The 41870-nt window shown below is 47.6% G+C and carries 33 protein-coding genes, 2 tRNA genes and 1 other annotated feature; of the genes, 11 read left to right on the forward strand and 24 right to left on the reverse strand.

The features are described 5' to 3' along the window. Nucleotides 1–140: 140 nt before the first annotated feature. From KGF70_RS09305 to KGF70_RS09340, 9 genes are all read right to left on the reverse strand, one after another. On the reverse strand, nucleotides 141–1121 hold the full coding sequence (locus KGF70_RS09305; RefSeq protein WP_021336329.1) for a 3'-5' exoribonuclease YhaM family protein: 981 nt from the start codon (nucleotides 1119–1121) through the stop codon (nucleotides 141–143). A 10-nt stretch (nucleotides 1122–1131) separates the two neighbouring features. Then, a complete protein-coding gene (locus tag KGF70_RS09310; RefSeq protein WP_216768082.1) occupies nucleotides 1132–3627 on the reverse strand; it encodes an AAA family ATPase in 2496 nt (831 codons plus the stop codon). Then, nucleotides 3614–4834 carry a DNA repair exonuclease gene (locus KGF70_RS09315; RefSeq protein WP_216768081.1) on the reverse strand — a complete coding sequence of 407 codons (1221 nt, stop codon included), beginning with the start codon at nucleotides 4832–4834 and terminating at the stop codon, nucleotides 3614–3616. The genes KGF70_RS09310 and KGF70_RS09315 overlap by 14 nt, the downstream gene beginning before the upstream one ends. Nucleotides 4835–4902: 68 nt before the next feature. Next, complete coding sequence (locus KGF70_RS09320) at nucleotides 4903–5247, reverse strand: YlbF family regulator (RefSeq protein WP_216768080.1); 345 nt, start codon at nucleotides 5245–5247, stop codon at nucleotides 4903–4905. A gap of 90 nt (nucleotides 5248–5337) precedes the next feature. Continuing rightward, entirely contained in the window at nucleotides 5338–7467 is a 2130-nt protein-coding gene (locus tag KGF70_RS09325; protein WP_216768079.1) for a PBP1A family penicillin-binding protein, read from the reverse strand. Nucleotides 7468–8782: 1315 nt separating this feature from the next. Then, nucleotides 8783–8905 carry a hypothetical protein gene (locus KGF70_RS17610; protein ID WP_003638431.1) on the reverse strand — a complete coding sequence of 41 codons (123 nt, stop codon included), beginning with the start codon at nucleotides 8903–8905 and terminating at the stop codon, nucleotides 8783–8785. Between the two features lie 68 nt (nucleotides 8906–8973). After that, the gene (argR, locus tag KGF70_RS09330) at nucleotides 8974–9435 is read right to left on the reverse strand and encodes an arginine repressor (protein WP_050340008.1); all 462 of its coding nucleotides are present in this window, start codon (nucleotides 9433–9435) and stop codon (nucleotides 8974–8976) included. A 268-nt stretch (nucleotides 9436–9703) separates the two neighbouring features. Continuing rightward, nucleotides 9704–10825 (reverse strand): aminotransferase, encoded by a 1122-nt coding sequence (locus KGF70_RS09335; RefSeq protein WP_120768329.1) that lies wholly within the window; start codon nucleotides 10823–10825, stop codon nucleotides 9704–9706. A 65-nt stretch (nucleotides 10826–10890) separates the two neighbouring features. Beyond that, nucleotides 10891–11499: a LysE/ArgO family amino acid transporter gene (locus KGF70_RS09340; protein WP_050340006.1), complete on the reverse strand. Its 609-nt coding sequence runs from the start codon at nucleotides 11497–11499 to the stop codon at nucleotides 10891–10893. Between the two features lie 214 nt (nucleotides 11500–11713). Between KGF70_RS09340 and KGF70_RS09345 the strand changes: the two genes are divergently transcribed. The 5 genes from KGF70_RS09345 (at nucleotide 11714) to KGF70_RS17265 (ending at nucleotide 15571) form a co-directional block, all read left to right on the forward strand. Further along, on the forward strand, nucleotides 11714–13165 hold the full coding sequence (locus KGF70_RS09345; RefSeq protein ID WP_216768078.1) for a PLP-dependent aminotransferase family protein: 1452 nt from the start codon (nucleotides 11714–11716) through the stop codon (nucleotides 13163–13165). Nucleotides 13166–13270: 105 nt separating this feature from the next. Beyond that, the gene (dltC, locus tag KGF70_RS09350; protein WP_003638426.1) at nucleotides 13271–13507 is read left to right on the forward strand and encodes a D-alanine--poly(phosphoribitol) ligase subunit DltC; all 237 of its coding nucleotides are present in this window, start codon (nucleotides 13271–13273) and stop codon (nucleotides 13505–13507) included. A 301-nt stretch (nucleotides 13508–13808) separates the two neighbouring features. Continuing rightward, nucleotides 13809–14420, forward strand: coding sequence for a L,D-transpeptidase (locus KGF70_RS09355; RefSeq protein WP_216768077.1), 612 nt, complete (start codon nucleotides 13809–13811; stop codon nucleotides 14418–14420). Further along, the gene (locus KGF70_RS09360; RefSeq protein ID WP_253954753.1) at nucleotides 14420–15229 is read left to right on the forward strand and encodes a hypothetical protein; all 810 of its coding nucleotides are present in this window, start codon (nucleotides 14420–14422) and stop codon (nucleotides 15227–15229) included. Before KGF70_RS09355 ends, KGF70_RS09360 begins: the two co-directional genes overlap by 1 nt. Before the next feature lie 57 nt (nucleotides 15230–15286). Then, the gene (locus KGF70_RS17265; RefSeq protein WP_253954752.1) at nucleotides 15287–15571 is read left to right on the forward strand and encodes a hypothetical protein; all 285 of its coding nucleotides are present in this window, start codon (nucleotides 15287–15289) and stop codon (nucleotides 15569–15571) included. 179 nt (nucleotides 15572–15750) lie between these two features. On the opposite strand, the gene KGF70_RS09365 is transcribed toward KGF70_RS17265, so the two are convergent. Both KGF70_RS09365 and KGF70_RS09370 read right to left on the reverse strand, forming a co-directional pair. Beyond that, nucleotides 15751–16407, reverse strand: coding sequence for a hypothetical protein (locus KGF70_RS09365; protein WP_105922355.1), 657 nt, complete (start codon nucleotides 16405–16407; stop codon nucleotides 15751–15753). Nucleotides 16408–16994: 587 nt separating this feature from the next. Further along, nucleotides 16995–19043 carry an ATP-binding cassette domain-containing protein gene (locus tag KGF70_RS09370; protein ID WP_065674664.1) on the reverse strand — a complete coding sequence of 683 codons (2049 nt, stop codon included), beginning with the start codon at nucleotides 19041–19043 and terminating at the stop codon, nucleotides 16995–16997. Between the two features lie 177 nt (nucleotides 19044–19220). On the opposite strand from KGF70_RS09370, the gene KGF70_RS09375 reads away from it, so the two are divergent. Beyond that, on the forward strand, nucleotides 19221–19685 hold the full coding sequence (locus KGF70_RS09375) for a hypothetical protein (protein WP_216768076.1): 465 nt from the start codon (nucleotides 19221–19223) through the stop codon (nucleotides 19683–19685). A 142-nt stretch (nucleotides 19686–19827) separates the two neighbouring features. Here KGF70_RS09375 and argS read toward each other — a convergent pair whose 3' ends face one another. From argS to KGF70_RS09435, 12 genes are all read right to left on the reverse strand, one after another. Further along, nucleotides 19828–21516, reverse strand: a complete 1689-nt coding sequence (gene argS / locus KGF70_RS09380; protein WP_056952368.1) for an arginine--tRNA ligase — start codon at nucleotides 21514–21516, stop codon at nucleotides 19828–19830. 273 nt (nucleotides 21517–21789) lie between these two features. After that, nucleotides 21790–22236: a GNAT family N-acetyltransferase gene (locus tag KGF70_RS09385; protein WP_216768075.1), complete on the reverse strand. Its 447-nt coding sequence runs from the start codon at nucleotides 22234–22236 to the stop codon at nucleotides 21790–21792. A gap of 153 nt (nucleotides 22237–22389) precedes the next feature. Continuing rightward, a tRNA-Asp gene (locus tag KGF70_RS09390) sits at nucleotides 22390–22464 on the reverse strand. 52 nt (nucleotides 22465–22516) lie between these two features. Further along, a tRNA-Gly gene (locus tag KGF70_RS09395) sits at nucleotides 22517–22587 on the reverse strand. Nucleotides 22588–22650: 63 nt separating this feature from the next. After that, nucleotides 22651–22896 carry a hypothetical protein gene (locus tag KGF70_RS09400; protein ID WP_003638418.1) on the reverse strand — a complete coding sequence of 82 codons (246 nt, stop codon included), beginning with the start codon at nucleotides 22894–22896 and terminating at the stop codon, nucleotides 22651–22653. A 126-nt stretch (nucleotides 22897–23022) separates the two neighbouring features. Further along, nucleotides 23023–24414: an MATE family efflux transporter gene (locus KGF70_RS09405; protein WP_088769709.1), complete on the reverse strand. Its 1392-nt coding sequence runs from the start codon at nucleotides 24412–24414 to the stop codon at nucleotides 23023–23025. A 455-nt stretch (nucleotides 24415–24869) separates the two neighbouring features. Beyond that, nucleotides 24870–26648, reverse strand: a complete 1779-nt coding sequence (locus KGF70_RS09410) for an SLC13 family permease (RefSeq protein WP_216768074.1) — start codon at nucleotides 26646–26648, stop codon at nucleotides 24870–24872. A 484-nt stretch (nucleotides 26649–27132) separates the two neighbouring features. Next, nucleotides 27133–28872: an aryl-sulfate sulfotransferase gene (locus tag KGF70_RS09415; protein ID WP_216768073.1), complete on the reverse strand. Its 1740-nt coding sequence runs from the start codon at nucleotides 28870–28872 to the stop codon at nucleotides 27133–27135. A gap of 45 nt (nucleotides 28873–28917) precedes the next feature. Then, entirely contained in the window at nucleotides 28918–29886 is a 969-nt protein-coding gene (locus KGF70_RS09420) for a bifunctional oligoribonuclease/PAP phosphatase NrnA (RefSeq protein ID WP_216768072.1), read from the reverse strand. Then, a complete protein-coding gene (gene cysC / locus KGF70_RS09425) occupies nucleotides 29876–30499 on the reverse strand; it encodes an adenylyl-sulfate kinase (protein WP_216768071.1) in 624 nt (207 codons plus the stop codon). Before cysC ends, KGF70_RS09420 begins: the two co-directional genes overlap by 11 nt. 3 nt (nucleotides 30500–30502) lie before the next feature. After that, complete coding sequence (sat, locus tag KGF70_RS09430) at nucleotides 30503–31678, reverse strand: sulfate adenylyltransferase (protein ID WP_003638412.1); 1176 nt, start codon at nucleotides 31676–31678, stop codon at nucleotides 30503–30505. Continuing rightward, on the reverse strand, nucleotides 31656–33287 hold the full coding sequence (locus KGF70_RS09435; protein ID WP_216768070.1) for a sulfotransferase family protein: 1632 nt from the start codon (nucleotides 33285–33287) through the stop codon (nucleotides 31656–31658). Before KGF70_RS09435 ends, sat begins: the two co-directional genes overlap by 23 nt. Before the next feature lie 1188 nt (nucleotides 33288–34475). Beyond that, nucleotides 34476–34715: a binding site (T-box leader), on the forward strand. Nucleotides 34716–34776: 61 nt separating this feature from the next. Between KGF70_RS09435 and metE the strand changes: the two genes are divergently transcribed. The 3 genes from metE to KGF70_RS09450 all read left to right on the forward strand — a co-directional run bounded on the left by metE (nucleotide 34777) and on the right by KGF70_RS09450 (nucleotide 39386). After that, nucleotides 34777–37083 carry a 5-methyltetrahydropteroyltriglutamate--homocysteine S-methyltransferase gene (gene metE / locus KGF70_RS09440; protein WP_216768069.1) on the forward strand — a complete coding sequence of 769 codons (2307 nt, stop codon included), beginning with the start codon at nucleotides 34777–34779 and terminating at the stop codon, nucleotides 37081–37083. Nucleotides 37084–37097: 14 nt separating this feature from the next. Continuing rightward, nucleotides 37098–38954 carry a bifunctional homocysteine S-methyltransferase/methylenetetrahydrofolate reductase gene (locus tag KGF70_RS09445; RefSeq protein ID WP_216768068.1) on the forward strand — a complete coding sequence of 619 codons (1857 nt, stop codon included), beginning with the start codon at nucleotides 37098–37100 and terminating at the stop codon, nucleotides 38952–38954. Between the two features lie 72 nt (nucleotides 38955–39026). Further along, nucleotides 39027–39386, forward strand: coding sequence for a YisL family protein (locus KGF70_RS09450; protein ID WP_181185403.1), 360 nt, complete (start codon nucleotides 39027–39029; stop codon nucleotides 39384–39386). A gap of 113 nt (nucleotides 39387–39499) precedes the next feature. On the opposite strand, the gene KGF70_RS09455 is transcribed toward KGF70_RS09450, so the two are convergent. Next, nucleotides 39500–39967, reverse strand: a complete 468-nt coding sequence (locus tag KGF70_RS09455) for a GtrA family protein (protein ID WP_225441571.1) — start codon at nucleotides 39965–39967, stop codon at nucleotides 39500–39502. Between the two features lie 158 nt (nucleotides 39968–40125). On the opposite strand from KGF70_RS09455, the gene KGF70_RS09460 reads away from it, so the two are divergent. After that, nucleotides 40126–41139, forward strand: coding sequence for a hypothetical protein (locus tag KGF70_RS09460; RefSeq protein WP_050339988.1), 1014 nt, complete (start codon nucleotides 40126–40128; stop codon nucleotides 41137–41139). A gap of 159 nt (nucleotides 41140–41298) precedes the next feature. Next, nucleotides 41299–41724, forward strand: a complete 426-nt coding sequence (locus tag KGF70_RS09465; RefSeq protein WP_050339987.1) for a hypothetical protein — start codon at nucleotides 41299–41301, stop codon at nucleotides 41722–41724. Nucleotides 41725–41870: the final 146 nt, after the last annotated feature.

A 41870-nucleotide genomic window follows, 5' to 3' on the forward strand; every position in this document is an offset into this window, starting at 1 on the left:
CCACAAAAAAAGCGGCTTCCCAGATTTTTAAACAAATCCGAGAAGCCGTTTTATGCTAGTTTGCAATCAATATCAAGCGACAGGCGCCATCTTAACGAGGTGTAAAGAGCGCCCTGGCTAGCAATTAGTCACCGTTAAAATCAGTCATTATCTTCCGACAAATCGCCCTTAGTCTTGTCGCCAGTTGGTCGGTAAAAATTACGGCCATCCATCGCGAAAATGCGCTCCGTATACGTTCCCGGTTCAGCGTGGCCAATGGACGTTTGCATCATTTGAATTGAGGCGTCTAATTCGTCTAAGTCGTGGAGGATTTCAGCTTCCATAATATGCGGTCGTACGGGTGAGCCGTATTCCAATAACCCGTGATGGGCCAAAATCGTGTGGCGTAAGACCAGTACGGATTCTGATTGCTCATCAATTTTAAGTTGCTGGCACGTCTCAACGATTTGTTCATCAATCAACACGATGTGCCCAACTAAGTTACCGGCCAGCGTATAGGTCGTCGAAACAGGGCCTGACATTTCAATCGTTTTACCCATGTCATGCAGAATCGCACCCGCGTATAGCAAAGCCCGGTTAACGTGTGGATACTGGTCGGCAACGGCCTTCGCCAGCTTCAAAATCGAAAGCGTATGGTACGCCAAGCCACCAGCAAAGGCGTGGTGGTTCTTCTTGGCTGCCGGATAACTAAAGAATTTATCGTGAAATTCAGTCAACATGTGCCGCACGATTCGATTCCAATTGGGCTCGGTGATGCCAAAGACGAATTGATTGATTTCATCCGCCATCGTGTCCGTTTTGATTGGCGCATGTTCGACGAATTGTTGCACTTCTTGCGGTTCGCCGGCATGGGTCAGCCGCATCTGCTGAATTTTGATTTGTGGATTACCCTGGTAGTTTTCGCGTTTCCCTTTGAGGTGCACGATCCGTCCCGCTTGAAAATTCTCAACGTCGGTATCACTGGCATCCCAGAATTTTCCGGAAATTTCACCCGAGGTATCTTGGAAATTAATGGCTAAAAACTTTTTACCATTCTTGGCAATGCGTACTTCCGAATCTTTGAGCAAAAAATAGCCGTCCACTGTTTCATCCAATTGATAGTCAAATAATTTTTTTGCCATATTGTCCCCCTTAGATTAGCTGCTGCACGGTCGCGGTTGGCAGCTGTGTTAAAGCCGCCGTCTCATTAGTAAAGTATAACACTTGATGCTGGCGCGCGACGGTGGCCAAGGTCTGCCAAGCCGCCCGTTTGCGCTGATCATCGAAATTAACGAAGCCGTCATCAATCATCAGCGGCAATTGAGCTTGTTCTGCGAGATGGTTAATCAAAGCCAGTCGTAGCGCCAAATATAGCTGTTCCTTAGTGGCCGTTGACAACGCAGCAACCATGAAGGACGTGTCACTGGTTTTGACGACCATTTCATCACCCTCTAAGTCAATCTTATTATACCGCTGTGCCGTGAGTTGCGCGAAAATGGTGGTCGCTGCAGCTAAAACGGTCGGTAATTGTTGCTGCGTCAACGCTTCTAATGAGGCGTCGATCCAGTTGGCTCCCAGTTGCCGCGTCAACCATTGACGGGCCATCACCGTAATCTCGGTCTGTAGGTTGGCTTGTTGTTGCCGCAAAGTTGCGTAGCGACCATCTTCCGTCAAATGCTGCAGCTGAGTCTGGGCGGTCACAATATCGGCTGCTAATTGAGTCTGTTGTTGATCGATTTGGGACCGTTGCTGCCGCAATTTGAGAATAGCGGCTTGCAAGTCGTCCAAACTTGCATATTGTTGCAACGCTGCCAGTTCGGCCGCAGACAACTGTTGGGCCAACTGCTGAGCACTGGTTGCATTAGCCGCCTGCGTCTCTTGGTCAGCAACCGCTTGCGTTAACGCGTCGATATCCGCTAAACCATGATTCGTCGCCAATTGTTGCAATTGTTCAGTCACTGCCCGCACCTGAGTCGTCAGCTGCTGAACTTGTCGTTGGGCAAAGGCAAAATCAGGCCCCGCCATGGTTTGTTGCTGCATCACCTGGTGCACGTGGTCGTAAAAATCCGCGATTCGCGTGACACTTTCAACCAGGTGCTGTTCGTCAACTGGTAACCAGTCCCGCGCAAATTGATACGCCTGAATATCATGCCACAACTTGGTGGCCTGCGCTGCCAAGGCTTGGTCAGCATTCGTAACGGCGGCCTGTGCACGTTGCAGTGACCCCACTAAGTCCAGCTGTTGCAAAGCATCACTGGCCGTTAAATCAGGTGCCAATCCAGCCGCTACCAACTGCTCGGACAATTGGTCTGCCGCCGTTTGCCCAGAAGTTTGTGCTGCAGATGAAGCGTGCTCTAGTCCGAACCAGCCCAGTAGGCCGACCCCAATCAGCATGAGGACCCATTTGAAGCCACCCAGCGGCAACCCGATGCCGGCAACGACCGCGACGCCCCCGGCAATCAAGCGCCAGTCAAGCGATGACGTCGAAGGACTTGGTGTCCGTTGCGTTCGCGTATTCGCCGTGGCCGCCAGCGTGGCCTTCAGCGTCGCAATCGCCGCCTGCTTGTGAGGTGACAAACACCCGAGCAGCTCGGGATGAGCATTGCTTTGTGCTTGAAAATCGGCTTTGGCTGTCGCCGCCTGTTGCGTGAGTGCCTGATACTGGCCAACTGCCTGTTGCAGGGTCGGCAATTGCGCTGAAAGTTGATCAAACTGCGCTTGATGTTGCACGTAGAATCCGACTAATCCCTGTGATTGCGTATCGACAGGTTGTTGGCTCAACTGTTGCCGCGCACTCGCTAAGGTGTGTTGTAAGTCAGTCCGTTGCTGGCTCAGTTTGCGATAAGTTGCCACCGTCGCCGCATCAAGGGTGGTGGTCGGCTGACTCGTTTGTAATGCGGTTAATTGCTGATATACCGGCCATTGATTACGTAAATTAGCCAGTTGCTGTTGCTGATGTTCAAGGTCTGATAATTGGCGGTTGACCTGCGCCTGTTGCGTTTGCAACGCGGCTAATTGATTTTGTAAGCCCTCATATTCGGGATAACGTTGTTTAGCCGTGTTCACCTGCTCGTTTAATAGGTGGTAGCGCTGCAAAGCCTGATTGAGTTCAGGTTTACGGCCCCGTGGCTTGTATAACGCTTCTGCATCCGCACGCAAGGTTGCCGCCGTTTCACGCCAGGGCGCACTACCCACCAGCCCAACTTGTTGGAGTTGCACGTTCAAATCACTGGCGCGCAACGTCTTAAGTGCCGTCAATTCAGCTTGATTAAAAGTAAATAATCGTAAGTATTGGTCACGGTCATAGGGTGCCAACCACTTCTCTAGCAGCGCCAGCGGTTGGGGGGCCTGGGTCGTTAAATTCGTCAAAGTAGCTGGCTGTTCACCCAACCGCGTCAGGCGATAAGTCGTGCCATCAACAAGCAGGTCAATCGAACCGCCATATTGGCTCGTACCCTGGGGTTCGTAGCGTTCCAGCGGATGCCGTCGTGATGGAAAACCGAATAACATCCCCAAAATAAACGCGCGTAAGGTGGACTTACCACTCTCATTCAAGCCATAAATCACTTGCAGACCGTCGCCAAAGGTAAATTGACGTTGTTGGAACTTGCCGAAACCGGCAATATCGAGCCGTTTAATCTGCATCATCCGTTCCTCCCGTCGTTAAGTGATATTGGTCGTTCAGTAGTCGCGCGACCCGTTGTTGCCAATCAGCAGGCGTCGTGGACTCTAATAACGCCGTATTCAAGAAATCTTCGTCTAATAACTTGCCAGCGAGTGTGGCGACCTGCTCGTCAGTGACGACATCCTGGCCAACCCGTTGCCAAGTCGTCGCGTTGATACCAAACAATGGCGCGACGGCTGGTGCTGCTTGTTGGGTAATCCCCACTGGCCACCAATGTTCACCGGCATGCGATTGGAGTTGGGCCAATAAAGCACCTTGATTCAAAGCCAATTCAGCTTGTGCATTCAATTGAAGTGTCGCTGGTAGCACAATCGTCACGAGTTTTAAACCAGTCGTCATCGCCGCCATCAGTTGATCGGTCAATTGTTGCTGCAGTGCGGCCCGACTAAGCGGTGTCTTGGCATCCAACGTCGGTGTCCAATCCATCCATTCAATCTTAGTAAGCGCATGAAAGCTGGGTTGCAGCTGTCCATCCGCCTGACTCGTCACGATCAAACACCCCTTGGGCCCGGTCTCACCGCGATGGCGGCCTTGCAAATTCCCCGAATACACGATTGGGGGCTGCTGATTCAGCGTTTGACGTTGATGAATGTGTCCAAGTGCCCAGTAATCGTAGTGTTTTGACAGTAATTCCGTGACGTTAAATGGCGCATAATGGTCCCCCGCCGTCCCGGTTTGACCATGCAAGGTCCCAATCTGGTAATCAACGGTGGCGTCCTTAGTCGGGTAGTCGGCGCTGACGTCGGTCGTTACCCAGCGCTGTGAATAGCTAAAGCCGCTGACCGCGACCCGTTCTTGAGCCCGCGTCGTCAGAGTCACCGTGGTAACCGTTGCATCAAAGACGTGCACGTTAGCTGGAAAATGCCAGCGTGACAAGTCCGTCTGAAAATCATGGTTCCCAAAGGAAAGCAGGACCGGAATCTGTGCGTCGTTAAGTCGTTCTAAAGCCGTCATCAGCGCTGCTTGGACCTGCACACTCTGGCCTTGTTGATCAAATAAGTCTCCGACCAACAACACAAAGTCGACCTTTTCGGCAATGGCTAAATCAACTAAGTGCGTCAAGGCGCGCAACGGTGCTGTGACCAACCGCTCCTGTAATGCGGGCGTGACCCCGCTTAATCCTTGAAACGGGGTATCTAAATGTAAATCTGCCGCGTGTAAAAATTTCATTATTCCCTCCACGAAAAAGGGGCAATCACGAAATTGATTCCGTCATTGCCCCTCGACCCTTAATTTACTTAGTTCTGGTATAAATCTTGAACGGGCTTGGTGATGATTTGGTTCAAATCATTCATCAATTGGTTCAAGTTACGTTCTTTACCCATTAAGGACTTAATTTCGTCAACGTTACCAACTTTGTCAGCTAGCTCATGGGCTTTTTGGACTTCTTCATCCGTTAATTCTTCGCCGTTCATTTGCTTTTGTGACAGTTGCATCTGAATTTCTTGGAAATCCTTGAACAGTGAAAAGGCGCTGTCGTTGGTCTTCATTATCTCATAAGCGACCTTTAATTCCTTAAATTCCTTCGTTTGACGTAATTCTTGTTCTAATTGGTTCGCAGTATCGTAAATGTTTACGGCCATCGTGAGTTCCTCCTCAAAGTATGTGTCGTCATTATTTTAGCATTTTTGACCGAGCTTGAATAGCATTAGTCTATTCGGTCGTTGACTTTACTAGTTACCGAGTAAGCTCTTGGCCTTCGAGAACCAGTCCTTCGCCTTATTCTTGACAGCGTTGGCGCCCTTCTCGACGTTTTCCCAAACAGAAGAACCACTGTCAGAACTGTCTGAATCATTATTATCATTTTCAGTTGCCAAGGTGGCCGCGTCTTTGGTTCCAAAACTGGTATTAGCCGTATTCGGCAGAATGTTTTGCAATTCATTCTTCACTAACGATGACAGCTGGTTTTCGGACAAGCTCTTCAGATAATGGGTACTGTTGGTCGTATCAAACCCAATCCAAGTGGTCATGACAATATCGGGCGTATAGGCGATCATCCACTGGTCTTTAGTTCCGGAACCGGTGCTATAATCGGCCTGGGTACTCCCAGTCTTACCAGCCACTGAATACCCGTATGGCTTAGCGGTCGCCCCGGTCCCGCTATTGTAGGTGCCGAGCATCATACTCGTCATCTCTTTGGCGACACTGGCGGACATCAGCCGTTTGGTCTTAGTCTTCGTATTATCGACAATCACATTACCGCTGGCGTCAACAATTTTGGTAATAAAATGGGCGGTGGTCTTCTTCCCATTATTTGCAAACGCCGTGTAGGCACTCGCCATCTGTTCTGGTGAGACCCCGGTCGTCAAACCACCGAGGGCCAGCGCCAAGTTATCATCAGATTTCGTAACGGGTAACCCGAACTTCTTGACGGACTGGTAACCCTTATTGACCCCAATCTTATTCAAGAGCCAGACCGCCGGAATATTCATACTTTGAGCAAGCGCCGTGTACATCGGCACCGACTTACTATAAACATTGTCATAGTTCTTCGGCGCGTATTTGTTAGCACCAAACGTCTGCTTCTTATTAGAAAGTTTCGAATCATAAGTGTAGCCATTTTGTAATGCCGGCGTATATACCGCGAGCGGTTTGATTGTCGAACCCGGTTGCCGTTTAATTTGCGTTGCCCGGTTGAAGCCACGGAAGACGTGCTTACCGCGACCACCAACGACTGCAAGAACCCCACCAGTGGAGGGATCGACCGCAATCGAAGCACCTTGGACCTTAGTCCCATCGTCCGCATTCGCCGGGAACAAGGCCGAGTTCTTAAACGAATCCTGCATCTGAGTCTGGTCATCTTGATTCAATGACGTATAAATCTTATAACCCCGATTCATAATGTCCGATTCCGACAACCCATACTTATTAATGGCTTCATCGATGACTGCATCGAAGTAATACGGATAATTATAGCCACTTTCATAATGATAATTATTGGTCAATGCCATCGTCTTTTTCGAATAGACGTTATATTCTGATTTGGTCAATTTGCCATTCTCGACCATATTATTCAGAACCACGTTTTGCCGCGCCGTTGACGCCTTCGGATGACTGATTGGGTCATAGCCGCTTGGCGAACTCAGCATCCCGGCCAGCGTTGCAGCTTGGTCGACCGACAATTCAGAGGCGTGCACGCCAAAGTAACGTTCCGATGCGTCTTCAGCGCCCCAGACCCCGTGGCCAAAGTAAGCGTTATTCAGATACATCGTTAAAATTTGCTTCTTAGAATAGACATTTTCAGTCTCAATCGCTAAGAAGATTTCACGGAACTTCCGTGAAAAGGTCTGCTGTTGCGTTAGGTAGGCATTCTTGACCAATTGTTGCGTCAAGGTACTCCCACCACCACTGATGTAGTCGCGGCCCAAAATCTTATTCATGGCATACAAGACAAACGCACGGCCAATCCCTTTAATTGAGAAACCATGTTCCTTATAAAAGTTCCGGTCTTCTGTCGAAATCACCGCATTTTGCAAGTTCTTCGAAATACTACTCAAATGGACGTAGGTCCCCTTTTGCGAATACAGCGACCCGGCCTTCTTGTTGTCCTGATCATAAATGACCGTTGTCTTTTCTAACTCGGCTTGCAAATTGCCAACTTTGGCTGTTTTTGCTTCATAAGTTAAGTAGGCACTCCCAACTAAGATGACCGACAAAACGAGTACGATCAACCACCGTGTCACTTGGCGGCGATGCCACTGATAGCCTACCACAGCAGCAAACCGCCGCCAATATGGTGCCAACCAGTGGCCAATGACTCGCAAGCCGTCTTTGATCGTGGCCCAAAAACCATTATTTTGCATAATCTTCCCCTTGTTCAGCGAATGGCCCTGTCACGACCACTCACGTTACTTGTTAGCTTTTACAATTGTATCATAAATCCTTCAACCGGCTAGAATTCGCACGAACCTTGAAAAAATCTTCAATAATGTTAATTTTTGTCATTGGTTAAGGACCATTCATGGCTAAAACGTGCCAGTTTAGATTCTTGTTAGTCAGCCGGTGGGCGTCTTAGTCCGACCTCCGGGGCTGGCTGACAACGCTGGAACAGGGCGGACATCGATTTGAACTCACGCAGAAATCCACTGCGCAATTTCAAATACGAGTCTTCTTCTAGCCCGGGAAGACCACCCGGACAAGAAGAATTTCGCCCTTGAGCATTGTCAGCCAGCCCCTCCGGTCGGGAAGCCGCTCGAATGGCGGATGAACGGCCACCTATCTTGGCGCAATTGACCACTGATTATGAGATGACTGGTCCTTCAGGCAAACTTTTAGTTGGTATCGATAAAGGCTTATAGTATCCGGCAAGACTTATAGCGTTTAATTATTGAGACGATTGCCTGAATATTAGTTACTCATCTCACTGCCACAAATTAGTCGATAAAAATGCTGCCGCATTAAAGTTAAAGACTTTGTTATCTCAGACGACTAGCAAAAGTCCTGACAAGTTCAATGAAGCCGTGTATCCGAAGCATTAAAACATGGGTAAGAAAGTTTAGCGATTGTTAGCAAACTGTCTGACACTTAAATATCAAGATGACCGTGTACAATGGAACCAACGACTAATCATACAAAAGGTTGGGTCCGCACATGTCCGCCTTTCGAATACCATCCCAGGCTGGAAGGTGTTCTGGGCAAGGCCAAGTGCTTTTAGAGTGTGAGGTTCAGACGGGTTGGGACTGAGGATTAGCCTAGCTAAAGCGTTAAGCGGCGAACTTCCGCTTGGCGTTCTGGCGTAGCTAACCGGAAGTCCCAGTCTGACCCGAACACGTTTCGGCTATATTGCATAGAACACGAAAGGCCAGTATTTAAGACGTGGGCTGTCGGCTTAAATCTGTGCCCACCACGCTCCGGCCATTGCCCAGAATGCCTGGAAGCCGGCTTAGGACGAACCTATCACTGCATGTTTACGGGTAACTCGCACTGTTTCCAGCGGGTCTCAGCTGGTTGCCTTTGAACTTATGACTTGGCACGTTTTAGCTATCTTTAATGTCGAATAATATATCAGAGATTTAGGTGAACGTCACACTCAACTAGTGATTAGGTAAGTAAGAAAAAAGCCTTCAAAAAAATCATTAAGATTCTCCTGAAAGCTCAACTGTTATGATTGATGTGTGCCTATTTGCGCCGAACGCCACGTCGATTGGCATTCAATTCATTCTGTTGTTGTTTGAATTTATCAAATGTCGCATCGCGTTGTTTTTGATTTTTTCGAGGCGTCCGTTTCTTGGTATATTTCATCTTTCCCACCTCTTCAATGTTAACATGATAGCGTGAACGGCTAATCGATGCAACCAATTAGTCCACCACTAGTCCTCATTGGATACGTGACTGGCAAATGAATCGTAGAGTTGCTTGGCAACCGTTGTATTCGGACTGACGACAAAAATCGTATCATGACCGGCTAGCGTCCCGCTCACTTCGGGTAGATTTAAATCATCGATGATGGCTGCCAGCAAGTTCCCATTGCTAGGCAGCGTATGAATAATATTCATAAATTCGACCCGATCAATGCTCGTCACCACGTCATGTAAGGTTTCAAACAAGCGGTCTTGTTCATTTTTATTGTTTGCCTTAAAAATCGCATAGCGCGTCTGGCCGTGCTCATCCGGGGTCTTGACGATTTGCATCTCCCGGATATCCCGCGAAATCGTCGCTTGCGTGGCAGCGATACCCTCCGCCTTGAGCTTGGCCATCAATTCTTCCTGGGTGGCAATTGGATATTCAGTAATTAGTTGCGCAATAACTGCTTGACGCTCAGACTTTTTCATCTCGCGGAACCTCCCTAAATCGTATTAGTGAATACATTATACCAAATATTCAGGCTGTAAACTACGCGTGTGACGCCAAAAAGCACATTTTCCACGTTTAACCAGAAAATGTGCTTGCTTGTTATTGTATATTTATGAATTTTCGCTAGTCAGCAGCTGTTGAACTAGACCGGCAATTACCACTAAAAATACGGCCTTGAAATTTATTCGTACATCCGACCTGCCGACGTCAGTAAATTACGCCAGACGCCCAGTCGAAAAAACAGGCCTAATCGAATCGCCGTAAATAATCCCCTAATAAGGCTAATCCCCGCTCCAAAGTCGTGGTATCCGTGCAATATCCCAAACGGGCATGACCGGGAATATCAAAACGTGAGCCAGGTACTAATAAAACGCCGGTATCTTTTAACAACTCACGACAAAAAGTCTCGTCATCAATTGGAATGTTGAGCTTGATACACGAAACTGAAATACTATGTGGCGCAATCAAGTCGACCCGGGGTTCATCAGCGACCCAGTTCGTCAGGATTTTGAGGTTCCGTGCGACTAGTTCCTGATTGCGGGCGCGCACCTTATCGCGATGACGCAAGATTCGGACCGCCAGCTGGTCATTGATGACGCCGCCTGAAATCATGGTATAGTCGCGGTACTTGCGAAAAATATCGGCCACTTCCTGACTAGGCGTTGCGGTCCACCCGATGCGAATGCCAGGTACCGAATAAGTCTTTGACAGACTATTGACCGCGATACCACGGTCATACAAATCGGCGATGGAGACAAACGGCGTCGCATCCAGCGGTTCATACACCTCATCCGCTAACACGTATGCGCCAACCGATTGAGCAACCGCTACAACTTGTTCCAAGAGTGCACGGTCCAATAAACTCCCCGTCGGATTGATCGCATTGTTGAGCAAAATCATTTTGGTATTAGGTCGAATCAAGCGCTGCAATTCTTCAATATCTGGCAACCAGTCCGCTGATTCATGAATATGCCAATAATCAACAGTCGCACCCAACGACTTGGGAATATCATATAGCTGTTGGTAGCTCGGATATAACGCAATCACGTGGTCGCCGGGTTCAATCAGACTGTAAATGGCCAAATGGTTGGCGCCAGTTGCCCCGTTAGTTTGTAACACGTTGTCCGCGGGGACGTGTTCATATAAGGTACTGACGAGTTGTTTGAATTCCGGTGAACCCTCGATCCAGCCATAATCCAGGCGCGCTGCCCCCAGCTCCTGGTAAAACTCCTGTGGTGCTTGTTGGTCGTCCAAAGCGGCAATTTCAGCCATCGTTAAGGCCGCAATCGAGCTTTGACTAATATCGGTGGTCGCTTCACGCTCGTGTGCGTTCAGCCAGGCTTCCACCCCAAAACCAGCAATTTTCATGCGTATCGTCCCTCTCATTAAAAGTCCAATACGACTAGCATACCGATTGTCTGAGCGAACCGCAACTATATTTTAGTCACGAAGTTCGCGAGTAGTTTAATCCCGTATAAAATAATAATCAGCCCACAGACACGGTTGATCCACAATAAGACGCGTGGCCGCATCAGGTGCTTGAATTTACTGATCAAACTCGTGAGGCCGATAAACCAAATAACGGACGCGATAATTACGCCTGCAATGAAAAAATGCGTCAGCGCTGCAGGAATCGACACCCGAAAGGCCGCGAGTAATACTGACCCATCGATTAAGGCTTGTGGATTTAGCCACGCCACTGAAAACGCCGTCAAAATCGCCGCTTTATAAGAAAAATCACTATCGAGTGTGTCCATCGCCGCTTCTGGTTGCCGCAACAATTGCCAACCAATGTAAAAGACCAGTAAACTGCCGACGAATAACACAGCTAATTCCAGCCACGGTGTTGTTTGTAATAACTTACCGATGCCATAAAAGCATGCGAGTGACAGAGATGTATCAAACGCAATGACAATCAATGCAACGCGCAAGGCCCGCTGTAGTGGTTGCTCGATGGCCGTTGAGACCACAAATAGATTTTGCATCCCAATTGGTGCAATATAAACGATACCGAATAATAATCCTTGTAAAAAGACTTGCATAGTTACCCCCTGTTACCAGCCAATCCTGTCATCATCCCAACCAATTAATGATTAGTTGAGTGACCAAACTAGACTGGCTTTTAATTCAGGGATGATTATAATAGAGATAATCTCATTTGTAGCCAACCAATTTGAGCTTTTTAGCCCAACCACTAGCACTTGTTTCTGAGGGATAGGTTCAGCTGCTATTTTTGAACACACAGGAGGTCCGTCTATGGCCGTATTAACGCTTAACTGGCAGCCAGATAAGCAAGCTACCACACCAATTTACCAACAAATCACTGATTATTTTCAGAAACAAATCTCGACCGGAAACTGGGCAGTCGGATCCAAACTGCCCGCACAACGCAAACTCGCGGAACAGTTTGGTGTCAACCGTAGTACCCTGATTACCGCGCTGGACGAGCTGATGGCAGTCGGACTGATTACCAGCAATCCGGGCTCGGGCATGGTCGTTTCTGGGAATCACTGGTCCAGCCTCCTTGCCGAACATGTCAACTGGTCCCAATACGTCAAAGCCGGGCAATTCAAGCCCAACTCCCACGCCTTGCAAAAAATCAACCAGTTTGAGACCGACGCCGTCATCCGTTTGAGCACCGGCGAACCCGCACCGGAACAATTCCCGCGGCCACTCTTTCAGCGGGCCTTCGCACATCTGGGCGAGCGACTCACCAGTCTCAATTACACCGAACCAGCCGGTATCTTAGCGTTACGGGAACAAATCGCGCGCCACTTACAAACGGTCGGCATTAAGACCCAACCCGAAAATATTCTGATTACATCCGGTTCATTGCAAGCGCTACAACTCGTTTCAATGTCACTATTTCCAAGGGACGCGACAATTTATACCGAAGCGCCAACCTACGTCAAATCCTTGCATGTATTTCAGTCCGCCCACACGCACTTGGCAGGCATTCCGATGGATAATCAGGGTCTGGCCTATTGGCAAATGGCCGCTCCCGCACCCGGGCAGCACGCCATTCTCTACACCATTCCGACGTTCAATAATCCAACTGGCATCGTGATGAGTGCTGAGCGCCGCCAACAAGTCCTGCAAACCGCTCAGGAACACCGTTTGCCAATCTTAGAAGATGCCGCCTATCAAGACGTTTGGTTCGAACAGCAACCGCCACAGCCGTTGAAAGCACTTGATACGACTGGCAATGTGATTTATTTTGGCAGCATCTCAAAGTCACTGGCACCCGGACTGCGCATCGGTTGGACGGTGGCAGCCCAACCGGTCATCGATCGACTGACGGACGTTCGGATGCAAACGGATTACGGGGCAAGTTCATTGTCACAGTTGGTCTTAGCTGAGATTCTTGCGGACCCCGAATACGACACTTATCAGGCCAATTTTCGAGCCGTTTTAGCCCAGAAAGCCGCCACCGCGCAAGATATTTTGCGCCATTACTGGGGCGACTTTGCCACGTGGCAAGCTCCGACTGGCGGTTTTTATTTATGGGTACGCTTGGCAGACAGCATCAACATTCCCAAGCTCTTTGATCTGGCGACTGCCCATAACGTGTTATTCAATCCTGGTAGCATCTATGACTTCCAGCCTAATCAATACATTCGCCTGAGTTTCTCTTACGAATCGAGTGCGCGTTTCGAACAGGGTATCAAGATTTTGACTGAGCTGATTCACGCCAACTTCAATGTTTGACCCTGTAAAGATTTGGTTAACATCCCTAATTAACCATCATCTGATTACAAACTATGCTAAGATGATACTGTTCCATTAATTATGAATAAGGGGAGTATGTTAATCATGGACGATGTTAAAGCAACGGTATTATCGATTTTACAAGATCTAACTGGGGAAGATGTTTCAAGTAATATGGATGCCAATTTATTTGATGAAGGCATCTTAGATTCAATGGGTTCTGTGCAACTTTTATTGGAACTCCAAAATCAATTAGGGATTGAAGTCCCCGTTTCTGAATTCGAACGTTCTGAATGGGAAACACCGGCAAAAATCGTTGCCAAGGTCGCCAGCTTACAATAAGCGACCACACCGAAACTGTTATCATGAAATTAAGCGCATCAAGAGTCGCGTTGATTCTTGATGCGCTTTTAGTATTGTCATTCAATCAATAGCTCAGTATAAGCCGATTAGTATCTGTGTTGGCTGAGTTGCATTAACATTTAGTCCCCCGCTTCATCCGAAATCCATCAGCATTTCGTCACTCAGCCAAAACTTTACGCAAACAATATGCAAAGTTTACACAATTTTGATAAACAAACGTTCGTTCGCTGAGTAAACTACACTATTATGATGCAATCGTTCATTTGCGGGGGGAATCGATTTGAAAACACGTGAAACACAACTCATTTGGCTGACCATTGCAGCCAGTAGTTTGACCATTTTGATTGGCTTTGGACAGCTCTTCATTAGCCATCATCAGCACGCCGTCCAGGCAAAATCAACCATCGCTGTGACTCGGCCCGCTGCTAAGCCTAAGGCACCGACGCCGGTCAAAATCGACTGGCATCAGCCGTCCATGCGCAAGGCCTATCCAACGCTGAGCAACTATGCCGACTTGAACATTCAAGTCTCAATCAAACGGCAGCGCGTTTATTTAAAAAACAACGACCACGTCCTCTATACTATGCGCGCCTCAACTGGTAAACAAGGCTCTGAGACACCGCGTGGTCACTTTGAGATTCAGCCGGAACGCGGCCTGCACTTTTTTAATGCCCAGTCCGGTGAAGGGGCCAATTATTGGGTCTCCTTCAAAGACCACGGTATCTACCTCTTCCACTCGGTACCCGTAGATGCAAATAACCACTATATTAAGTCAGAAGCTGAACAACTCGGGAAAGTGGCCAATTCACACGGCTGCATCCGCCTGTCGATTGCCGATGCCAAGTGGTTGTACGAGAATATCCCGACCCATACACCCGTGGTGATTAGCTGATGGAACAGCTTGATACCGCTAGTGGTAGCGACCGCCACAACTTGGTTTGTTATCTCGGTAGCATGATCATCACGTTCTTTTGCTTTTACGGATTCAACTATCTGGTCACTTGGCTCACGATTCAAAAGACAGGTAATCCACAGACACTTGGTCACGTCATGGCTTTAATGATGTTACCTGCGATTGGTCTCAATTTGGTGGCAGGCCAAGTGTTATCCCACTATTCAGCAAAAACGATTATGTTTGTGACTGATATTTTGACTGCGCTTCTGTTTATTGGTGCCTATGGCTGGTTCGAAATTAGAAACTGGACCATTACCGGATTAGTGGTGGTCGCGATTCTCAATAAGTCGATTGGTGTCTTTTATAAACTTGGCAATAAAACGGCGCTCCCGGAGCTATTTGCCCGCACACGGCTTAAAACCATCAACGGTTATCAAACCCAGATTCGTCAGCTGGCAATTGTTAGTGCCACCACAATCATTACGGGTGCGTTGTTGTGGCTTGACCCCGCGACGCTGATTCTGATCATGGGTGGTGCGTTCGGCTTTTCAGCTGGTCTAGACTGGCAATTTCAAGTTAGCCCTAGTGCCCCATCACCTCAGGGAGCTAAGCATTCTAGCTTTCGATCGGTTGCGCTACCTAAATGGGCATTAAGTTACGCGGTCATCGGTTATCTAATCGATGCTGTTGTTGCCGTATGTATTCCCTGGATTGCTGTCACCTACCTTCAGGGTCACTGGCAATTAAGTTGGCTATTGACGGCAAATGCACTCGGTATCTTGCTGGGGCCGGTTGTTTTCAGATGAAGTAAGCCATACACATTACTGACTTTAACGTTATCAGCCGGTATCTGCTTGCTGTTCATGCGTGCATCATTATACCAGCTACTACCAATGATGCTGGTGCTCGGCGTCCTGCGTAGTCAAACGAACATTCAATTTTTTACGCATATTCAGCAGATGCCCACTAGCAACCGCCACACACTCATGATGTGGGTCCTCACTATTATTGATACTAGTACCGTGATTGGGAGTTTACTGGCCCCCAGATTGATCTTGCACCTCGGGTCCTGGGCGTTACCAATGCTTGGTGCCGTGATTGTCGGATTTTGCCTCATCAAACAGGCCATTGATTATCGCCATCGCTAATCAGCTCCCCATATTAAATCGTGTCGCATTGTGACATCTGGTAACCGTGTCACGATTTGAATCGCGGCTGGTCCAGGCCACAGCTTTTTTTAAATACAATTTTGGGGTACACCGGCGCCCGACGCGACACAAAAAAGCACCCGTTGCTCCTCACAGCGCGTGTCGTTTGGTTTAAAGAATTAAGCTACTAATTTGGTCAAAATCTGAGTGGCGTCTGCCAAGACCTGCTCTGGATGTTTGCGCGCATCCGCTAACATTCCTAGGGGTTGCAGATCCAGGGCCGCAAATTCAGCGTGTCGGGTTTGAAACTGCCGGTGAAATGGCACTAACTCCGCCACAGGCCTCTGCCGCCGAACTGCCACTGGTGCAGGGTATTGGTTCAAAACCGTGTAGATTTTGGGATTGGTTACCGTGTATTCCATGCTGAATTGTAACGCACCTAGATCTTGGTATAACAACGTATTGACGTCTGTCTCAGTAGAATAGGTTAAAATAATTTGTTGCGCTAGAGGTAACCAACATTCATTCCATAACCAGGTATAATTGTCGTGTGTCGGACCACTTGAAGCGAGATCAACTAGTAAATAGTCGCTTTGAATCCCTTGCAATGCCAGCCAAAATTCATCAAGTTCCGCTGCCGTTTGGATGTCCGTTTGCCACTCGTGGTTCGAACGGCCATTAATCGTCGTCCACGTTGCTGTATGGTAGTCACATTGTACAACCGTGACCGTGGCGCCCCAATTCGTCAGTACATTTGCTAACGCGAGCGTCAACAAACTTTTTCCGCTGGCTGGCTGTGTGCCACCGATAACCAGTGTATGCGGTTGTTTCTTCAAAGTAATAACCTCCCTCACTTAATTTACACCAACAGCATAACCGCAGCGACTTGTAATTGCTAGTATTTTGCATGTACAAATGGGGGAATTTCGGGCTTTTTATGAGAAGTCACTGATAAGTTTGTTGGCGAATTAATTCACTCGCTGAACAAGTAAAATCAACACAACTGTTCCCGTCAGATTAACTGTCAAGACACGGTTCTGCCCAGACTCTCAAATCTTCAAAATCAGCCGTACACAATTTAAACAATTGCAATTCAATTTATAAAATGTCAATATTTCGAGCAAAAATTAGTTTTTACTAATAATAATTTGTTCTATCAATTAACTAACTAGCAGCACAACCAGAGTCGTTCGTTGACATTTAGCAACCACTGGTCACCTAATTTTAGCTTGATAAAGTAATGAAAACTCACGATAACCTGAGACGTTGTCACGTAAGATGCGAAAGATATCGTTAAAAAAATCAGCTCAGCCAGCAAGTCACACTAGTTGAGCTAAGATAACAATTTAATGTGAAAGCCATCATTTATAGAATAGCTTTGTGACATTCGAGCTGCACATTTCACTCGAAGACAATCGAAGCCTTATTCACTTAACAAGGCTTTGATTGGATTTGCCCGTGCGGCTCGCCGTGCTGGCAAAATAGCGGCTAACCAAGCAATGACGATAGCCAGAATAAAGACAACCACAATATTACTGAACTGAATTTGAACCAATGCATAGCCCCCTGTCAATTTGGCTAGCATATGATTCAAGCCCCGTGCAGCAACGTACGACAGGCCCGTTGCGATGGTGGCGCTAATTAATCCAATCATTAAGGCTTCACTGGTAAACAAGCGTCGAATATCCCGCCGTCGTTCACCCAACGACCGTAAAATACCAATTTCTTTCATGCGGGCACTGACCGACATGAACATAGTTACAATGATCATGAGTGCGGAAACAACCAATGAAATGCCTGCGATCGCCGCTAAAACGGCAGTGGCAATATTAACGTAAGTATTGAACGAATCCAGCGTTGCGGAAATACTCGTCGCGGCAAACGGCCGTTTACCATCAATCGTCAGATGATTAATTTCGTTAACCACCGCCTGGTTCTGCATCCGACTCGTAATTCGGGCCGTAACAAACGTTGGCTGGGTCGAAACCTTGGCAGCGGCCCGCATCGATTGCATCGTCTGGTAATTAAGCGCATTGATTCCGACTTCTGAGGAACTATCGACGATACCGGCAACAGTCAGTGTACGACTAATTGTCACTGGCTTTCCTTGGAGATTGAAGGTCTGATAACTAACCGATACCGGCTGGCCAACTAATTGTCGCCATTTGGTTCCCGACCACTTCTGGGCAATCGACGATTTATCGAGGACAATTTGGTTATTACCTGGAACGTGGCCCACTTTCAAATTACGGGTTGATTCATCACTCGTCCAAGTCGTGAGTTCTGGCGCCGCAAATTTCTGTCGATTAATGGCAATCGTCGCGTTCGTCGCTGAAATACCTGGTTCAATAGTAGTCACATGTTTTAGGTCCCGCAACGCAGTCAGCTGAGGCCCCGTAAACACTGGCATCCGCGCGGCGATTCCGCCAGCCACTGCGGGATCATAGACCGCCGCAGCTTGTTCTTCTCGATCCTTAGCATTATCGGCCTGATGCATGACCATGATTGACTGCGGATCCACTAATGCGTTCATCTCATGGTTGATATAGCCTTTGATTCCTGTTCCCAAGCCATTGAAAAGCATTACTGCAAACAATCCAATCGCGGTCCCAATGACGATTAATGTATTCCATGTCCAAGTATGGCGCATGTGTTTAAACGCCATCATGACTGAGACGTGCCAAGGCAACGGCCGTGCGGGTAGCTGTTGTCGAACTATCGGCTGGGGTTTCTTGGGTGAACCGGCGTCCGTTGCCGCACCAACGCTCACAGGTGAAGCTTGCTGTTGTCCGTTTGCATTCGATTGTGGTTGAATGTGACCATCGTTGAGTTCGGCAATCCGACTAGCGGCGTGAGCCACCCGCTGAGAATGGGTGACGCAAATCACTAAACGGCCATCTTGGGCGATTTTCTGAAGCATCGCCATCACTTCGGCCGTGTTGTCCGCATCAAGCGCACCCGTGGGTTCGTCTGCAATCAGTATCTGCGGGTCGCCAGCCAGTGCCCGCGCAATCGCGACCCGTTGTTTTTGCCCACCGGAAAGTTGCTGTGGATACTTTCTGATTTGGGCGGTCAAACCAACTTGCGCCAGTAACTCATGTGCGCGTCGGAGTCGTTCCCCATGACTGAGCTTGGTCATGTCTAGCGCCAGCATCACATTTTCGAGCACCGTTAGATGGGCAATCAAGTTGTATGACTGCGAAATATAGCCGATCACCTCACGCCGATATTGGTCAAGCTGCTTCTCGTGGTGGTAATCCAGCAACTGTCCCGCAATCCGGACTGTCCCGGCGAAATCATGGTCCAAACCACTAATGATATTCACCAATGTCGTCTTACCGCCACCGGACTCACCCACAATCGCCACAAATTCCCCCAGTTCAAATTGCAGATTAATGCCCTTTAAAACGTCAAATTTTTGTTTACCGATTTGATAACTTTTATGAATATTTGTTAGTTCCAAATAACTCATCACCAGGCCCCCAATATGGCTTTTCGAATTACCCTTCAGAATACCACCCGGTCACTCCAAACAGTCGCAGAACTATTTGGTATCGAAACTTGCCTTATTAAGGAATTGAGGCGATCAAAGCGCCCATTATTCGCTATAATCAAGCAAAAAACAGATTAGGCAGGGAAATGACTCACAATGAAAAAATTAGCCATGCTCGTGGGTGCTGACTACATTCGGTGTGCGTTGTTTACGATTATCGCAGTATACGCCGTAACGGCATCACCCACAGGTCAGTTTAAGTTTCATTGGACACTCGTCAATGGCTACTTGCTTAGTGCCTATTTCGTTGCACATCCCTTATTAATGGCGCTAGTACCTAAACTTACCCGTCACCCGTTTCAGCTGATTTCCGCTGCTTCCCAATCACTACACCAAACGACTGGCAACCATCAGAGTCTCACCGAAATCTATCGCAACGCACTCAATCCGGTCATCAGCCGCGACATGTTACTGGCTAAAAATGACTATCAAGATGACTTGATGGGTATCACCGTCGCTTTCATTATTCACGGCTGCCTGCAACTACTGGCGTGGCCGCTGGTTATTATTATTGGCACTTCACGTGGTATCCACTATTTGTGGAAGGTCAAAATACGCTAACCAGTTACTGACTAACAGGCGTTACCTAAGCGCAATCCGGTCCACAACGCGTTATGCTCGAGAATATGCTGGCTAAAAAAGTCGCCCCAAGAACTTGTCCATTCTCAGAGCGACTCGATTTAAAACTTTAGTTATGCATAAATTACATTTCGTCAGGCGCCTTAACCCCAAGTAAGCGCAAGGCTTCCTTCAAGACGATGCTGACACTCTTGACCAGTGCAAGCCGTGCATTCAAGTCATCATCTTCGACTAAGATCTTGGTGTTGGCATAGTACTTGTTGAAGGCCTTTGCCAAGTGGATGGCGTACTTGGCAACCACTGATGGTTCGTATTCGGTACTTGCCCGAACGACCGTTGCTGGGAATTCGCTCAATAATTTGAGGGTATCCCAGGCAGCAGGGTCTGCTAAGGCTTGATCCGTCGTGGCAATTTCAGGACTACCCGCTTTGCGTAAGATACTTTCCGCCCGAGCATGTGCGTATTGTACGTAAGGTCCAGTTTCACCTTCAAAACGAACGACTTCTTCCAAGTTGAAGTCGAAGCTGTTCATCCGTTCGTTCTTCAAGTCATGGAAAACAACGGCGCCAATTCCGACTGCATCCGCAACTTCATCCTTGTTAGGTAAGTCAGGGTTCTTGGCTTCAATCTGTTCATGTGCTAATGAAACGGCATCATCTAAGACCTTGTCTAACAAGATGACCCGGCCACTCCGCGTTGACAACTTCTTACCACCAGAAGTGATCAAGCCGAATGGAATATGATGAATTTCATCCGCCCAGTCAAAGCCCATTTCGGTCAAGACGGCCTTCAATTGCTTGAAGTGGTTCGTCTGTTCGTTACCCACGACGTAGAGGGATTGAACGAAATCATAAGTCCGCTTCCGGTAAATCGCGGCAGCTAAGTCCCGGGTGATGTACAGTGTCGCACCATCAGACTTCTTGATCAGAGCTGGATTTAAGTCATATTTGCTCAAATCAACAACTTCAGCACCTTGGCTTTCTTGCAACAAGTGCTTGTCTTCCAAAATGTCGACAACTTCTTGCATCTTGTCGTTGTAGAAGGCTTCACCCTTGAAGGAATCAAAGTCAATGTCTAACCGTTGATAAATCTTCTTGAAAGCTTTCAGTGATTCAGAACGGAACCATGACCATAACTTAGTCGCTTCTTCATCGCCATTTTCCAACTTTTTGAACCATTCACGTGCTTCATCGTCCATTTCTGGGTGATCAACATCTTCCTTATGGAACCGCACGTAGTACTTCAACAAGTTATTGATTGGATCAGCCTTGACTTCGGCTTCACTCCCCCACATCTTGTAGGCCGTGATCAACTTACCGAATTGCGTGCCCCAGTCGCCCAAATGGTTGATTTTAACGGGTTGGTAATCCAACTTACTTAAGATATTGGCTAATGAATTACCAATCACAGTTGAGCGTAAATGGCCCATTGAGATTGGCTTGGCGATGTTTGGTGATGACATGTCAATTGGCACTTGCCCCTGTTCACCTAACTTGCTATCACCAAAATGACCTTCAGCGCTCAGTACTTGGCCTAAAATATCGGCCGCAAACGCATCCTTCTTGAAGAAGAAGTTGACGTAAGGGCCCATGGCAACGACCTTTTCAAAATCAGTGTCGTCAACCTTTTCGACGATGTCACTGGCAATCATCTGTGGTGCTTTGTGTAACGTCTTAGCCAACGTAAAAGTTGGAAAGGCTAAATCACCTTGTTTGGAAGTCTTTGGTTGTTCGAGTTTTTCGAAAATCGCTTCCTTAGTGAAATCTGGTAAGGCAGGCGCTAAGGCTGCCGTAACGAGTTGTTTGTAATCCATATTGTCCTCCTTGACTTGCGTGGCGGGACAAAAAAAGTCCCCTACATATTTTTATAACATGTAAGAGACGAGATGTTCCCGCGGTACCACTCTAATTGATATTGCATCCACTTATTATCGAATTGTCGTCTTCAAAAGCGCGCTTCCAATATGGCTCAGATTCGGCTTCCATCATCCCGAATTCGCTGTGCTGACCCGTTATTGTACTATTCTTTCTCATTAGACGTGTAAATTTTTACCATGCGTTAGTATAACAGAATTTATTGCATTTGACTAGCGTAACTTCAAAACCATGTCTTGGTGCGGAATACCGTCCTCCAGATAGACTGCTGACACGGGCTCAAAGCCAAAGCGACGATAGAAGCGGTCCAAGTAGTGTTGTGCCTGGATATTGACCTGCGTCGTTTCCGGCCATAACGCATTGATCTGCTCAAGCGCCCGCTGTACCAATTGCTTGCCGGCACCCTGACCACGAAAGTCCGGATTCGTCAACACTCGACCAATGCGGGCCTGATGATTCGCTTCCTGCATCAAGCGTGCGTATGCAATTAAGTGCCCCTGTTGATCCTGCCCCAGTAGGTGCCAAGCGGTCAAATCGGTATCATCGACCTCTTGATACGGACAGTGCTGCTCAACGACGAAGACTGCCACTCGTAGCTTGTAGATTTGATGCAATTGGCGCACCGTTAACTGATCAAAAGCAATTGTTGTAAAATTCATCGAGTTCTCCTCTTTTCATCCAAATTGGCCAGAATGTCAGTGCAAATCAGCAATTGACCGTACCAGACTTTTATAAATAAAGTGAGGCCAGCCATCAGAGATTGATTCTAACAAAAAAACGTGCCGTCAAACGACACGTTTTTATCTAAATTACGGTCCGTACGAGACTCGAACTCGTGATCTCCTGCGTGACAGGCAGGCGTCCTAAACCAACTAGACCAACGGACCATAAGTGAGGAACTTGTAGCAAAGGCCATTTCAACCTTGAAGTTAACTACAAAGCGGGTGACGGGAATCGGACCCGCGACGCAAGCTTGGGAAGCTTGAATTTTACCACTAAACTACACCCGCATTTAACAACAGAAATTAGTATAGCATACATTTTTTCTGTTGTCATGGTTATTTATAAATTTTTTAGTCTTCTTTTTGAGGAACAACCTTGGCTTTTGGTGCCGCCTTGATGAGCTTAGCGTCTTCCTTACGAACAACGGCCCGGTGGTTGTACTCATTGACGATTGGTTCGTCAGCTTTTTCAAATTCTTTAATGAGGATCAAAACTGAATTTTCATACACTTTTTCAATTTCACCCTTGAAATCATGTTCTAGTGAAGCAAACTTTTTACCGGCGACATAATCGCCAATTTTTAATTCTACGGCCATGTGTTAAACTCCTTAACCCTTCTTGGTGTGCCGCTAGTTCACTGTTGCTAGCGACCCATCCAGAAACTTTTAAAATAAAATTGATAACAAATATTATCAAAAAATCTAGCTTGTTGCAAGTCTTAATTATGATTTGTCTGAATCTGCCAAAATAGGCGTCGGTTCTTCAGCGACCACGGTCGTCATGCGTTCTTGACGCCGCAAATCACGAACGGACTTAATGTACGCCGGCAAAAGTACTGCACACGAGCCCAGCCAGGCTAGTGGCTCCGAGCTACATGCCCCGGCGTAACCGAGCAGTCGAACCAAAATCAAAGCAGCGAACACCCGCATGAATAGTTCCGCAGCTCCGGCCAGTGTCGGAATCGCACTGCGACCCAGACCTTGAAGCGTGTTACGCATAATGAAGAGCATCGACAGTAATAAATAAGTACTCCCAATGACGTTAAAATACGTCTGCGACAAGTTCAGGACGGCCACATCTTGATGACCAACGAAGAAGCCGACCAGTTGCTTGCCCCAGATAATTTCAATCAGACCAGCAACGACACTAAAACTCCCCGACAGCCACATCGTTTGTTTGACACCAGTAATAATCCGTTCATACTTGTGGGCGCCGTAATTTTGAGCCGCAAAGGTCGCCATCGTGACCCCAAACGACATCAGCGGTTGCGTCGCCAATTGGTCAATTTTTTGAGCGGCAGTCGTTGCGGCCACTGAGTTCGTTCCGAGACTATTCAGAGCAGCTTGTAAGACAATCGTCCCAATCGCAATGATTGACATTTGAAACGCCATGGGTAAACCGACGTTCAAATGTGCCCGTACTTCTGCCCAGACTAGCTTGAAATGGCGCCAGCCAATGTGCAGAATTGGCACCTTGACCATGATATACACCACGCACATCAAAGTCGCAATCGCTTGTGCCAGAATAGTGGCCCAGCTAGCACCGGCGATGCCCCACTTAAAGACCAGAATGAACAGTAATTCGAGGCCAATATTAATTAAGGCACTGATAATCAGAAACCACAACGGTGTCCGACTATCGCCGAGTGCGCGAATGATGTTCGACAACAAGTTAAAACCAATCGGGGCTAACATCCCGCCAAGCATGATTTGTAAGAAGGTTCGGGCGTCCGCGATAATATCCGTTGGCGTCTGCATCAGCAACAAAATATGGTCCACAAATATCAGTGACAGTACCGTCAAAATAATACCGACGATTAGACTGACCACGATACTGATGGCAAAACTCCGCCGAACTGCTTTAAAATCACGGGCACCAAAATGTTGCGCCGTTAAAATCGACAGCCCGGCCGTCAAGCCTTGCGCGAACCCGATAATCAAGAACTGGACACTCCCCGTTGACCCGACAGCTGCTAAGGCTTTGACCCCAAGTGTCTGACCAACGATCAACGTGTCTGACAAACTATAAAATTGCTGAAAAATGTTACCGATTAGTAATGGAATTGTAAACCAGAAAATTAATTTTAACGGTTTCCCCTTTGTTAAATCGTTCATTTCCGCACTCCTTTCGTTAATTAAGATGGCCTGCTTGTAATCGTTTTCCTGTTAACCAAACAATCAAGCAAACTTTGCTAGTATATCAACTTTGGTTTTAGAATACTAGTGGTTTGTTCCCTAAAAATTAAATAATTTATTTTCGCAATTATTTGGGGCTTCCGACTTCGGATTATCAAGTCAGTGACTGGCAGTCAGAACCGCCCCAGCTACCATCATCGCATGGTACCCAGGGCCACTCGTTTTGGTATTCCTACCACGTCATCCCCCGTCTTTCCACCGTGACACCCTATTCAACGCAAAAAAGCGTCCAGAAATTCTGCACGCTTGCGTTTAGTTTAGTTTCTCTGATCAACGCGTCATCCGCATCCAGCGAGCAACGCAATCAGATTTTATTCAATTAGTCACTTGTACTCGCGGCCAGCCAAACTTCATGCCGCAGATTAACATCAAAATTACAGTATCACCATATAATAGTAATACAAAACGAAGACACAGACGACCATACAGATTAAATTCAGTGGAATCCCAACTTTGAAGTAATCAGTAAATTTATAATGACCAGGTCCATACACAATCAAGTTAGTCTGATAGCCGATTGGCGTCGAAAAGTCTGCCGTCGCCGCAATCGTGATCAGCATGACCAACATCATAACGGGCAGGTCCTCCAGTTTGGCGGCCGACACGACCACTGGAAACATTAACGAGAGCGCCGCCGCGTTGGATAAAATAGCTGTCAGGAAGTTCGTGACAAAGTAGATCAAAAACATGTAGATGATTGGTGATGCGTTACCAGTAATGGCAACTAGCGACTTTGCAATGAACTTATCGGCACCGACATTGGACATCGCTAATCCTAGACCATAACTACTTGCGACTAGGAACAGCACGTTCATATCGACCGCCTTAACGATGTCACTGATCGACACACACTTCGTCAGGAATAACACCACGCAGGATGCAGCCAAACCAACGAATAAATCAATAATCCCCATCGTTGAAACGACAATCGTCGCCACTAACAAGAAAATCGGTAAAAAGTCTTTGTAGGTATGTTTGCGGGACTGGACGGGTTGTGAGTTGAAGACGTGCAAGTCTTTCAAAGTCGCCAATTCATCCTGGTCACTCGTTGTAATCATGACCAGGTTGTCGCCACCTTTGAGCCGAATGCCACCGAGCCGACCTTCCAGATTGACGCCATTCCGCCGAATTGCAACGGCGACGCTGCCGAAAACGTTCCGAAAACGGGCGGACTTGATACTTTGGTTAACTAAACTCGAAGTGTCAGGAATCGAAACTTCGACTAACCGCGCTCGTTCGTTGGTAATATCTGCCAAATTAATTTTCTGAGTACTTGGGACCAATCCCTTGATATTCATTAAATCGTTGATGCAATCAAAGGTCCCGGTAAAGTACAGGCGGTCGCCGAGTCGTAACACCGTATCATCCGCAACCGGCACGATTGCCTGCCCACCCCGATTAATGGCGGCTAAAAAGGAGCGTGGCAAGTTCCGCAATTTGGCTTCAGCCACCGTTTCATTCAAATGTTCAAACTCATCAGAAATCGACATTTCAATCAAATAATCATTCGGTTCAGCGGCCACATCATCGACACTGCTGCCATAATAGCTTGGCAATAGCCGGTAACCGACTGTTAGTAAGTAAATCAGCCCAATAATTGTGATTGGAATCCCGACGATGGCGAGGTCGAACGTTCCGAACTTAGCCAATTTGTACTTCGATAATAAGCCCTGCGCCACCAAGTTGGTCGACGTCCCTAAAACAGTCAGCAACCCACTCAAGATCGTGGCGTACGATAATGGAATCAAAAATTTAGAAACCGCCATCCCCTTGCGCTTGGTCCAGCGCTGAACCATCGGCGTCAAGGTTGACACGATTGGCGTATTGTTCATGAAGGGTGAAATCACGCTGACACTGGCGAGCAGCCGCAGCAGCGACCGTTTTTCATTATGGCCATCACCGAGAATCCGGTCAAATAATCGAGTAATCAAATTACTCTTCGCGATGGCGTACGCGATAATATACATTAACGCGATTGTCGCGAGCCCATCATTGGCAAATCCAGATAAGGCATCTGTTGGCGATAGAATCCCCACGAACATCAAAAATGCCAGGGCACAGAGGATGACCGCGTTAGGCGTGGTAATTTCCATGGCCATTAATACAAATGATACTAATAACGTAATTAAAACTATTGCAATATTGAGGGTCATCGTCATCGCTCCGCTTCAGCTAATTTCTATTCTTTCCAGTAATCTGAACATCCCCGGTACCACTTCAGAAACCGAGTCATTCATTAATACAAGAACCATTTTAGACTTGGAATATGAACTTAATTACGTTACGGTATGAAATAATTCCTGATTTTCAGATAATTTTGCGATGAATTTATGACTTTTTTGTTAACTTATTGGTTTAGACTAATTAACGTTTTCGGTATGGTGAAGATTACAAGTGAAGCACGGTACTCGCCACGCCAGTCAGGGCTCACGTGGAATACTTCGGCTCAAACTCCGGCTCAAACTCCGGCTCAAACTCCGGCTCAAAAAAATAAGCCCCTCGCGCCAAAACCGCGAGGAACTTATTTCCATCTAAGATTTGTGTGACGAATGAACTTCACATCACTGCCAGTCACCTAGTGAACCAGGCTGCAATCCTGCACTTACTAGCTATATGATCAGTTCGTCAATCGCAACACTACTCATTGATCCCATAAGCATGCTTCGTTGGATACAATGAGAAACGTTCTGCCCGGTAGACGTAACCACCGCTTGGCAATCCTGTCAATTCAACGTTAAACACTTGTTGCTTGCTCTTGAGGTCGTATTCAATAATATTGGCCGACTTACCATTGTTCAACCAACCAAAGTCGATCAAGCGGTTGGAAGCACTCAAGTAACGGTTCGAACCAATGATATTTGCGAAGTTCTTCTTACCGAGTGACTTCCCATAAGCACCGACTTGTGAAATAGTCTTGGTCTTCTCGTTAATGTGGTATTCGACACCTTCGGAATATTTACCAGAAGAGTCTTGCAAGGACTTCTTGGTCGTCCCGACTGCCACATTATTGTTGAAGATCAGCACATTCAAGGAACCCTTGTTACCTAAGGTCGATGGGTCCACAATCGCCGCATGTTGACCACCTGGCCAGGCAATCTTACCCTTGGCCTTCAGCAAGTACTTGCGGTAAGACTTCGGCCATGCCGACCGTTTCTTACTCGAGAGAATCCACTTGATTTTTTCAGTCTTGTAGTCGATCTTCATGACTAAATTTTGGTTCCGACTAGAAATAATCAGGCTCTTGTCCGTCTTGTCATAATAGACTGAGTTTTGATGGAACCAATCTTTCTTACCCATGTATTTATTCGACTTAGTGGCATTGTATTTGGTATAGAACTTGGCCGGTAACAGATTCTTCATGTTGATGACCTTGGTGATCTTACCGGTCTTATGCGAAATAACGATCATGGTATCTTCGACATAAGTCCGACCACCATCTGAAACGGTCGCAATCAAGTCACTGTTTGGCAGCTCAGTCACATCATGGTGGACTTGGTTATGGTTCTGCTTCTTAGAACCCTTAGCCTTGCCCCAAGCCTTATGGTTAAACTTGTAAGTCTTGTAAACTTTACCCGTGTAGTCCATTTCCACTAACTCGTCGAAGTATGAATTCTTAGCATTCGACTTGGTCCAAATGAGTAAATGTCCATTGTTGAGTTGTTTGAAAATGTGTGAGGTTGGCCGCGTGGTGTACCACCGAATATTACCATCGGCATCGATCCCAAAGGATAAGTTCTTTGACTGCTTGCTACCAGAAATCGTTGTCCGAACCATGAAGGTCAACTTCGAATTTCCAGTACCGAGAACCATCTTTTGTTTGTTAGCCTTCTTAACGTTGATCTTGAAATCCGTTAACGCTGAAGGTAACGTGGCCGTCTTCAAACGAATCGTTTTGGTCGTTGACGTCCCATTCTTGTACGTTACCTTGATTTTAACTTGGTTATTCGTATTCGCGTATAACCCGAGTACCGTCAAGTCATGGCTCGTCGAGTACTTACTGATGGTATTGGAGATTGACGTCTTGGCACTCTTACCTACCACGGTATAACTCACTTTAGCCGCCTGATCCGTGTGGAAAATCACCTTAGCCGAAAGTGGTGAAACGCCGTACGGATTGACTTTGGTATACATGTTATTGACCGTGTAATTCTTATTAGCGACGGCCTTCTTGAGCGTTGCCGTCTCACCCGCTTGGGCCTTGATTTCAGTCTTGACCAAACGCGTGTTGATATCCTTCTTCGTCTTACTTGCCGACCGGACCTTGCTAGTCGTCGTCGAATTCGTCGTAGATTGATGATACTTGTAATATCCCCAACCACCGCCGATTGCCACCACAATGACGACAATTAGCGCAATCAACCAATTTCGCTTTCGCATTTACCATTCACCAACCCTATTACTTTATTTATAATATTAACCTAATTATACTTGCTCTGATGCGGTTTGTGCTAACACTTGCGCTCGCATTTGGTCGACGACTTGCTCAGTCGTGGCTAAATCCGGCACAAATGCCCCGCTCGCTAACGGATGGCCGCCACCATTGAAGGCCTTTGCCACGCCGTTCACGTTGATGGCTTTCGAGCGGAAGTGGACCCGATAATTGCCTTCTGGCGTTTCGATGAAAAACAACCAGACTTTGACCGTCGTCAGATTCCCAAGCAGCGGTACGATCGCGTCCTCATCGCCGTAGTTAATGCCCCACTTGTCAAACAACTGGCGTGGCAGCACCACGTGAGCTAAACCGTTCGCTTCAATCGTTTGCTGACTCAAGACGTAACCGTACAACTTGCTCAACGCCGGGGTCAAATCCATCTCATGGTGACTCAAAGTAGCGATGTCGATACCAGTTGTAGCAAGTTCACTCGCAATCGCCAGTGTCCTCGCCGTCGTTTCCGGCGTTGAAAACCGCACCGTATCACCGATAATACCGGCGTACAAATCGGTTGCAATCGCAGTATCGATGTTAAAACGGGCTGGGTCACTCTTTGCGAGGTCAAAAATCATTTCCGAACAACTACTGTAACTTTCATCGACCCAGTTCAGCTGTCCATAAGGATCTCGATTGGGGTGATGGTCGATTTTAATCGTAAATGCGTCGCTCGGCAGATCACCGGCTAATCGCTGCTGGTTGGCACAGTCGACTGCAATGATCAAATCCGTCGACTGCGGCGTAATGGCTGGTTGGTCGTCGGCATGCAACCACGCCAAATGGCCCGGAACTTGGGCCATCGCCACCACCGTTTTGTCTGGATAGGCCGCGCTTAATAGTGCGACCAGTCCAAACTGAGCCCCGATTGCATCGGGATCTGGATTGGTATGACGATAGACCAAGATTCGGTCCATTTTAGCGATTGATTGCACGATAGCAGTCAAGATTTCGTTAGTTTTCATCGGCAGTCGCTAAGCTAACGTAGTTGTGATCAGCTAAGTAAGTCAGGACTTGCTTGACTGAATCCGCTAGCGGTTGTTTGGAAGTGTCGATGGTAATTTCGGGGTTGAGCGGTGCTTCGTATGGCGCATCAATACCCGTGAAGCCTTTGATTTCACCGCGACGAGCCTTGGCATACAACTGCTTAACGTCGCGTTGTTCGCAGACTTCCAGCGGCGTATCAACGAATACTTCGATGAATTCGTCCGCTTCAAGGTTCTCACGAACTTTATCACGGTCGGCCCGATATGGTGAGATGAAGGCAGTCAAAATAATGACGCCTGCATCAACGAACAGTTTGGCAACTTCACCAATCCGGCGAATGTTTTCTTCCCGGTCTTCAGCCGAAAAGCCCAAGTTACTGTTCAGTCCAAACCGCATATTGTCGCCATCTAAGACGTAACTACCAATTTGTTGGTCAAACAAGGCCTTTTCAACGGCATTGGCAATCGTGGATTTACCTGAACCTGAGAGCCCAGTAAACCATAGGACGACACTTTTGTGATGATTGAGTGCTTGGCGCCGTTCCTTGCTAACTTGTGAATGATGCCAAGTTATATTCTCTGACTTTGTCATTCATTAAACCTCCTGTTGCTGTTCGCGTTTCCGCTTCAAACCTTCGATTAAGACCTTGGCAACTTCTGGACGAGAAACTTCCTTTGGTGGCACGATCCCATCAGCCAACATCTTACGGACCTTAGTCCCACTTAATGAGATATGGTCTTCTTCGCCGTGTGGGCAGGTCTTTTGAGTGGCCATTGAACCACACTTCTTGCAGTAGAAGGAGTTATCAAACTTGAAGAAGTGCATGCCCATCTCATCTTCAACGGATGAAATCAATTCTTGGGCTTCATAAGTACCGTAGTAATCGCCAACACCGGCATGGTCCCGGCCGACGATAAAGTCAGTACAGCCGTAGTTTTTCCGAACGATGGCATGCAAGATGGCTTCCTTAGGACCAGCGTACCGCATTGCAGCTGGATAAATGACTAACCGCACTCGGTCTTCTGGGTAGTAGTACTTCAGAATCGTCTTGTAACTTTCCATCCGGACATCCGCTGGAATATCATCGGCCTTGGTCTCACCAACTAATGGGTTCAAGAATAAGCCGTCAACGTTTTCTAAGGCTAATTTTTGAATGTATTCGTGAGCACGGTGAATTGGGTTCCGTGTCTGGAAACCAACGATGCGCTTCCACCCTAAGTCATGGAACATCTTGCGAGTCTCGATTGGTTCCATGTAGTAATCACTGAAGGCACCGTGGTCTGGCTTGTGGAGCAACTTGATGGCGCCACCCAGATAAACGTCACCATTGGCGTATAGGCGTTTAACACCAGGATGGGCTTCTTCGGTCGTCTTATATACGTTCTGAGCTTCAAGTTCTTTGTCAGGGACGTACTTGTCTTCAACCCGCATCGTCCCGTAAATAATGCCATCTTCACCTTTTAAGGCGATTTCACTATTTAATTCGATCCGGTCGGCATCTGCTTGGCTGACACCGAGCGTAATCGGCACACTCCAGATTACCCCACTCTTCAGGTGCATCGTGTTGACAACTGAATGGTAATCGTCACTCAACATGAACCCCGTCAGTGGACTAAACCCACCAATCCCGATCAATTCCAAATCAGAAATATTCCAATTATTGATGGTCAAGCTTGGTAATTGTTCGGCTGCTTGCCGTGTTTCATCGCTAAAATCTTCTAAGTTGATTAACTTACCACCATGGGCTTTAATTCCGTACACTGTTTGCATATTGATCACCTTTCACATTTAAAATTTCATCATAATTAACACTTACAAAATGATTTAACGTTGCTTGTTTGGTACTATCCTGACTGGCTTGTTCACATAGCGCAGTCAATGTGCCAGCGACTTCCTGGAAATCGATTGGCGTCCGTAATTTGAATGTTTCATCCGGTTTCGAATCAGTTGGCTGGTCCGCCTTAATCGGTTCTGTGGCCACAAACGCCTTGAGCGTCGCCTGAGTCGCGGGAGTTGCTAACTGGTCAGCCATGATCACTTGGTACGGTGGCCGTTCAACGGCGTGTAGCGTCCGAATCAAGTGTTGGATGGCAATCCGCAGTTCTCGTGGATCATCGATTGCCGTCAAATCATCCGCAATCACCACGTTATGGGTGTCGGCACCCAGTTCGCGGCTGACATTGGTCAACATTTCGACGATTTCGTTGTTTTTAGCATCGCCAATACCCCAGAGTGCCTCGCGTTTGGCATTCTTACGCAAATAATTGTTGAGTTCTTCCTTCTGCTCAACGACTAAGTAATCTAACGGATAAGTCTTGACGTTCAGGGTCTCATTGTTCAACCGTTCGCTCAAATCTTCGGCAACGGCATGACTGTCGGCTTCTGTCCCGACCATTTTGACTTGGTTGGCGCGTAAAATGTCATTGACTTGGTCAACTTGCGCTTGGTCTTCACCAAAGACGAAGAACGTCTTACTGTTGATTTTGGCATTGAAATCCCGATATAACGCACCGTAATCGGCCAGATATTGGTCCGTCATCTCATCGATCTTTTGTTGGAATTCTTCTGAAGCAAAGAAGTCCGGATCTGTGGCAGCTTGCCGGCCTAGTAAGTAAAGTGCCTTAACGTCTGGTTCCACATCTGTACGCGCTTCAAAATCCGCTAAGCTCTCACCGCTATCACTCTTTTGTAGGGCTGGATCAATGAAATCATCGATTTTAGCTTGCAAGGCGGCCTCATCGTCGGTCCATGGTAAATCAAATTGGGTGGCGATACGTTTGAGTGTCGTTAAGGTCTGACCAAACAAATCTTCATACGTCACAAGGATTCGGTGGGTCCGGTCACTGTCACGTAAAGATAACAGCGTCCGTACTTGCCATTGACGCATTGCTAAGGTCGTATCCCGGTGCCAAGCACGTTCGTTCGAATGAACCACGTCCATTGGATTCCGTAACAACACGATTTCGGCTGGTAAGACATCAACGTCGGCTAAGACATGCTGCCAGAGTTCGATGTAATCATTCATCCGTGGATCCTTGATTGCTAAATATTGTTCATTTTCAAAGAAATTTTTGAGGTAGTTGGTTAAGTCCGCCCGATCTTTTTTGATCTTCGAACTATCGTAGTAACCCTTAAAAGCCGGTCGATAACGAACGCGACTTCCTAAGGACTTATGAATTTTGATAACGTCCTTATTTTCGAAGTAACCTTTAGGATTGATTTTCTTGCTTGGTGCCAATAAATTATCGGTTCCTAACGAAATACCCATCAAATTAATGCATTTCGTCATAACTGAGGTACCTGATCGGCCGCTCCCCAGAATCAGTACTGCCTGCTTGGGCTGTTGGTGGTGGTTAAATAATCGTTGCCACAAACTCATTAATTCATCATCCTCATCATTATTTATTTTATTTCTGATACTTCGCTAGTGGGCTCACCAACTATACTAGCAACTTTTCAGTAAAAATTAATAACCATAACCCGAAAAAAATGTGATGATTTCGTGAAGGTTGCAGCAGTTTGTATGTAGATGACTGGAATTATCGTGATAGCTAAAAACTCTGATTTATCGGGGATTGTGGCACTTTTTCATTTTTATAAAACTGGCTGATTCAGTTTATTTTCGAGACGGTCGCTGGCAAGCGTGAGATGTTCGGTGCGAACTAATTAAACACGTTAATCAATCTAGTAACCGGTCTAAATCGACGATAATTCTATTGATAATTAGCTCATTTGCGACCCCGTGGATTGCAGTTGATGTGGTTAGGACGATTAGCCTAAGTTCAAAAATCACCAGCTTAGAACCGCTGGAAAATAAGGCGACTTGCCATAAACATTCTGTGATACCTGCGTCCTATGCCAGCTTCCATTCATTCTGGGATGGCATTAGAAAGGCAAACATGTACGGACTCAGCTTTTTGTTGGATTAGTCGTTGATTCTTAGCATACGGTACTTTTGACAAGCAACTTCACTGAATTTGTTAGGCTTTCCTCTAGTTACCAGAGATAAAAAAGGCTCTAGTTATAAATGAAGTCCATTTTATCAACTAACTTCAAGACTAGAGTCCATTGAAATTAGTGGCATTAAAAATAGTGAATAATATTCAGATAATCTTCTCAGTACTCGAACACTAAAAGTATCATCGATTCTGATTAAGCCTGTGCCTGAAGAATCTGTCACCAAATATTCAGTGGCCAATTGTGCTTAGTTAGGTGGCCGTTCATCTGCCATTCGAGCGGGTTCCCGACTGTAGGGGCTGGCTGACAATGCTCAGTAGCCAAATTATTCTTAGCTGGAAGTGGGCTGCTTCCGGCTTAGAATAAGACTCGTATTTGAAATTGCGCAGTGGGTTGCTGCGTGAGTTCAAATCGATGTCCGCCCTGTTCCAGCGTTGTCAGCCGGCCCCGGAGGTCGGAATATGGCGCGCATCGGCTGACGAACAAGAATCCACAATTAGCACGTTTGAATCATCTTTAATGTCCATTAACACAAAATATGTTAAAAACATTAAAAAATAATTTGACTAAATGAGTAAACGGTGGTATTTTCTAATCAATCATAAAACACGTAAACGTTCCGAAGAGGAAAGTAATCGTCGCTACCCGTGCAGTGAGTTTGGAATAGTGGAAACCAAACCGGAAAACGACTGATGAAAAATGGCCTCCAAACGGCACCACTGAGCACTTGCTAGGTGATGACAGTTAGTTGCTGTTATTAAGCTACCGTATGAAACGTACGGGTTGAGGTCAACATCGTGAGGTGCTGACGAATTAAGGTGGTACCGCGAACGGCAACTTCGTCCTTTAATGAGGATGAGGTTGCCGTTTTTTGTTTAAATTAATGAGCAAATGAGAAGGAGTGGTCAGCGATGACAATTATTAATAGCAATTTGGGGTATCCACGTTTAGGGGAACATCGGGAATGGAAACATCTATTGGAACATTTTTGGAAAGGTCAGCTCGACAACGCGACCTTCCACGCCAACGCCAAGAAATTACGGTTGGCGAATTTAAAAAAGCAACGTGACTTAGGCGTCGACTACATTCCGGTCGCGGATAATTCCGACTACGACCACGTACTAGACACCCTGGTCGCCTTCAATGCCATTCCAACGCGCTTCGGCCACTTTGACCAAGCACTTGATTTACCAGATTATTACGCGATTGCGCGTGGTACGGATACGGCGGTCGCCGCTGAAATGACGAAATGGTTCAACATTAACTATCACTATATCGTGCCAGAATTCGACGATGTCACGTTTAAACTACTCGACAATCGTTGGTTGCGGTACTACCAAGAAGCCAAGCAAGAATTAGGCATTGATGGCAAGCCCGTCATCTTGGGCCCAGTTTCGTTTCTGAAACTCGGCAAACGAAACGGGCAGTACTTGGACGACGCCGCAGTCGCAGAATTACTCCCACAACTCCTGCCACTTTATCAGCAGGTTTTCCAGGAACTCGCGGACGCTGGGGCTAAATGGATCCAACTGGACGAACCGACCCTGGTCAAAACGACGCAGCCAGACGAACTCCGCCCCTACACCACTGCATTGACTGCCTTACACACAGCTGTGCCGGATCTAAAAATCGAATTACAAACCTATTTTGACAGTCTCGACTTGTATGACCAAATCGTTGACCTACCCGTCCAGGCGCTGGGGCTCGATTTAGTCCACGACCACGGTGAAAACCTGGACCACCTGCGCCAACACGGTTTCCCAGCTGACAAAATCTTAGCCGCTGGGATTATCGACGGTCATAACGTCTGGGCTAGCGACCTGAACGTCAAACTCGAGCTGGTGCAACAACTGCGCCAAATCGTCAGTGACGACCAACTGTGGCTACAACCCGCTAACTCGCTGTTACACGTGCCAATCACGACCAAAAATGAAACGAAAGCCGATCGTATTTTGCTCGGTGGCCTGGCTTTCGCCGACGAAAAGCTCCAAGAGTTGCACGTGCTGACGGAAGCCGCCAATCATGGCGTCGATGCAGTTCAAGCCGCGTTTGACCGTAACCAGGCAAATCTGAACGCGCTCAATCAATCCAGTCACCGGAATAATCAAGCCGTTCGAGCAGCTGAGGCCCAGCTCGAAAATCAGAAATTTGAACGGCAGGCCCCATTTGCGACTCGAATCAAGCTGCAGCACGACCGCTTGCGGTTGCCACTACTGCCAACGACCACGATTGGGAGCTTCCCGCAAAGTGCCACGGTCCGCGCGAAACGGGCTGCATGGCGCAAAGGCAATCTTTCGGATGCCGACTATCAAGCCTTCCTTCACGCTGAAACTAAGCGCTGGATCAAGTTGCAAGAAGACCTCGGTTTGGACGTCCTCGTCCACGGCGAATTTGAACGGACTGACATGGTCGAATACTTTGGTCAAAAACTGACTGGGTTTTACGCCACTCAAAACGGCTGGGTCCAATCCTATGGGTCACGTGGGGTTCGGCCACCAGTAATCTTTGGCGACGTGGCTTACACCGAACCGATTACCGTCGCTGAATCCGTCTACGCGCAGAGTTTGACTGACCGGCCTGTCAAGGGCATGCTGACGGCGCCGCTGACGATTATCAACTGGAGCTTCGTTCGCGATGACATCCCAAAGGCCCAGGTTCAAAATCAAATTGCCCTGGCGCTCCGGCAAGAAGTCAACAACCTCGAACAAGCGGGCATTAAGATCATCCAAGTCGACGAACCCGCACTTCGAGAAGGCCTGCCACTCAAGCAGCGCCACTGGCAGGCTTACTTAGACGAAGCGGTCTACTCATTTAAAATTACGACAACTGGCGTCCAAAATGACACCCAGATTCACACCCACATGTGCTACTCGAATTTCGCCGACATCATCGACACCATCAAGGCATTAGATGCTGACGTCATTTCGATTGAAACGTCGCGGAGCCACGGCGAAATCATCAGTGCCTTTGAGCAAACGGGCTACGATAAGGAAATTGGCCTCGGGGTCTACGATATCCACAGTCCCCGCGTCCCAAGTGTGGCTGAAATCGAAGCCAATATCCAACGGGCACTGCGAGTCATCGATGCCCACCAGTTCTGGATCAATCCCGACTGTGGGCTCAAAACCCGTCAAGAACCAGAAACGCTGGCAGCCCTCAAGAACATGGTGGCTGCTCGTAACGCGATTCAAGCTCAGCTCACTAGCAGTGTCCATTAAAGGAGGTCGTGCGGATGAATCTCAGACAAGCCTTACAACAGCGAGTTCTCTTGGCTGATGGCGCAATGGGCACCCTCTTATATGGTAACTACGGCATCAACTCGGCCTTTGAAAACCTCAACTTGACGCATCCGGACACGATCTTACGCGTGCATCAATCCTATATTCAGGCGGGTGCAGACATTATTCAAACGAACACCTACGCGGCCAATCGACTCAAATTGACGCGCTACGACTTGCAAGATCAGGTCACGACCATCAACCAGGCCGCCGTCAGAATCGCCGTCACCGCCCGCGAGCATGCTGATCATCCGGTTTATATTTTAGGCACGATTGGTGGGCTAGCCGGCGACACAGATGCAGCTGTCCAACGCGCCACGCAAGCCGAAATTACGGCCAATGTCACCGAACAACTGACCGCCCTGCTAGCAACAGAACAGTTAGATGGGATTTTACTGGAAACTTACTATGATTTGAGTGAATTATTAGCCGCACTCAAAATCGTCAAAGCACACACGGATCTACCGGTGATTACGAACGTATCAATGTTGGCCGCTGGTGTCCTGCGCAACGGGACGAGCTTCACGGATGCCATTGTCCAACTGCACGCGGCCGGCGCGGACGTGATTGGGACCAACTGCCGACTCGGCCCCTACTACCTCGCGCAGTCGTTTGAAAATTTGGCGATTCCAGCGGATGTCAAGCTCGCCGTTTACCCAAATTCCGGACTACCGGGCACTGACCAGGACGGCGCAATCGTCTATGATGGCGAACCGAGTTACTTTGAAGAATATGCCGAACGCTTTCGCCAATTGGGCCTGTCGATTATCGGTGGTTGTTGTGGGACGACGCCACTTCATACCGCGGCGACCGTTCGCGGCTTAAGCAGTCGCAGTCTAGTGCCGCATAACGCACCGACCCATGTGGCCCAGGCACCGACGCTCGTCACGACGAAAAGTCAGCACCGGTTTTTACACAAGGTTGCGACGGAAAAGACCGTCCTGGTTGAGTTAGATCCACCGCGTGATTTCGATACCCGTAAATTTTTCCGGGGCGCTGAGCGTCTCAAAGCAGCCGGTGTCGATGGAATAACGCTGTCGGACAACTCCCTCGCGACGGTCAGAATCGCCAACACCGCAATTGCGGCGCAGTTGAAGTTGAATTACGGCATCACGCCAATCGTTCATTTAACGACCCGTGACCACAACCTGATTGGCTTGCAATCCGAAATCATGGGATTGCACAGTCTCGGTATTGAAGACATCTTGGCCGTGACCGGTGATCCGGCAAAACTCGGCGATTTTCCGGGTGCGACTTCGGTCGGAGACGTCCGTTCTGTTGAACTGATGAAGCTGATCAAACAGTTTAATAGCGGCATTGGTCCTACTGGGAAGTCGTTGAAAGAAGCTAGTGACTTTCGGGTCGCCGGTGCCTTCAATCCGAACGCGTATCGGACCGATGTGTCGACTAAATCGATCAGTCGCAAACTCAGTTATGGTTGTGACTACATTATTACGCAACCCGTCTACGACCTCGCTAATGTCGATGCATTAGCCGATGCGCTGGCTGCCAATCAGATCGACGTGCCAGTCTTTGTTGGCGTGATGCCCTTAGTTTCGCGTCGTAATGCTGAATTTTTGCATCACGAAGTCCACGGCATCCGGCTTCCTAAGTCAGTGCTGGAACGGATGCAACAGGCTGAATTGGACGGCAACGAACGAGCCGTCGGAATCACGATTGCCAAGGAATTAATCGATGGCATCTGCGCCCGCTTCAACGGTGTCCACATCGTCACCCCGTTTAATCGCTTCAAAACGGTGCTCGAACTCGTCAATTACGTCCAGCAGAAAAATTTAACGAAAGTCCAATAAAAGAAACCGCCGCCAGCAGTTACTTTCATGCTAAAATTAGACATGAATTGTAAATGCGGAGGCGGTTTTACTATGTACTTATTCGGACACATTTTTGGTTGGCTGTGGCTGATGGTGACGGTCACGTTAGGCCTGAGTCGTCATTCCATCAAAGCAGCCAATCGTTACTTGATTCTCAGTCGTTTGGGTTACCTGCTCATCATTATTACCGGCGTCGTCTTGGCGACCAAAACCTTTGGCGGCAATTGGTGGTTGACGCTAATTAAAGCGGTGCTGGGACTCGGCACGATTGGCTTAGTGGAAATTACGTTTGCACGCAAACAGGAAAGCCACTTGAATCGCGGCCTGTTGACGTTGCTCGTCAGCTGCACCGTCATTACCATCGTTTGTGGCGCCCTACTGCACTGGCAGCTGACGGGACATTTGATTTAAGGGCGACCGTCCGACTTTGCTGACTAACGAATATGAAGCGAGCACTTAATTAATGCGATTAAAAAAGCAAGCCGCCATCCCTGACCACTTGCTTAATACGCTTATTCACATCATTAGTTATTACGATTATTTAACCGTTTCAGCAGCATCCTGCGCATCCGCATTTTCTGATTACTTTCCATAAAAATCAGGCGCGAGGTGCCATAATTGAACAATCCGACAAGTACCTGATCAATGATTTTCACTAACATCGCTGGCCATATGAGGACTGAGATGCCGAGAAACATCAGGAAGGTATCAAAAAAGTAAGACAGTCCGCGCGTTAACATGAAGCTCACGAACTCGCGGCACCAGTGCCAAAAATTTTGTGATTTTGATTGAAAGACCACCGCTTTGTTGGTAAAAAAACTGAACAAAGTTGCGACGATCCACGCAATCGTGTTGGAAAATAGGTAGTGTTCAGCCAGGACAGCGTGTAGTAGCCAGAATGCCAACACGTTGATCAACGCGGCCATAAAGCCAAACACGGCATATTTCCAAAAATATTCACCTTGATGGTAGATTTTAATCAACCATTGCACGCTGTTCGCCACCGTTTCTTATCAGTCAAAATTATTATACAATAGCAATATCATACCTTGTTATCGATTCGCTGACAAGCACAGCCGTAAAATTGGCGCTCTGCGTGCTGGTCGACTATACTTAAACTAATCTGCAATTCTTCTTGGAGTGAATTATTATGAGAATTTATTTAATTGTTGCTGGGCTGATTGCTGCCTGCCTAGTCTTGATCACGATTTTAATCGCGGTGTTGGTCCACCTACACCATACAAACCAGGCAGCGGCCAAACAAGCCGAGTTATTGAAGTCGATTCGCCAACGACTCGTTCACCAAACCTTAGCGAACCAGGAACAGGACCGGCAAATCGTCAAATTGCAGACGCAAAATAACGGTTTTCGTAACCGGCTCAACCAGACGGCACCCCGGCCCGTGTCCGTTCCGCAGACGCGTCGCATCAATGCGAACTCACGCGCGATTTTTCGTTCGTATGTGATTGGCCTCGATTACTATCAAAAAGAATTCGAAGCAGCGTTAGCAGATGCCAGTGAACGGGGCTATTTCAAGCCCTATGGCGGTTATAACGATTCGGGGCTCAAGGCGGACTATTTGTACGCTAAGAAATATCGGGTCGATGCCAACGCCAACATTGGGGAAATCCAATTAGTCGAAGAAGTCGATGGACCACAGCGGTCGGTGCGTGTTGAACTCAAAGTTGCGGAACACGGCTATACGATTGGGTATTTGCCAAAGAAGCAAGTTGACGAAGCCTTCAATGTCATCGATATTTATGCTAATTCCGTGATGACGCTCTCCTCCAAGACTAATTTGACGGGTGGCGAATGGAAGATGGCCATTGATGCTGTTGACGAAATGCAATACATGAACGATCCGAACGCTCAAAACCGGGCCTTGCCTGATTACGGCGCTATCGACACGCCACTCAAAATCAAGACCGGTAAAAAATCGTACTTCCTCCAATTCACGCTCTATGAAATGGAAATCAGCAACGATGAGATTCCGCTCTACAGTCTGGTCGATACGGTCGACGGTCAACGCGGTTCAATCATCGAAGTTGATGCGGGCCCAATCTCCTACGTTATCGATGTTCAGGATGGCCCGCAGACTGGGTCTAAGATTACGGTCATTCCGGAACAGATCGACCGGGTCATTTGGGTGCCAAACTGGAAATAAGTCATCTAATGAAGTGGGGTTGCCGTCATGAAGAAATTTTTGCTAGCCGTTGTTTTAATTTTAGCCATTGGTGTAATGACGATCGTTGATATGAAAATTATCCGACAGACCCCCTATCCGAGTCTGTCGCAGGAACAAACGAAGTAAGGAGGACCACGCGTGACTCGGGGAATCATTATCGGAGGCTGCAGCCTATTACTATTAGCCGGCTGCACCTCACAAGCTGAACCAAGTATCTCAACCAAAACGGCCAGTTCGGTCGCTGCATCAGACCGCGCAGAACAAACTCGGCGCGACAATCAAGCGGCCGACGCGAGTGCCAAAAAGCGTCTCGGCAATAATTATCAAGCTACGAATGACCATATTACCAGTGCCACCGGTGCCGCTCAAGCAGTTGCCCAGGTACTCCACGAACCGAAGTCGCAGACGTTTGCAGTCATCCCCACCGCTAATCGCGATGGCCAGGGACACCACTATTATCAAGTGGATGCCTACCGCAAGAAGACGGATGGTGGCCGTGGCCATTATTTGAATAGTTACTTTGTTTATGCAAATGGTAATATTACGACGAAACAGACGAATTAATGGAATTTAGATACAAACGACAACAGCTTTTCCCTGCTATCATCGAAGTGGATGATAGCGGGGAGAAGCTTTTTTTGGTCCAAAGCATCTGGTTGTTTATTGGTCGTGATTTCATTGTAAGTTAAAGATACTGAGCTGATGTAACA

Origin of the sequence: Lactiplantibacillus sp. 7.2.4 (genome assembly GCF_018991185.1) — a bacterium.
GTDB lineage: Bacteria > Bacillota > Bacilli > Lactobacillales > Lactobacillaceae > Lactiplantibacillus > Lactiplantibacillus pentosus.

What these genes read in the sequence shown, in the direction of transcription:
- argR (WP_050340008.1), bottom strand. Translation starts at nt 9,435, where the DNA reads ATGAAAAAGTCTGAGCGTCAAGCAGTTATTGCGCAACTAATTACTGAA.
- KGF70_RS09320 (WP_216768080.1), bottom strand. Translation starts at nt 5,247, where the DNA reads ATGGCCGTAAACATTTACGATACTGCGAACCAATTAGAACAAGAATTA.
- KGF70_RS09445 (WP_216768068.1), top strand. Translation starts at nt 37,098, where the DNA reads ATGAATCTCAGACAAGCCTTACAACAGCGAGTTCTCTTGGCTGATGGC.
- KGF70_RS09310 (WP_216768082.1), bottom strand. Translation starts at nt 3,627, where the DNA reads ATGATGCAGATTAAACGGCTCGATATTGCCGGTTTCGGCAAGTTCCAA.
- dltC (WP_003638426.1), top strand. Translation starts at nt 13,271, where the DNA reads ATGGACGATGTTAAAGCAACGGTATTATCGATTTTACAAGATCTAACT.
- KGF70_RS09340 (WP_050340006.1), bottom strand. Translation starts at nt 11,499, where the DNA reads ATGCAAGTCTTTTTACAAGGATTATTATTCGGTATCGTTTATATTGCA.
- KGF70_RS09325 (WP_216768079.1), bottom strand. Translation starts at nt 7,467, where the DNA reads ATGCAAAATAATGGTTTTTGGGCCACGATCAAAGACGGCTTGCGAGTC.
- KGF70_RS09305 (WP_021336329.1), bottom strand. Translation starts at nt 1,121, where the DNA reads ATGGCAAAAAAATTATTTGACTATCAATTGGATGAAACAGTGGACGGC.
- KGF70_RS09450 (WP_181185403.1), top strand. Translation starts at nt 39,027, where the DNA reads ATGTACTTATTCGGACACATTTTTGGTTGGCTGTGGCTGATGGTGACG.
- KGF70_RS09370 (WP_065674664.1), bottom strand. Translation starts at nt 19,043, where the DNA reads ATGAGTTATTTGGAACTAACAAATATTCATAAAAGTTATCAAATCGGT.
- KGF70_RS09405 (WP_088769709.1), bottom strand. Translation starts at nt 24,414, where the DNA reads ATGAACGATTTAACAAAGGGGAAACCGTTAAAATTAATTTTCTGGTTT.
- KGF70_RS09435 (WP_216768070.1), bottom strand. Translation starts at nt 33,287, where the DNA reads ATGAGTTTGTGGCAACGATTATTTAACCACCACCAACAGCCCAAGCAG.
- KGF70_RS09315 (WP_216768081.1), bottom strand. Translation starts at nt 4,834, where the DNA reads ATGAAATTTTTACACGCGGCAGATTTACATTTAGATACCCCGTTTCAA.
- KGF70_RS17610 (WP_003638431.1), bottom strand. Translation starts at nt 8,905, where the DNA reads ATGAAATATACCAAGAAACGGACGCCTCGAAAAAATCAAAAACAACGC.
- KGF70_RS09335 (WP_120768329.1), bottom strand. Translation starts at nt 10,825, where the DNA reads ATGAAAATTGCTGGTTTTGGGGTGGAAGCCTGGCTGAACGCACACGAG.
- KGF70_RS09420 (WP_216768072.1), bottom strand. Translation starts at nt 29,886, where the DNA reads ATGAAAACTAACGAAATCTTGACTGCTATCGTGCAATCAATCGCTAAA.
- KGF70_RS09385 (WP_216768075.1), bottom strand. Translation starts at nt 22,236, where the DNA reads ATGAATTTTACAACAATTGCTTTTGATCAGTTAACGGTGCGCCAATTG.
- KGF70_RS09345 (WP_216768078.1), top strand. Translation starts at nt 11,714, where the DNA reads ATGGCCGTATTAACGCTTAACTGGCAGCCAGATAAGCAAGCTACCACA.
- sat (WP_003638412.1), bottom strand. Translation starts at nt 31,678, where the DNA reads ATGCAAACAGTGTACGGAATTAAAGCCCATGGTGGTAAGTTAATCAAC.
- KGF70_RS09400 (WP_003638418.1), bottom strand. Translation starts at nt 22,896, where the DNA reads ATGGCCGTAGAATTAAAAATTGGCGATTATGTCGCCGGTAAAAAGTTT.
- metE (WP_216768069.1), top strand. Translation starts at nt 34,777, where the DNA reads ATGACAATTATTAATAGCAATTTGGGGTATCCACGTTTAGGGGAACAT.
- KGF70_RS17265 (WP_253954752.1), top strand. Translation starts at nt 15,287, where the DNA reads ATGCGTGCATCATTATACCAGCTACTACCAATGATGCTGGTGCTCGGC.
- KGF70_RS09415 (WP_216768073.1), bottom strand. Translation starts at nt 28,872, where the DNA reads ATGCGAAAGCGAAATTGGTTGATTGCGCTAATTGTCGTCATTGTGGTG.
- KGF70_RS09410 (WP_216768074.1), bottom strand. Translation starts at nt 26,648, where the DNA reads ATGACCCTCAATATTGCAATAGTTTTAATTACGTTATTAGTATCATTT.
- KGF70_RS09360 (WP_253954753.1), top strand. Translation starts at nt 14,420, where the DNA reads ATGGAACAGCTTGATACCGCTAGTGGTAGCGACCGCCACAACTTGGTT.
- argS (WP_056952368.1), bottom strand. Translation starts at nt 21,516, where the DNA reads ATGGATTACAAACAACTCGTTACGGCAGCCTTAGCGCCTGCCTTACCA.
- KGF70_RS09460 (WP_050339988.1), top strand. Translation starts at nt 40,126, where the DNA reads ATGAGAATTTATTTAATTGTTGCTGGGCTGATTGCTGCCTGCCTAGTC.
- KGF70_RS09375 (WP_216768076.1), top strand. Translation starts at nt 19,221, where the DNA reads ATGAAAAAATTAGCCATGCTCGTGGGTGCTGACTACATTCGGTGTGCG.
- cysC (WP_216768071.1), bottom strand. Translation starts at nt 30,499, where the DNA reads ATGACAAAGTCAGAGAATATAACTTGGCATCATTCACAAGTTAGCAAG.